The sequence below is a fragment of the Serinicoccus sediminis genome, from assembly GCF_004153545.1.
In the GTDB taxonomy this organism is placed as follows: Bacteria; Actinomycetota; Actinomycetes; order Actinomycetales; family Dermatophilaceae; genus Ornithinicoccus; species Ornithinicoccus sediminis_A.
Map to the genome: position 1 here is coordinate 1 of NZ_SDVA01000012.1, position 54422 is coordinate 54422.

The following is a 54422-nucleotide window of genomic DNA, read 5'->3' on the forward strand; positions in this document are numbered from 1 at the left end:
ACCGAACAGATAACGATCCCAACAAAAACCACAACCAGCACCCGGGGGCGGGCACCAGCCATGGCAAACAAAACATGGCATCAAAAAACAAACACGCTGTTGAGTTCTCAAGAATCGGACACACACCTGCGGTCCAGACCTGGTCGGTCCTTACCCGCTCGGGGCAACCTCTCCAGCCTACCTCATCTCCGACCCCGGTGTCACATCCGTGGACGTGATCGTGTGCGGGGATGGTGCGGTTGTGCTGGCGCGTCCTCCGCTCTTGCGTCGGCCGCGAGGTACGACTCTACACGCCCCTCGGCGCAGGGTGCAAACTCACTCCCGCGCCGCCGCCTGACGGACCTGGATGCCCACCTGTCCGCTGCTCTCACCTGCAGACATCCGCGCCAGGGCGTGGTCCGTGCGCGCCAGGGGGAACACCTCGTCCATGGCCGGCCGCAGACCCTCGCGGGAGACGAACCGGCACAGACCCGACAGCTCCGCCCGGCTGCCCATCGTGGAGCCCTGCACGCGCAGCTGCTTGAAGAAGATCTTGGTGAGCTCGGCCTTCTGCGGCGCGTCCCCCGAGGTGGCGCCGCAGACGACCACGGTGCCGCCCGGCCGCAGGGCGTTGACCGAGTGCGACCACGTGGCCGCGCCCACGCTGTCGAGGACGGCGTCCACCCGACCGGGCAGCCGTTCACCCGTCTCGAAGGTCGCCGCCGCCCCCAGGTCCGCAGCGCGCGCCCGCTTGGCCTCCGAGCGGCTCGTCGCCCACACCGTGAGTCCGGCGGCACTCCCCAGCTGGATGAGCGCGGTCGCCACGCCACCCCCGGCCCCCTGCACCAGCACGGTGTCCCCCGGCCGGACCTGCGCCTGGGTGAAGAGCATCCGGTAGGCCGTCAGCCACGAGGTGCACAGGGCCGCCGCCTCCACCGCGCTCAGGTGCCCGGGGCGCGGCACCCAGGAGCCCTCTGGCACGCACACCCACTCGGCCAGCGTCCCCTGGTGGTGCTCGGACAGCAGGGTGCGACGCGGGTCGAGCGTGGGATCCCCCTCCCAGGCGGGGGTACCGGTCACCACCGGGTGGACGACCACCTCCCCCAGCTCCGGGTGCTCCGCCACGGCGTCGCACCCGAGGATCATCGGCAGCTGCTCCGTGGCCAGGCCCACCCCGCGCAGCGACCACAGGTCGTGGTGGTTGAGGCCGGCGGCCACGACGGGAAGCACGCGCCACCCGGGCCGCTCCTCCGGCTCCGGCCGCTGGCCGACCACCAGACCGCTGAGGGGCTCGTCCGGGTGGAGGCTGTGGGCGTAGGCGGCCAGCATGCGCCTATACAACCAGATCAGCCGGGACGCGGCTCCCGGACGGCGCGGCTCTCCCTGCCGCGACGCCGCTGACCCTCCTCGGTGTCGGGGTAGGTGATCTCCTCCAGGCAGAGACCGTGCGCGGGCATGACCCGCACCCCGGGGTCACGGCCCCCGGCCTGCTGGACCTCCAGCGGCCAGCCCGGGGGTCGGCGCCCCTCCCCCACCGGCACGACAGCACCCACGAGCGCCCGCACCATGCTGTGGCAGAAGGCGTCCGCGACCACCGTCGCGACGACGACGCCGGCCTCGTCGCGCTGCCAGGTGAACTCCAGCAGCGTGCGCACGGTCGTGGCGCCCTCCCGCGGCTTGCAGAAGGCGGCGAAGTCGCGGAGACCGACCAGCGGGCGAGCCGCCTGGTCCATGGCCTCCACGTCGAGCGGGTGCCGCACCACGACCGTGTCGCGGCGACGCAGCGGGTCGGCGCTGCGCGGCCGGTCCTGCAGCCGGTAGCTGTAGCGCCGCCGCAGGGCCGAGAAGCGCGCGTCGAAGTCGGGGTGCACCTCCGTGGCCGCGCGTACCGCGACGTCGTCGGGCAGCACCCCCCGAAGCCGCGTCACCAGCGCCTCACCCGGCGCCCGGTCGGACCGGCCCGGGACGCGACGCCACGCCTCGTCGGCGACGTCCAGGTGACAGACCGACCCCCGGGCATGGACCCCCGCGTCCGTCCGCCCCCCGACCACCAGCCGCGGTGGCTCCACCCGCAGCACCCGGCCCAGCCCCTGCGCCAGCGTCTCCTCCACGGTGCGCAGCCCCGGCTGGCGGGCCCAACCGGAGAAGTCGGTGCCGTCGTAGGCGAGGTCGATCCTGATGCGCACCCGTCCATCCTGCCCTGCTCGACGAGGAGGGGACGACGAGGGCCGCCCACCCCCCGCGGGGGATGGGCGGCCCTCAGGTGCGTCCGGGACGCGACGGCTCACTTCGCGGAGTCGTCGCCCTCCGCCGGCTGCTGCGCGTCGTCGGCCCCGCCGGAGACCATCGCGGCCTCGGTGGTGTCGTCGGCGGCCTCGTTGTCGGCGACCTCGGTGAGCTCGCCGTCGGCGGCCGGCTCGGCACCCCGCTCGGCGGCGTCGTCGGCGGCCTCGACCTCGGCCTGGGCCTGGTCGACCTCGGCGGCGTCGCTCGTGGTGGGCTCCTCCGCCTCGAGCTCGGCGTCGCTGATGGCCGCGGCCTCGCGGTCCTTGGCCGAGCGCTTGGTGGCACCCTCGGCCTGGGTCACCACGGCCTGGCGGGCGACCGGCTCGCGGACCAGCTCGATGACGGCCATCGGGGCGTTGTCACCCTTGCGCGGCGCGATCTTGGTGATCCGGGTGTAGCCACCCTGGCGCTCCGCGACGTCCGGGGCGATCTCGGTGAACAGCCGGTGCACCACGCCCTTGTCCCGGACGATGGCCAGGACCTTGCGACGGTTGTGCAGGTCGCCGCGCTTGGCGAAGGTCACCAGCCGCTCGGCGAGCGGGCGCAGCCGCTTGGCCTTGGCCTCGGTGGTCGTGATCCGGTCGTGCTCGAACAGGGCGGTCGCCAGGTTGGACAGCATCAGGCGCTCGTGCGCCGGACCGCCACCGAGGCGCGGACCCTTCTTGGGTGCAGGCATGAGGTCTCCTTAAGCCTTCTCGTATCTCAGTACTGCTCGTCCTCGGCGAAGGCGGCGTCGCCCTCGTCGTCGTACGCGCCGTCCTCGTAGGCGGCGGCACCCTCGAACCCGGGCGGGCTGTCCTTGAGGGCCAGGCCCATCTCGGCCAGCTTGTCCTTGACCTCGTCGATCGACTTGGCGCCGAAGTTGCGGATGTCGAGCAGGTCGGCCTCGCTGCGTCCGACGAGCTCGCCGACGCTGTGGATGCCCTCACGCTTGAGGCAGTTGTAGGACCGGACGGTGAGGTCCAGCTCCTCGATCGGCAGCGCCAGGTCGGACGCCAGGGCGCCCTCCCCCGCGGACGGGCCGATCTCGATGCCCTCGGCCTCGACGTTGAGCTCACGGGCCAGCCCGAAGAGCTCGACGAGGGTGCGGCCCGCCGAGGCCACGGCGTCGCGCGGGGCGATCGAGCTCTTGGTCTCGACATCGATGACCAGCCGGTCGAAGTCGGTGCGCTGCTCGACACGGGTCGCCTCGACCTTGTAGGTCACGGCCAGCACCGGGGAGTAGATCGAGTCGACCGGGATCCGGCCGATCTCCTGCTCCCCCGACTTGTTGAGCTGGGCGGAGACGTAGCCACGGCCGCGCTCGACCGTCATCTCCATCTCCAGGGAGGCGGACTCGCCGAGCGTCGCGATGTGCAGGTCCGGGTTGTGGACCTCCACGCCGGCCGGCGGGGCGATGTCAGCGGCGGTGACGGCACCGGCACCCTGCTTGCGCAGGTACATGACGACCGGCTCGTCGAACTCGCTGGACACGACCAGGGACTTCAGGTTGAGGATGACCTCGGTCACGTCCTCCTTGACCCCGGGGATCGTGGAGAACTCGTGGAGCACGCCGTCGATCCGGATGCTGGTCAGCGAGGCGCCGGGGATGCTGGACAGCAGGGTCCGGCGCAGGGAGTTGCCGAGGGTGTAGCCGAAGCCCGGCTCGAGCGGCTCGAGGGCGAACCGCGAGCGGGTGTCCGAGACGACGTCCTCGGTCAGGGTGGGGCGCTGTGCGATGAGCACTGGTGTCTTCCTTTCCACGGGCGACCGCTATATGACGCCGCGTGCGGGAGCCCGGCATACCTCTGTCCGTATGCCGGGCGCGGACCCTGCGGGTCCGGGGCGGTGGGGCGCTGCCCCACCGGATCAGTTCTTCGAGTAGAGCTCGACGATGAGCTGCTCGGTGAGGATCGTGTCGATCTGCTCACGGGTGGGCAGCTGGTGGATGAGGATCTTCAGCGAGCCGGGCACGACCTTCATCCAGGCCGGGACCGGACGGTCGCCGTAGGTCTGGCGGGCCAGCTCGAAGGGGAAGGTCTCCACCGACTGCGGGCGGACCTCGATGATGTCGTACTGCTCCACGCGGTAGCTGGGCACGTCCACCCGGGTGCCGTTGACCAGGAAGTGACCGTGGGTCACCAGCTGGCGGGCGGCGCGACGGGTGCGGGCCAGGCCGGCGCGGTACACGACGTTGTCGAGGCGCGACTCCAGGATGATGAGCAGGTTCGCACCGGTCTTGCCGGGACGGCGGGCCGCCTCGGCGTAGTAGCGACGGAACTGCTTCTCCATGACGCCGTAGGTGAAGCGGGCCTTCTGCTTCTCCTGCAGCTGGGTGAGGTACTCCTTCTCCTGGCTGCGGCGGCGGCCGTGCTGCCCCGGGGGGAAGGGGCGCAGGTCGAAGTTCTTGTCGCCGCCGACGAGGTCGACCTTGAGCCGGCGGGACTTCTTGGTGATGGGTCCGGTGTAGCGGGCCATGTTGTTCTACCTTGTTCCTTCCGGGGCGGTCAGTTGCGACGCTTCTTGGGCGGGCGGACTCCGTTGTGCGCCTGGGGCGTCACGTCGGAGATCGCGCCGACCTCCAGGCCGGCCGCGGTCAGCGAGCGGATCGCGGTCTCGCGACCCGAGCCCGGGCCCTTGACGAAGACGTCGACCTTCTTCATGCCGTGGTCCATCGCGCGGCGCGCGGCGGCCTCGGCGGCCATCTGCGCGGCGTAGGGGGTCGACTTGCGCGACCCCTTGAAGCCGACCTGGCCCGAGGAGGACCAGGCGATGACGGCACCGGTCGGGTCGGTGATCGAGATGATGGTGTTGCTGAACGTGCTCTTGATGTGAGCCTGCCCGAAGGCGACGTTCTTCTTCTCCTTGCGGCGCACCTTGCGGGCGCCGGTGGCCTGACGGCTCTTGGGGGGCATGTGTTTCTCCTAGCGGAAGAGCAAGCTGAGGTGTCGGGGCGTGACGCCCGGACGGATTACTTGCCGGCCTTCTTCTTGCCGGCGACGGTGCGCTTGGGGCCCTTGCGGGTCCGCGCGTTGGTCTTGGTGCGCTGACCGTGCACCGGGAGACCGCGGCGGTGCCGCAGGCCCTGGTAGCTGCCGATCTCCACCTTGCGGCGGATGTCGGCGGCGACCTCGCGGCGGAGGTCGCCCTCGAGGCGGAAGCTGCCCTCGAGGTGGTCGCGCAGAGAGACCAGCTGCTCTTCCGTCAGGTCCTTGACGCGGGTCGACGGGTCCACGCCCGTGGCCTCCAGCGTCTGGACGGCGCGGGTACGGCCCACGCCGAAGATGTAGGTGAGAGCGACCTCGACGCGCTTGTCGCGCGGCAGGTCGACACCGATGAGTCGTGCCATGTGGCAGTGCTCCTTGGGGTACGTGCGAGAGTCTGGTGCAGCACCGGTCCGCATCGTCTGGTGGGCTCGATCGCCCGCGGTCCCCGGCTCTCGCGGCCGGAGGTGACGTCCCGCCGGTCGGCGGGGGTCGGGTGCTGCGTCATCTGGGTCGTGACGGTATGCAGTTGTGGTCGACGCATCGAAGACGCGACGCGCGCGCGGCTCGTGGCGCTCTGCTCAGCCCTGACGCTGCTTGTGGCGCAGGTTGTCGCAGATCACCATGACCCGCCCGTGACGGCGGATCACCTTGCACTTGTCGCAGATCTTCTTCACGCTCGGCTGAACCTTCATGGCTTCCTGCCTTCGGTGGAGTGGATCTGTGCGGGATGTGCGTGGTCCTCGGCCCGGGGGCCGCGGACCTCAGCGGTAACGGAAGACGATGCGACCGCGGGTCAGGTCGTACGGGCTGAGCTCCACCACGACCCGGTCCTCGGGGAGGATCCGGATGTAGTGCTGCCGCATCTTCCCGGAGATGTGAGCCAGCACCACGTGACCGTTGGTGAGCTCGACCCGGAAGTTCGCGTTCGGGAGGGCCTCGACTACCGTGCCCTCGATCTCAATGACGCCGTCCTTCTTCGCCATGTCCTCCACATTCCCTGAATTGCACTGGACTCGGCCCACGCAGGGCCGACGCACTATCCTACGGGACGGGCAACCCCAAGGCCAATCCGCCGGGACGGGTGGAGCTCAGTCGGCGAGCGGCGCCCAGGGCGCACCGACGGCCGCCAGCCCCGCCTCGCCACCGTCCGTCGCCGTCAGCACCCACAGCCCGTCGTCGGTGACCGCGACCGTGTGCTCCCAGTGGGCCGCCCGGCTGCCGTCGCCGGTGACGACCGTCCAGTCGTCGGCCAGGGTGCGCGTCTCGATGGAGCCGAGCGTCACCATCGGCTCGATGGCCAGGGTCGCCCCCGAGGGCACGGTCGGGCCGCTCGAGGTGACCCCGTAGTTGGGGACGTGCGGGTCCATGTGCATCTCCCGCCCGATCCCGTGGCCGGTGTAGTCCTCCAGGATGCCGTAGACCTCGACCCCCGGGACACCCTGCTGGCGACGGTGCTCCAGGGCGGCATCCACCGACGCCTCCACCGCGTCCCCCACGGCATACAGCCGGCCACCCGGTCGCAGCGCCGCGATGCCCGCCCAGAGCGAGGCCTCCGTGTCGTCCATGAGCGCGAGGTCGGCGGCGCTCCCCCGGTCACGGCCCCCGACGACCAGGGTCAGTGCCGCGTCCCCGTGCCACCCCTCGACGATCGCGCCGCAGTCGATGGAGACGAGGTCACCGTCGACGAGCACCCGCTCCCCCGGGATGCCGTGCACGACCTCGTCGTTGACCGAGATGCACAGGCTCCCGGTGAACCCGTGGTAGCCGAGGAAGCTCGGTGTGGCGCCCGCCCCGCGGATCGCCTCCTCGGCCAGCGCGTCGAGCGCCCCGGTGGAGGTGCCGGCGACGGCGCTGTCCCTGGCCAGGGACAGGGTGTCCGCCACGACCCGACCGGCCCGCCGCATGGCGACCAGCTGCTCGGGCGTCTTCGTCTCGATCCGGGGACGACGACGGAAGATGGACATCAGGCGGTGTCGGTGGCGTCCGAGGAGTCCACGGCATCCGCCAGGGCCGCCTCGATCCGCGCGGTGACCTCGCCCACCTCGCCCATGCCGTCGACCCGTCGCAGCAGGCCACGCGTCTTGTAGTGGGCCGAGAGGGGGGCCGTCTCCTCGGCGTACAGTCGCATCCGCTCCCGGATGACGTCCTCGGTGTCGTCGGCGCGGCCCTGCTCGTGGGCCCGGGTCAGCAGTCGCTGCACGACCTCGTCGGTGTCGACCGTCAGCTCGACCACGACGTCCAGCTGGTGACCGGCGTCGCCCAGCATCTCGTCCAGCGCCTCGACCTGTCCGGTCGTGCGGGGGTAGCCGTCGAGGAGGAAGCCGTGCTCGGCGTCGGGCTGGGCCAGCCGGTCACGCACGATCGCGTTCGTGATCTCGTCGGGCACGTAACCACCGGAGGCCGTGATCTGCTTGACCTGGAGCCCGAGGTCGGTCTCCTCCCGGATGTTGGCCCGGAAGATGTCGCCGGTGGAGATCGCCGGGACGCCGTGGGTGGTGGACACGTGGGCGGCCTGGGTGCCCTTGCCGGCACCGGGGGGCCCGAGCAGGATGAGGCGCATCAGCGGAGGAACCCTTCGTAGTCGTGCTGCTGGAGCTGGGACTCGATCTGCTTCACCGTCTGCAGCCCGACCCCGACGATGATGAGGATCGAGGCGCCGCCGAGCGGGAAGTTGGCCACGCCCATGACGTTGAACGCGATGAGCGGGATGACCGCCAGACCGGCGAGGTAGAGCGCACCGGGGGTGGTGATGCGGTTGATGACGTACTCGAGGTACTCGGCCGTCGGGCGGCCGGCCCGGATGCCGGGGATGAAGCCGCCGTAGCGCTTCATGTTGTCCGCCACCTCGGTCGGGTTGAAGGTGACCGAGGTGTAGAAGAAGCAGAAGAAGATGATCATGGCCGCGTACAGCAGCATGTAGACCCAGTGGGTGCCGGACCCGGTGGCGCCCATCGACAGGTAGCGGTCGATGAAGCTGACCCAGCCGGGGGCCGTGGCCCCTGCCTCGGTCGGCCGGTTGAAGTTGGCCAGCAGCGAGGGCAGCATCAGGATCGAGCTGGCGAAGATGATGGGGATGACGTTGGCCATGTTGAGCTTGAGCGGGATGTAGGTCGAGGTCCCGCCGTACTGCCGACGCCCGACCATCCGCTTGGCGTACTGCACCGGGATGCGCCGCTGGCACTGCTCGACGTAGACGACCAGCGTCATGATGACCAGCCCGAGCAGCATGACGAGCACGAAGGTGGTCACCGAGCTCTGGTAGATCGCCCCGAGCGCGGCCGGGAAGCCGGCGGCGATGGAGATGAAGATGAGCAGCGACATCCCGTTGCCCACGCCCTTCTCGGTGATGAGCTCCCCCAGCCACATGATCAGGCCGGTGCCCGCGGTCATGGTGAGGACCATGAGCGCCAGCGTCCCGATGCTCTCGTCCGGCATCACCGAGGTGCACGTGGCTCCGAAGAGCCGCGCCGGCTCCCGCGCGATCGTCACCAGGGTGGACGCCTGCAGCACCGCGAGCCCGATGGTGAGGTAGCGGGTGTACTGGGTCATCTTGGTCTGACCCACCTGCCCCTCCTTCTTCAGCTGCTCGAAGCGGGGGATGACGACGGTGAGCAGCTGCACGATGATCGCCGCGGTGATGTACGGCATGATGCCGAGCGCGAAGATCGACAGCTGCACCATGGCCCCGCCGGAGAACAGGTTGACCATGCCCAGCACGTTGCCGGACAGCTCGGCGGTGTTGAGGCACTGCTGCACCAGGCCGTAGTCGACGCCGGGCGTGGGGATGTGCGTCCCGAGCCGGTAGAGCGCCATGATCGCGAGCGTGAAGAGGATCTTCTTGCGAAGATCAGGCGTCTTGAACGCGCGCACGAAGGCGGAGAGCATTCAGGTCCTCCTGTGGGGTCCCCCCTGGCGCCGCTCGTCGCGGGCGACGACGCGCCCGGGGAGGCGAGCTTGAGTCGCCCCCGACGATAACACCACGGGTGATGGGGGTGGGGAGCAGCGAGGCCCTGCGCCGCGGGGCGACGCAGGGCCTCACTCGAGGTGGGTCGGGCCTCAGGCCTCGGTGGTGGTCCCGCCGGCGGCCTCGATCTTCTCCTTGGCGGAGGCCGAGAACCGGGTGGCGGTGACGTCGAGCTTGACGGAGACCTCGCCGGTGCCGAGCACCTTGACGGGCTGGCCCTTGCGGACCGCGCCCTTGGCGACGAGCTCCTCGGTCCCGACCGTGCCACCCTCGGGGAAGAGGGTGGCCAGGGTGTCGAGGTTGACGACCTGGTAGGTCACCTTGAACGGGTTCTTGAAGCCCCGCAGCTTGGGCAGCCGCATGTGCATCGGCGTCTGACCGCCCTCGAAGGTCTCCGGAACCTGGTACCGGGCCTTCGTGCCCTTGGTGCCGCGACCCGCGCTCTTGCCCTTGGACGCCTCACCGCGACCCACACGGGTCTTCGCGGTCTTGGCGCCGGGGGCCGGACGCAGGTGGTGCACCTTCAGCGCGGCCGCCTCACGACGGGTGGTGCTGTCGGCCATTTCAGTCAACCTCCTCCACGGTCACCAGGTGGGCGACCGTGCGGACCATGCCGCGGAACTCCGGGCGGTCCTCCTTGACGACGGTGTCACCGATCCGCTTGAGGCCCAGGCTCCGGACGGTCTCCCGGTGCATGTGCTTCGTGCCGACGGTGGACTTGATCTGGGTCACCTTGAGCTTGGCCATCAGGCACCCGCCTTCGCCTCGGCCGCGGCTTCCGCACGTGCCCTCAGCATGGCGTGCGGCGCGACCTCCTCGAGCGACTTGCCGCGGCGGGCCGCGACGGCCTCGGGCTGCTCCAGACCCCGCAGCGCCGCGACGGTGGCGTGCACGATGTTGATGGAGTTGCTCGACCCGAGCGACTTGCTCAGGACGTCGTGGATGCCCGCGCACTCCAGCACGGCGCGCACCGGGCCACCGGCGATGACACCGGTACCGGGGCTGGCCGGCTTGAGCATGACGACGCCGGCGGCGTCCTCGCCCTGGATCGGGTGGGGGATGGTGCCGGCGATCCGGGGGACGCGGAAGAAGTTCTTCTTCGCCTCCTCGACGCCCTTGGAGATCGCCGCGGGCACCTCCTTGGCCTTGCCGTAGCCGACGCCCACGGTGCCGTCGCCGTCACCCACCACGACGAGCGCGGTGAAGCTGAAGCGACGGCCACCCTTGACGACCTTGGCCACGCGGTTGATCGTCACGACCCGCTCCAGGTACTGGTTGCGGTCGTCGTCCCGACCCCCGCGGCCACCACGGCCGTCACGGTTGTCTCGGTTGTTGCTGTCCCGGTTGCCCCGACGGTTGTCGCGGGCGTCACCGGACGTGGAACCGGACCCGGCTCCACGTCGCTGGAAGTCACCAGCCATCGAAAAGTCCTCTTTCCTCGTTCTCGCAGGTCCGAATCAGAGCGCCAGGCCGCCCTCGCGGGCGCCCTCCGCGATCGCGGCCACACGGCCGGCGTAACGGTTGCCGCCGCGGTCGAAGACCGCCGCGTCGACGCCCACGGCCTTGGCGCGCTCGGCGAGGAGCTCGCCGACCCGCCTGGCCTTGGCGGTCTTGTCGCCGTCGAGGGCTCGCAGGTCCGCCTCCATGGTGGAGGCGGAGGCCACGGTGGCGCTCCTGGTGTCGTCCACGAGCTGGACGAAGACGTGACGGGAGGACCGGTTGACGACGATGCGCGGGCGCTCCGTCGTGCCGGTGACCTTCTTGCGCAGCCGCACGTGGCGGCGGCCCCGTGCTGCGCTCTTGCTCTTGGCGCGCTTGACGATCTGTGCCATGGCTTACTTACCAGCCTTTCCGACCTTGCGGCGGATGCGCTCACCCTCGTAGCGCACGCCCTTGCCCTTGTAGGGGTCCGGCTTGCGCAGCTTGCGGATGTTCGCGGCGACCTCGCCGACCTGCTGCTTGTCGATGCCCGTGACCGAGAACCGCGTCGGGTTCTCGACCTGGAAGGTGATGCCCTCCGGGGCCTTGATGAGGATGGGGTGGCTGTAGCCGAGCGCGAACTCGAGGTCGCTGCCCCGGGCCACCACGCGGTAACCGGTGCCGTGGATCTCCAGCTTCTTGGTGTAACCGTTGGTCACACCCTCGACCATGTTGGCGATGAGGCTGCGGGTGAGACCGTGCCGCGAGCGCGAGTCGCGCTCGTCGTCGGGCCGGGTCACCTCGATCCTGCCGTCCTCGCCCGCGGCCACGGAGATCGGCTCGACGACGTCGAGCGCGAGCTGGCCCTTCGGGCCCTTGACCGTGACGGTCGAGCCGTCGATCGCCACGTCCACACCGGAGGGGACCGTGACGGGGAGTCGTCCGATACGAGACATTTCTCTAAAGCTCCTTACCTTCTGCTCCGGGTCACCAGACGTAGGCGAGCACTTCGCCGCCGACGCCCTTCTCGGCCGCCTGGCGGTCGGTGAGCAGGCCGGAGGACGTGGAGATGATCGCCACGCCCAGGCCGCCCAGCACGCGGGGCAGGTTGGTGGACTTCGCGTAGACACGCAGGCCCGGCTTGGAGACGCGGCGCACACCGGCGATGGAGCGCTCCCGGTTGGGGCCGTACTTGAGGTCGATGATCAGCGTCGTGCCCACCTCGGCGTCCGCAGAGGACCAGGAGGCGATGTAGCCCTCGGCCTTGAGGATGTCGGCGATGGTCGCCTTCAGCTTGGAGTACGGCATGGAGACCTGGTCCTTGTGCGCCGAGTTGGCGTTCCGGATCCGGGTCAGCATGTCCGCGATCGGGTCGGTCATGGTCATGGGCTTCGTGCCCTTTCTCATCGCGGTTTCCCCCCGGGCGTGGAGCCCGGGGCGACCTTCGATGTTCCAGGTGGTGGTTACGTCAGTGAGGGGTGTGCCGGGGGGCGGGTGGAAGGACCCGCGTCACCAGCTCGACTTGGTGACACCGGGCAGCTCGCCACGGTGCGCCATCTCGCGCAGGCAGATCCGGCACAGGCCGAACTTGCGGTAGACCGAGTGGGGGCGGCCGCACCGCTGGCAGCGGGTGTAGGCGCGGACCTTGAACTTCGGCTTGCGGTTGGCCTTGTTGATGAGAGCGGTCTTGGCCATGCTCAGTTCTCCTTGAACGGGAAGCCCAGGTGCTTGAGCAGCGCCCGACCCTCGTCGTCGGTCGTGGCGGTGGTCACGACGGTGATGTCCATGCCGCGCACCCGGTCGATCTTGTCCTGGTCGATCTCGTGGAACATCGACTGCTCCACCAGACCGAAGGTGTAGTTGCCGTTGCCGTCGAACTGCCGCGCCGACAGCCCGCGGAAGTCACGGATCCGCGGCAGCGCCAGGGCGAGCAGCCGGTCCAGGAACTCCCACATGCGGTCGCCGCGCAGCGTCACGTGGGCGCCGATCGGCATACCCTCGCGCAGCTTGAACTGGGCGATGGACTTGCGGGCCTTGGTCACCGACGGCTTCTGGCCGGTGATCGTCGCCAGGTCGCGGATCGCGCCCTCGATGAGCTTGCTGTCGCGAGCTGCCTCGCCGACACCCATGTTGACGGTGATCTTGACCAGGCCGGGCACCTGCATCGGGTTGGCGTACCCGAACTGCTCGGTCATCGCCGGGACGATGTCCTGCCGGTAGCGGGTCTTCATGCGCGGGGCCGGGGCGGCGCTGCCGCCCTGGGCCTCGGTGGTCTCGCTGATGGTGTCAGTCATGCTCACAGGTCCTTACCCGAGCGCACCGCCACGCGGGTGCGCACCGTCTTGTCGCGGCCATCGCGGTCCACCTGCTCGACGCGGGTCTTGATCCGGGTCGGCTTCTTGGTCTCCGGGTCGACCACCATCACGTTGGACACGTGGATGGGGGCCTCCTGGACCTGGATGCCTCCGGTGTTGACGCCACGCTGACCACCGGCACGCGTGTGCTTGGTGATGCGGTTGACGCCCTCGACCAGCACGCGGCCGGTGTCGGTGTGCACGGCGATGACGCGGCCCTGCAGGCCCTTGTCCTTGCCGGCGATGACCTGCACCAGGTCGTTCTTCTTGATCTTCATCTTCGCCATGTCTCAGATCACCTCCGGCGCGAGCGAGACGATCCGCATGAATCGCTTGTCGCGCAGCTCACGGCCCACCGGGCCGAAGATGCGGGTACCGCGGGGGTCACCGTCGTTCTTGAGGATGACCGCGGCGTTCTCGTCGAAACGGATGTAGCTGCCGTCCGGGCGACGGCGCTCCTTGCGGGTGCGGACGACGACCGCCTTGACGACGTCGCCCTTCTTGACGTTGCCGCCGGGGATGGCGTCCTTCACGGTCGCCACGATGGTGTCCCCGATGCCCGCGTAACGGCGGCCGGAACCACCGAGCACGCGGATGCACAGGAGCTCCTTGGCACCGGTGTTGTCGGCGACGCGCAGTCGCGACTCCTGCTGGATCACTGTTCGATCTCCTACTGCCGGCTGGTTCTCGACCGACGGGTCGAGCCTGGCCAGACGTCGTGGATGAAAGGGTTCGGTCGCGGGGTCCGGGGACCCCGCACGTGAGGGTGGGGCCTACTTGGCCTTCTCGAGGATCTCCACCAGCCGCCACCGCTTGGTGGCGGACAGGGGGCGGGTCTCCATGATGAGGACCCGGTCGCCGACGCCGGCGGCGTTGTCCTCGTCGTGCGCCTTGACCTTGTTGGTCGTGCGGATGACCTTGCCGTAGAGCGCGTGCTTGACACGGTCCTCGACCTGGACGACGACGGTCTTGTCCATCTTGTCGCTGACCACGTAGCCCTGACGGGCCTTGCGGTAGTTGCGGTCGCCGCCGTGCCCGAGCGAGCTCTCGCTGGGCTCGTGCGCCTGGACCGGTGCGGCGGCCGTCCCGGCCGGGGTCTGGGTGCTCTCGCTCATGCTCAGCCCACCTTCTCGTTCTCGTCGGACTCACGGCCGATGCCGAGCTCGCGCTCGCGCATCTCGGTGTAGATGCGCGCGATGTCCTTGCGGACGGCGCGCAGCCGGCCATGGCTCTCCAGCTGCCCGGTGGCGGACTGGAAGCGCAGGTTGAACAGCTCCTTCTTGGCCTCGGCCAGGGCGTCGGCCAGAGGACCGTCCTCCAGGCCGCGCAGCTGCTCGGGGGTCAGGTTCGCGGAACCGACAGCCATCAGATGTCACCACCCTCACGGGAGACGAAACGGGTCTTCATGGGCAGCTTGTGCATCGCCAGACGCAGCGCCTCGCGGGCGACGTCCTCGGACACACCCGACAGCTCGAACATGACGCGGCCGGGCTTGACGTTGGCCACCCACCACTCGGGCGAGCCCTTGCCGGAACCCATGCGGGTCTCGGCCGGCTTCTTGGTCAGCGGGCGGTCCGGGTAGATGTTGATCCACACCTTGCCGCCACGCTTGATGTAGCGGGTCATGGCGATACGCGCGGACTCGATCTGCCGGTTGGTGACGTAGGCGGGGGCCAGGGCCTGGATGCCGTAGTCACCGAACGCCAGCTGGGTGCCGCCCTTGGCCATGCCGGTGCGGTCGGGGTGGTGCTGCTTGCGGTGCTTGACGCGACGGGGAATCAACATCAGGACTGCTCTCCCTCGGTGGTAGCGGGGGCGGTCGCCGAGCCGTCCTGCGCCGTCGCGGTGGCCTGCTCGGAGGTCGCCGCCTCGTCGCGCCGCGGGGCACGACCGCGACGCTCGCCACGGTCACCCCCGGGGCCGCCACGGCCACCGCGGCCGCGGCGGTCGCCGCGCCCGCTGGGGGCCTGGGCCTCCTCGCGGGCCAGCTCCTTGGCGGTCAGGTCGCCCTTGTAGATCCAGACCTTCACACCGATCCGGCCGAAGGTCGTCTTGGCCTCGTAGAGGCCGTAGTCGATGTTGGCGCGCAGCGTGTGCAGCGGCACCCGCCCCTCGCGGTAGAACTCCGAGCGCGACATCTCGGCGCCGCCGAGACGGCCGGAGCACTGGATCCGGATGCCCTTGGCGCCGGCGCGCAGGGCAGACTGCATGCCCTTGCGCATCGCCCGCCGGAAGGTCACCCGGGCCGCCAGCTGCTCGGCGATGCCCTGGGCCACCAGCTGTGCGTCCACCTCGGGGTTCTTCACCTCGAGGATGTTCAGCTGGACCTGCTTGCCGGTGAGCTTCTCCAGCGCACCGCGCAGCCGGTCGGCCTCGGCGCCGCGGCGACCGATGACGATCCCTGGGCGGGCGGTGTGGATGTCCACCCGGACGCGGTCGCGGGTGCGCTCGATCTCGACCTTGGAGATGCCGGCGCGGTCCATACCGGTGGAGAGCAGCTCGCGGATCGCGACGTCTTCCTTCACGTAGTCGCGGTAGCGCTGACCCTCCTTGGTGGAGTCGGCGAACCAGCGGCTGCGGTGGTCGGTCGTGATGCCCAGGCGGTAGCCGTTCGGGTTGATCTTCTGCCCCATCAGCGGGCACCTCCCTTGGTCTGCTCGGCGACGACCACGGTGATGTGGCTCGTGCGCTTGTTGATACGGCTGGCGCGGCCCTGGGCCCGCGGCCGGAACCGCTTCATGGTCGGGCCCTCGTCGACGTAGGCGGACGCGACGACGAGACGCGTCTCGTCGATGCCGGAGCCGCTGTTGTCGGCGGCGTGGCGGGCATTGGCGACCGCGCTGTTCAGGACCTTGAGCACCGGCTCGCTGGCGCTCTGCGGCGCGAACCGCATGAGGGCCTGCGCCTCCGGGACGCTCTTGCCCCGGATGAGGTCGACGACACGGCGGGCCTTCATCGGCGTCACGCGGACGTACCGCGCCTGCGCCCTGGCTTCCATGACGAATCCTTCTTCCGTGGTGTTCGTGGTGGTCGTCATCGGCGGCGACCCTTCCTGTCGTCCTTCTCGTGACCCTTGAACGTGCGGGTCGGAGCGAACTCACCGAGCTTGTGGCCGACCATCGACTCGGTCACGAAGACCGGGACGTGCTTGCGGCCGTCGTGCACGGCCAGCGTGTGGCCGAGCATGTCGGGGGTGATCATCGACCGGCGGGACCAGGTCTTGATGACGTTCTTGGTACCGGCCTCGTTCTGCGCGTCCACCTTCTTGGTGAGGTGGTCGTCGACGAACGGGCCCTTCTTCAGGCTGCGAGGCATACTTCGGACTGCTCCTAAACTCAGCGCTTCTTGCCGGTCCGGCGACGACGCACGATGAGCTTGTCGCTGGGCTTGTTGGGCTTGCGGGTACGACCCTCGGGCTGACCCCAGGGACTCACCGGGTGGCGGCCACCGGAGGTGCGTCCCTCTCCACCACCGTGCGGGTGGTCGACCGGGTTCATGACGACACCACGGACGGTCGGGCGCTTGCCCTTCCACCTCATGCGGCCGGCCTTGCCCCAGCTGATGTTGCTCTGCTCGGCGTTGCCGACCTCGCCGATGCTGGCGCGGCAGCGGGCGTCCACGTTGCGGATCTCGCCGGAGGGCATGCGCAGCTGCGCCATGCTTCCCTCCTTGGCGACGAGCTGCACGCGGGCGCCGGCCGAGCGGGCGATCTTCGCTCCCCCACCGGGCCGCAGCTCGATGGCGTGGATGACCGTACCGACCGGGATGTTGCGCAGCGGCAGGTTGTTGCCCGGCTTAATGTCCGCGGACGGGCCGTTCTCGATCGTGTCACCCTGCTTGAGGCGGTTCGGCGCGATGATGTAGCGCTTCTCGCCGTCGGTGTAGTGCAGCAGGGCGATGCGGGCCGTGCGGTTGGGGTCGTACTCGATGTGGGCGACCTTGGCGTTGACGCCGTCCTTGTCCGCGCGACGGAAGTCGATCACCCGGTAGGCGCGCTTGTGTCCACCACCGATGTGACGGGTGGTGATGCGTCCGGAGGCGTTGCGACCACCGGTCTTGGACAGCGGCTTGACCAGCGACTTCTCGGGGGTCGTCCGGGTCACCTCGACGAAGTCGGCCACGCTCGAGCCACGTCGGCCCGGCGTCGTCGGCTTGTACTTGCGAATAGCCATTCTCGAAAGTCCTCTAGCTTCTCGTCTCGTGCCCCGGCGCTCAGAGCGTGCCGAAGATGTCGATGGAACCCTCACGCAGCGTGACGATCGCCCGCTTCGTGTCCTTGCGCCGGCCCATGCCGAACCGCGTACGGCGGGCCTTGCCCTGGCGGTTCATGGTGTGGACCGAGGAAACCTTGACGTCGAAGATCGCCTCGACGGCCTTCTTGATCTCCGACTTGTTGGCGCGCGGGTCGACGAGGAAGGTGTACTTGCCCTGGTCCAGCAGCGCGTACGACTTCTCCGACACGACCGGCGACAGCAGGATGTCGCGGGGGTCCTTCTGGGTGCTGAAGGTGCTCATGCTCACTTGGTCTCCTCGGCAGTCGTGGCGCTCACGCCGGAGATGAAGGTGTCCAGGGCGGCCTGGGTGAAGACCACGTCGTCCGAGCACAGCACGTCGTAGGTGTTGAGCTGGTCGACGAACAGCACGTGCACGTCCGGCATGTTGCGCACGCTGCGCAGCCCGAGGTCGTCGGCGCGGTCCAGGACCACGAGGAAGTTCGGGCGGTCCGAGAGCGCCTGCAGGGCCGTGCGCGCGGTCCGGGTGGAGGGGGCCTCCCCCTCGACCAGCGCGGACAGCACGTGGATGCGCCCGTGGCGAGCCCGGTCCGAGAGGGCACCGCGCAAGGCGGCGGCCTTCATCTTCTTGGGCGTCTTCTGGGCGTAGCTGCGCGGCTGCGGGCCGTGCACCGTGCCACCGCCGGCGAACTGCGGGGCGCGCGTCGAGCCCTGGCGGGCGCGGCCGGTGCCCTTCTGGCGGTACGGCTTGCGGCCACCACCGCGGACGTCCCCGCGGGTCTTGGTGGCGTGCGTGCCCTGGCGGGCCGCGGCCAGCTGGGCCACGACGACCTGGTGGATCAGCGGCACGTTCGTCTGCACGTCGAAGAGCTCGGCGGGCAGGTCGACCGTGCCGGCGTCGCCACCGGCAGGCTTGGTGATGGTGATGGTGGTCATGTGAGGTTCACGCACCCTTCGCGGCCGTGCGCACGAGGACGACGCCGCCGCGGGGGCCGGGGACGGCACCCTTGATGAGCAGCAGGCCCTTGTCCGCGTCCACGGCGTGGACGGTCAGGTTCGAGGTGGTCTGGCGCTCGCCGCCCATCCGGCCGGCCATGCGCAGACCCTTGAAGACGCGGCCCGGGGTGGCGCAGCCACCGATGGAGCCGGGCTTGCGGTGGTTGCGGTGGGCACCGTGGGAGGCGCCGACGCCGGAGAAGCCGTGCCGCTTCATGACGCCCGCGAAGCCCTTGCCCTTCGTGGTGCCGGTGACGTCCACCTTCTGGCCGCCCTCGAAGGTCTCCGCGGTGATCTCCTGGCCGAGCTCGTAGTCGGCGGCGTCGGCGGTGCGCAGCTCGGCGACGTGGCGCCGCGGCGTGACGCCGGCCTTGGCGAAGTGCCCCTTGAGCGGCTGGGTCACCTTGCGCGGGTCGATCGCACCGAACGCGATCTGGACCGCGTCGTACCCGTCGGTCTCCGCGTTGCGGACCTGGGTGACGACGGCGGGCCCCGCCTTGATGACCGTGACCGGCACGAGGCGGTTCTCGGCGTCCCAGACCTGGGTCATGCCCAGCTTCTCCCCGAGCACGCCCTTGACGGTGCGCCGGGTGGTCGATGCAGTGGTCGCAGTAGTCATCGTCGTCACACTCACAGCTTGATCTCGATGTTGACGTCCGCCGGGAGGTCGAGACGCATCAAGGAGTCGACCGCCTTGGGGGTGGGGTCGACGATGTCGATCAGCCGCTTGTGGGTTCGCATCTCGAAGTGCTCGCGGCTGTCCTTGTACTTGTGCGGCGACCGGATGACGCAGAAGACGTTCTTCTCCGTCGGCAGCGGCACCGGGCCGACCACCGTGGCGCCGGCACGGGTCACCGTGTCAACGATCTTGCGCGCCGAGCTGTCGATGACCTCGTGGTCGTACGACTTCAGCCGGATGCGGATCTTCTGTCCCGCCATCGCTTGTCTGACTCTCTCTCGTCGTCCGTCTGGAACATTCGTGGTCCGGTCCGACGGGCCTTCCACCGACCCCCGCGGTCGGGCGTGTCGCGCCTCCCGCGGACGTCACCCAGCGATCCTCAGATCTTTCTGGGCGGTGTCCGTGCCCGGCTCGGCCGGGGCTTGCGCTGCCGTCGCCCGCGCCCTGGGGGCGCGTGCCGGACGGCCGGCGACGTACACATGGGTGTATGCCGCGCGTCAAGCAACCTGTCCAGTGTGCCATGCGGCCTCGGCATACCTCAAATCGGTGCCGCCAGGCACTCCCGCAGCTCCCCGGCCGACCAGGCCCCGCGGACGACCGGGCTCTCCCGCAGGTAGTCCACGACGGCCTCGTCGTCCAGGCCGTGGCTCTGCCGAAGCCCTGCGGCCATGGTGCGCAGGTACGGGGCGGTCGGCGCCAGCCCGCCCAGGGCGTCCGGGTCCTCGGCGGTGAAGGTGAGCACCGCCCGGTCCCCGATGGTGCCCACCCGGTGGATGGTCTCGTACCGCCCGGGGCCGGCGACGTCGTAGCCGTGGGCCAGGACGCGGGCGAGGTCCAGCCCTCCCCCGGTCTCCCGGTGCATCTCCTGGGCGGCGACGTCGGCGAACTGGCCCTCGGTGAGCAGGTAGGCCCTGGCCCGCACCGTGCCCTCGCCCTCCCCGGGCACGTAGAAGGCCACCCCGCCACCCCAGGTCGAGGACCGCCACCCGAAGTGCAGCCGTCCGGGGAGGCTCACGGGGCGGTCCCCCGTCGGGGCGGCCGTGTCCCGGGCGCCCGTGTGCGACCGCAGGGCGCCGGCCGCCGCTCCCCCGGTGAGGTAGCGCTGGAACCGGTCCCGGTCGAGGTTGGAGCCGTACGCCGCATACCAGATCCTCACCCGCCCCAGCCTGCCACGCCCCGGACCGTGCCGCGCCACCCGTTCCCCCGGCATACGAGCAGCCCCCGCCGCCGGTGACCGGCGACGGGGGCTGCTGCTGCGGGACGGGGCCCGGGTCAGATCACTTGAGGATCTTGGTGACCCGGCCGGCACCGACGGTGCGGCCGCCCTCGCGGATGTTGAACATCAGGCCCTCCTCCATGGCGATCGGCTGGATCAGCTCGACCTTCATGTCGGTGTTGTCGCCAGGCATGACCATCTCGGTACCCTCGGGCAGGTGCACGACACCGGTGACGTCCGTGGTCCGGAAGTAGAACTGCGGACGGTAGTTGTCGTAGAACGGCGTGTGCCGGCCACCCTCGTCCTTGGACAGGATGTAGGCCTGCGCCTCGAACTCGGTGTGCGGGGTGATGGTGCCGGGCTTGACGATGACCTGGCCGCGCTCGACGTCCTCGCGCTTGGTGCCACGCAGCAGCAGACCGACGTTCTCGCCCGCACGGCCCTCGTCGAGCAGCTTGCGGAACATCTCGATGCCGGTGACGGTCGTCTTGCTCGAGCCGGGGCGGATACCCACGATCTCGATCTCCTCGTTGACCTTGAGGATGCCGCGCTCGATACGACCGGTGACGACGGTGCCACGACCGGTGATCGTGAAGACGTCCTCGACGGGCATCATGAACGGCTTGTCCAGGTCGCGCTCCGGCTCCGGGATGTACTCGTCCACGGTGTCCATGAGCTCGAGGACGGTGTTGGCCCACTCCTCGTCGCCCTCCAGCGCCTTCAGCGCGGAGACCTTGACGACGGGCAGGTCGTCACCGGGGAACTCGTAGGAGGACAGCAGCTCGCGGACCTCCATCTCGACGAGCTCCATGATCTCCTCGTCGTCGACCATGTCGGCCTTGTTGAGGGCCACGACGATGTAGGGGACGCCGACCTGGCGGGCCAGGAGGACGTGCTCCTTCGTCTGCGGCATGGGGCCGTCGGTGGCGGCGACCACGAGGATCGCACCGTCCATCTGCGCGGCACCGGTGATCATGTTCTTGACGTAGTCGGCGTGACCCGGGCAGTCGACGTGCGCGTAGTGACGCTTCTCCGTCTGGTACTCGATGTGCGCGATCGAGATCGTGATGCCGCGCTGCTTCTCCTCGGGCGCCTTGTCGATGGAGTCGAAGGGCGACGCCTGGTTCAACTCCGGGTACTTGTCGTGCAGCACCTTGGAGATGGCAGCCGTGAGGGTGGTCTTGCCGTGGTCGATGTGACCGATGGTGCCGATGTTGACGTGCGGCTTGCTCCGCTCGAACTTGGCCTTCGCCACTGGGGTGTCCTCCTGTTGGACTCGGGATGTGCGATCGTCACCGACCGGGGACCGGGGACGACGTCTGGATGGGTGTTGCTCGGTCCATCACTCCGCGGACGGAGTGAGCGGGCTCACTCGCCGCGGACCTTCTTGATGATCTCCTCGGCGACGTTCTTGGGAACCTCGGCGTAGGAGTCGAACTGCATCGTGTAGTTGGCACGACCCTGGGTCCGGGACCTGAGGTCACCAACGTACCCGAACATCTCGGACAGCGGCACCACGGCCTTGACGACCTTGGCCCCGGAGATGTCCTCCATGGACTGGATCTGACCACGGCGGGCGTTGAGGTCGCCGATGACGTCCCCCATGTAGTCCTCCGGGGTCCGGACCTCGACGGCCATCATCGGCTCGAGCAGCACCGGGTTGGCGCGGCGGGCGGCCTCCTTGAAGGCCATCGAGCCGGCGATCTTGAACGCCATCTCCGAGGAGTCGACGTCGTGGTAGGCGCCGTCCAGCAGGGTGGCCTTGATGCCCACGACCGGGTAGCCGGCCTGGATGCCGACCTGCATCGCGTCCTGGATGCCCTGGTCCACCGAGGGGATGTACTCCTTCGGCACCCGACCACCGGTGACCGAGTTGGCGAACTCGTACAGCTCACCCTCGGCGGTGTCCAGCGGCTCGAAGGTCAGCTGCACCTTGGCGAACTGCCCCGACCCACCGGTCTGCTTCTTGTGGGTGTAGTCGTACTTCTCCACGGTCTTCTTGATGGTCTCGCGGTAGGCGACCTGCGGGGCGCCCACGTTGGCCTCGACCTTGAACTCGCGCTTCATCCGGTCCACGAACACGTCGAGGTGCAGCTCACCCATCCCGCCGATGACGGTCTGGCCGGTCTCCTCGTCGAGGCGGACGGTGAAGGTCGGGTCCTCCTGGACCAGCTTCTGGATGGCCGTGGAGAGCTTCTCCTGGTCACCCTTGGTCTTCGGCTCGATGGCCACGTGGATGACCGGCTCCGGGAAGCTCATCGACTCCAGCACGATGTGCTGGTTCATGTCGGAGAGCGTGTCACCGGTCGTGGTGTCCTTGAGGCCGATCATCGCGTAGATGTGGCCGGCCGAGGCCGAGCCCACCGGGTTCTCCTTGTTGGAGTGCATCTGGAACAGCTTGCCGATGCGCTCCTTCTTGCCCTTGGTCGCGTTGTAGACCGGCTGGCCGGCGTCGATCTTGCCGGAGTAGACGCGGACGTAGGTCAGCGTGCCGAAGAAGGGGTGCGTGGCCACCTTGAAGGCCAGGCCGGAGAACGGCTCGCTCGAGTCCGGACGGCGGGTCAGCTCCACGGTCTCGTCGCTCGGGTCGTGGCCGATCATCGGCGGGACGTCCAGCGGCGAGGGCAGGTAGGAGATGACCGCGTCCAGCATCGGCTGCACGCCCTTGTTCTTGAAGGCCGAGCCGCACAGGACCGGGTAGGCCTGCGAGGTGACGGTCATGGCACGGATGCCCGCGACCAGCTCCGCCTCGGTCAGCTCACCCTCCTCGAGGTACTTCTCCATGAGCTCGTCGCTCGCCTCGGCGACCTGCTCGACGAGCTTCTCGCGGTACTCCTCGGCCTGGTCCTGCAGGTCCGCCGGGATCTCCTCGACCGCGTAGTCCTCACCCTTCTCGACCTCGCCGCGCCACGTGAGGGCACGCATCTTGACGAGGTCGATGACGCCGATGAAGTCGCTCTCGGAGCCGATGGGCAGCTGGACGACCAGCGGCGTGGCGCCGAGGCGGTCCTTGATGGTCTGCACCGTGAAGTAGAAGTCGGCACCGAGCTTGTCCATCTTGTTGACGAAGCAGACGCGCGGGACGTCGTACTTGTCCGCCTGGCGCCACACGGTCTCGGACTGCGGCTCGACACCCTCCTTGCCGTCGAACACCGCGACCGCGCCGTCGAGCACGCGCAGGGACCGCTCCACCTCGACGGTGAAGTCGACGTGCCCCGGGGTGTCGATGATGTTGATCTGGGTGTCCTTCCAGAAGCAGGTCGTCGCGGCGGACGTGATCGTGATGCCGCGCTCCTGCTCCTGCTCCATCCAGTCCATGGTCGACGCACCGTCGTGCGTCTCACCGATCTTGTAGTTGATGCCGGTGTAGAACAGGATCCGCTCGGTGGTCGTCGTCTTGCCGGCATCGATGTGCGCCATGATGCCGATGTTGCGGACCTTGTTGAGGTCCGTGAGGACGTCGAGTGCCACAGTCTCTCTTCTCTGGTTGTCTCTCGTGGTCAGTGCGGTACCGGTGCGGGCCCGGTGCGGGGGGCGCGTCGTTCGCGCCGCGCCCGCACCAGCCCGGGGATCACCAGCGGTAGTGCGCGAACGCCTTGTTGGCGTCGGCCATCTTGTGCGTGTCCTCGCGACGCTTCACCGCGGCACCCAGGCCGTTGCTCGCGTCGAGGATCTCGTTCATGAGGCGCTCGGTCATCGTCTTCTCGCGGCGCTGCCGGGAGTAGCCGACCAGCCAGCGCAGCGCCAGCGTGGTGCTGCGGTTGGGCTTGACCTCGATCGGCACCTGGTAGGTGGCGCCACCGACGCGGCGGGACTTGACCTCCAGCGCCGGCTTGACGTTGTCCAGCGCGCGCTTGAGGGTCTGCACGGGGTCGGTGCCGGTCTTGGCGCGGCAGCCCTCGAGGGCGCCGTAGACGATGCGCTCGGCGGTCGCCTTCTTGCCGTCCAGCAGGGTCTTGTTGACCAGCTGGGTCACCAGGGTCGAGCCGTAGACCGGGTCGTTGATGAGGGGACGCTTGGGAGCAGGGCCCTTACGAGGCATTACTTCTTCTCCTTCTTCGCGCCGTACCGGGAACGGGACTGGTTGCGGCCCCGGACGCCCTGGGTGTCCAGGGAGCCGCGGATGATCTTGTAGCGGACGCCGGGGAGGTCCTTCACCCGGCCGCCGCGGACGAGCACGATCGAGTGCTCCTGGAGGTTGTGGCCGACCCCGGGGATGTAGGCCGTGACCTCGACACCGCTGGTGAGGCGCACACGGGCGACCTTGCGCAGGGCGGAGTTCGGCTTCTTGGGGGTGGTCGTGTAGACACGGGTGCAGACGCCGCGGCGCTGCGGGTTGCCCTTGAGGGCCGGGGAGTTGGTCTTCTTGACCTTGTCCTGCCGGCCCTTGCGGACAAGCTGGTTGATCGTAGGCACTGATGCTCCGTCAGTCGTCGTTGGTCTTCGCTGGCCGCACGGGGGTCCGCACGGGTCACGCTCCTTGGGTTGCGCCGCCCCTCGACCCCCGTGTTCGGGTGTGTCGGACCGGCTGCCCTCCCCTGCACTTCCCGACCGGCTCCCTCGGCCGGTGAGGGCCGCGGGCGTCCCGGACGGGCTGCCCGGCGAGAGATGGGTGCGGACCGTCAGGTCCGCGCGCGTGCAGGACCTAGCCCGCACACAGTTCTCCAGGATACCGGGAGCGGCGGTGCGGGGCCAAATCGTCGGGCCCGGGACGCGCCAGGGGCGGGTATGCCGTGTGCACGGCATACCCGCCCCTGGTCGTCGGCCCGGTGGGGGTTCGACTCAGTAGCGCGGCTCGTCCATGGGGACGTCGTCGAGGCGGACCGCCTCGCCGCTGCCCTGCCCGAACGCTCCGGCGTAGTCGAAGTCCTCGTAGTCCGGCACCGCGTAGGCCGCGGCCTTGGCCTCCTCGGTGGGCTCCACCGTGAGGTTGCGGTACCTCGTCAGCCCGGTCCCCGCGGGGATCAGCTTGCCGAGGATGACGTTCTCCTTCAGGCCCAGCAGCGGGTCGCTCTTGGCCTCCATCGCGGCCTCGGTGAGGACGCGGGTGGTCTCCTGGAAGGAGGCGGCCGAGAGCCAGGAGTCGGTCGCCAGCGAGGCCTTGGTGATGCCCATGAGCTCGGGGCGACCCGAGGCCGGGCGACCGCCCTCGGAGACGACCCGACGGTTCTCGGTCTCGAACCGGCCACGCTCGGACAGGGTGCCGGGCAGCAGCTCGGTGTCGCCCGCCTCGATGATCGTGACGCGCCGCAGCATCTGCCGCACGATGACCTCGATGTGCTTGTCGTGGATCGACACACCCTGCTGGCGGTAGACGCCCTGCACCTGGTCGACCAGGTGCTGCTGGGTCGCCCGGGGGCCGAGGATGCGCAGGACCTGCTTGGGGTCGATGGCGCCGACCACGAGCTGGGTGCCGACCTCGACGTGGTCGCCGTCCGAGACCAGCAGGCGCGCGCGCTTGCTGACCGGGTAGGCGTGCTCGTCGCTGCCGTCGTCCGGGGTGAGGAGCAGCCGGCGGGACTTGTCGGTGTCCTCGACCTCGATGCGGCCGGTCGCCTCGGCGATCGGGGCGACCGCCTTCGGCGTGCGCGCCTCGAACAGCTCGACGACACGCGGCAGACCCTGCGTGATGTCGTCACCGGCCACACCACCGGTGTGGAAGGTGCGCATCGTCAGCTGGGTGCCGGGCTCACCGATGGACTGGGCGGCGATGATGCCGACGGCCTCGCCGATGTCCACGAGCTTGCCGGTGGCCAGGCTGCGGCCGTAGCACTTCGCGCAGGTGCCGACCAGCGACTCGCAGGTCAGGACCGACCGGACCTTGACCTCCTCGACGCCGGCGGCCACGAGGGTGTCGATGACGACGTCACCCAGGTCGATGCCCGCCTGGGCGAGGACCTGGCCGTCGACCTCGACGTCCGAGGCGAGGGTCCGGGCGTAGACCGCGGTCTCGACGTCGTCGTGCTCGCGCAGCGCGCCCTCGGCGCCGGCCTGCGCGATCGGCATGACGAAGCCACGGTCGGTGCCGCAGTCGTTCTCCCGGATGATGACGTCCTGGCTGACGTCGACGAGGCGACGGGTCAGGTAGCCCGAGTCGGCGGTCCGCAGCGCGGTGTCCGCCAGCCCCTTGCGGGCGCCGTGCGTGGAGATGAAGAACTCCAGCACCGACAGGCCCTCGCGGAAGTTGGACTTGATCGGACGCGGGATGATCTCGCCCTTCGGGTTGGCCATGAGGCCGCGCATCCCGGCGATCTGCCGCAGCTGGAACCAGTTGCCTCGGGCACCCGAGGTCACCATCCGGTAGATGGTGTTGTCCTTGGGCATCGAGGTCTCCAGCTCCTTGGCGACCTCGTTGGTGGCCTGGGTCCAGATCTCGATGAGCTCCTGCCGGCGCTCGTCGTCGGTGATCAGACCACGCTCGTACTGCAGCTGCACCTTGGCGGCCTTGGCCTCGTAGGAGGACAGGATCTCGGTCTTGCGCTCCGGCGTCTGCACGTCGGAGACCGCGACCGTGGTGCCCGAGCGGGTCGCCCAGTGGTAGCCGGCGTCCTTGAGCGAGTCGAGGCTCGCCGCGACCTGCACCTTGGTGTAGCGCTCGGCCAGGTCGTTGACGATCCCGGAGAGGCGCTTCTTGTCCACGACCTCGTCGACGTAGGCGTAGTTGGGCGGCAGGGCGTCGTTGAACAGCGCCCGGCCCAGCGTGGTCTCCATGACGAAGGTGTCGACGACACCGTCCTCGGTGACCTGGGCGCCCTCGGCCAGCGCGAAGCCCTCCGGCGGCGCGGTCTGGTTGAGCCGCAGCCGGATGGCGGTGCCCAGCTCGATCTGACCGGCGTCGAAGGCCATGCGGGCCTCCGCGACCGAGCCGAAGCTGCGCAGGTGCTGGTTGCCGTCCTCGTCCACGAGGTATGCCGACCCCGCCTCTCCCCGGGTGCTCTCCGAGGTGAGGTGGAACAGGCCGATGATCATGTCCTGGGTGGGCATGGTCACCGGTCGGCCGTCGGCCGGCTTGAGGATGTTGTTGGAGCTCAGCATGAGGATCCGGGCCTCGGCCTGGGCCTCCGCGGACAGCGGCACGTGGACCGCCATCTGGTCGCCGTCGAAGTCGGCGTTGAAGGCGGTGCAGACCAGCGGGTGGATCTGGATCGCCTTGCCCTCGACCAGCTGCGGCTCGAAGGCCTGGATGCCGAGGCGGTGCAGGGTGGGGGCCCGGTTGAGCAGCACGGGGTGGTCGGTGATGACCTCCTCGAGCACGTCCCAGACGACGCTGCGGCCACGCTCGACCATCCGCTTGGCGGACTTGATGTTCTGCGCGTGGTCGAGGTCGACCAGCCGCTTCATGACGAACGGCTTGAACAGCTCCAGCGCCATCTGCTTGGGCAGGCCGCACTGGTGCAGGCGCAGCTGCGGGCCGACGACGATGACCGACCGGCCGGAGTAGTCGACGCGCTTGCCGAGCAGGTTCTGGCGGAAGCGGCCCTGCTTGCCCTTGAGCATGTCGGACAGCGACTTCAGCGGCCGGTTGCCCGGGCCGGTGACGGCGCGCCCACGACGGCCGTTGTCGAAGAGGCTGTCGACGGCCTCCTGGAGCATGCGCTTCTCGTTGTTGACGATGATCTCCGGCGCGCCCAGGTCCAGCAGCCGCTTGAGGCGGTTGTTGCGGTTGATGACGCGGCGGTAGAGGTCGTTGAGGTCCGAGGTCGCGAACCGGCCACCGTCGAGCTGCACCATGGGGCGCAGGTCCGGCGGGATGACCGGCACGCAGTCGAGCACCATGCCGGCCGGCTCGTTCTTGGTCTGCAGGAAGCTGGTGACGACCTTGAGCCGCTTGATGGCGCGGGTCTTGCGCTGCCCCTTGCCCGTGGCGATGGTCTCGCGCAGCGACTCGGCCTCGGCGTCGAGGTCGAAGCTCTCCAGCCGCTTCTGCAGCGCGGCCGCACCCATGCCTCCCTCGAAGTACATGCCGAAGCGGTCACGCATCTCGCGGTAGAGGATCTCGTCGCCCTCGAGGTCCTGGACCTTGAGGTTCTTGAACCGGTCCCAGACCTGCTCCAGGCGCTCGACCTGGGCGTCGGCACGCCGACGGATCTGGTTCATCTCCCGCTCGGCGCCGTCCTTGACCTTGCGCTTGGCGTCGGACTTGGCGCCCTCGGCCTCCAGCTCGGCGAGGTCGGACTCGAGCTTCTTGGCCCGCTCCTCGACGTCGGAGTCGCGACGGTTCTCCATCGCCTTCTTCTCGGTCTGGATCTGCGCCTCGAGGCTGGGCAGGTCCTGGTGGCGCCCCTCCTCGTCGACCGTGGTGATCATGTAGGCGGCGAAGTAGATGACCTTCTCGAGGTCCTTCGGAGCCAGGTCCAGCAGGTAGCCGAGCCGGCTCGGGACACCCTTGAAGTACCAGATGTGGGTGACCGGGGCGGCGAGCTCGATGTGGCCCATCCGCTCGCGACGGACGCCCGCGCGGGTCACCTCGACGCCGCAGCGCTCACAGATGATGCCCTTGAAGCGGACCCGCTTGTACTTGCCGCAGTAGCACTCCCAGTCCCGGGTCGGGCCGAAGATCTTCTCGCAGAAGAGGCCGTCCTTCTCGGGCTTGAGGGTGCGGTAGTTGATGGTCTCGGGCTTCTTGACCTCGCCGTGGCTCCAGGTCCTGATGTCCTCGGCCGTCGCCAGGCCGATGCGCAACTCGTCGAAGAAGTTGACGTCGAGCACGTGATTCCTTCTCTCGTGATCTCGTAGAAAGAGCGTTAGATCTAGCTATGCGGTGGAGGTGCCCGCACCGGCCGCACGTGGTGGCGGCCGGTGCGGCATACCTCAGACTTCCTCGACCGAGCTGGGCTCGCGGCGGCTCAGGTCGATCCCGAGCTCCTCGGCGGCCCGGAACACCTCGGTGTCCGACTCGCGCAGGTCGATCTGGCTGCCGTCGGAGGACAGGACCTCGACGTTCAGGCACAGCGACTGCATCTCCTTGATGAGCACCTTGAAGGACTCGGGGATGCCGGGCTCGGGGACGTTGTCGCCCTTGACGATGGACTCGTAGACCTTGACCCGGCCGGTGACGTCGTCGGACTTGATGGTCAGGAGCTCCTGCAGGGCGTAGGCGGCGCCGTAGGCCTCCAGCGCCCACACCTCCATCTCGCCGAAGCGCTGGCCACCGAACTGGGCCTTACCACCGAGCGGCTGCTGGGTGATCATCGAGTACGGCCCCGTGCTGCGCGCGTGGATCTTGTCGTCCACGAGGTGGTGCAGCTTGAGGATGTACATGTAGCCCACCGAGATCTCCTCGGGGAAGGGCTCGCCCGAGCGACCGTCGAACAGCTTGGTCTTGCCGCTGTTGTCGATGAGGCGCTTCCCGTCGCGGGTCGGCGTCGTCGAGTCCAGCAGACCGGCGATCTCCTGCTCGCGGGCGCCGTCGAAGACGGGGCTCGCGACGCGGGTCCGCGGCGGCGCGGTGCGGGCGTCCTCCGGGATGAGCTCGGCCCACTCCGGCTGCCCGGCGATCTCCCAGCCCTGCGCCGCGGCCCAGCCGAGGTGCAGCTCCAGGATCTGGCCGATGTTCATCCGGCCGGGCACGCCCAGCGGGTTGAGCACGACGTCGACCGGTGTGCCGTCCTCGAGGAACGGCATGTCCTCGACGGGCAGGATCTTGGAGATCACGCCCTTGTTGCCGTGCCGGCCGGCCAGCTTGTCGCCGTCGGTGATCTTGCGCTTGTTGGCGACGTAGACCCGGACCAGCTGGTTGACGCCCGGGGGCAGCTCGTCGCCGTCCTCGCGGTCGAAGACCTTGACGCCGATGACCGTGCCGGTCTCGCCGTGCGGCACCTTCATCGAGGTGTCGCGGACCTCGCGGGCCTTCTCGCCGAAGATCGCGCGCAGCAGCCGCTCCTCCGGGGTCAGCTCGGTCTCGCCCTTGGGCGTGACCTTGCCGACGAGCAGGTCGCCGTCGCGGACCTCGGCACCGATCCGGATGATGCCGCGCTCGTCGAGGTCGGCGAGCACGTCGTCGGAGACGTTCGGGATGTCCCGGGTGATCTCCTCCGGGCCCAGCTTGGTGTCGCGGGCGTCGATCTCGTGCTCCTCGATGTGGATCGAGGAGAGCACGTCGTCCTGCACGAGACGCTGGGAGAGGATGATCGCGTCCTCGTAGTTGTAACCCTCCCACGGCATGAACGCCACGAGCAGGTTGCGGCCCAGCGCCATCTCGCCGCCGTCGGTCGCGGGACCGTCGGCCAGCAGCTGACCCGCCTCGACGTGGTCGCCCACGTCGACCCGGACCTGCTGGTTGTAGCAGTTGCCCTGGTTGGAGCGGGTGAACTTGTTGATCTTGTAGGACTGGTAGGTGCCGTCGTCGTTGGCGACGGTGACCAGGTCCGCGGAGACCTGCTGGACCGCGCCCGGCTTGGCGGCGCGCACGACGTCACCGGAGTCCAGCGCGGCGCGGTGCTCCATACCGGTGCCGACGAGCGGGGCCTCGGCGCGCACCAGCGGCACCGCCTGCCGCTGCATGTTGGCGCCCATGAGCGCGCGGTTGGCGTCGTCGTGCTCGAGGAAGGGGATCATCGCGGTCGCGGCGGACACCATCTGGCGCGCCGAGACGTCCATGTAGTCCACCTCCGCGGCGGGCACGTCGACGGCCTCGCCCTCGCGGGCGCGGACCAGCACCCGCTCGTCGAGGAAGGTGCCGTCGTCGTCCAGCTTGGCGTTGGCCTGGGCGATGACGAAGCGGTCCTCCTCGCCGGCCGACAGGTAGTCGACGACGTCGGTCACCTTGCCGTCACGGACCCGCCGGTAGGGGGTCTCGACGAAGCCGAACGGGTTGATCCGGCCGTAGGAGGCCAGCGAGCCGATGAGACCGATGTTGGGACCCTCGGGGGTCTCGATCGGGCACATGCGGCCGTAGTGGCTGGGGTGCACGTCGCGCACCTCCATGCCGGCGCGGTCACGGGACAGACCACCCGGGCCCAGCGCGGACAGACGACGCTTGTGCGTCAGCCCGGAGAGCGGGTTGTTCTGGTCCATGAACTGCGAGAGCTGGCTGGTGCCGAAGAACTCCTTGATGGAGGCGACGACCGGGCGGATGTTGATGAGCGTCTGCGGGGTGATCGCCTCGACGTCCTGGGTCGTCATCCGCTCGCGGACGACGCGCTCCATCCGGGACAGGCCGGTCCGGACCTGGTTCTGGATGAGCTCGCCGACGCTGCGCAGGCGACGGTTGCCGAAGTGGTCGATGTCGTCGACCTCGGCCGGGACCTCGCCCTCGGGGCTGGCCACGGCCGTCTCGCCGGCGTGCAGCGCGACGAGGTACTTGATGGTCGCGACGATGTCGTCGGTGCCGAGCACCGACTCGCCCAGCGGCGCCTGCAGCCCGAGCTTCTTGTTGACCTTGTAGCGGCCGACCTTGGCCAGGTCGTAGCGCTTGGGGTTGAAGTACAGGTTGTTCAGCAGCGCCTCGGCCGCGTCGCGCGTCGGGGGCTCGCCCGGACGCAGCTTGCGGTAGATGTCGAGCAGCGCCTCGTCCTGGCCGGTGGTGTGGTCCTTCTCCAGGGTGAGCCGGATGGACTCGTAGTCGCCGAACTCCTCCAGGATCTGGTCGTTGGTCCAGCCCAGGGCCTTGAGCAGCACGGTGACGCTCTGCTTGCGCTTGCGGTCGACGCGCACGCCCACCTGGTCGCGCTTGTCGATCTCGAACTCCAGCCAGGCACCGCGGCTCGGGATGACCTTGGCGGAGTAGATGTCCTTGTCCGAGGTCTTGTCGAGGCTGCGCTCGAAGTAGACGCCCGGGCTGCGGACGAGCTGGGACACGACGACGCGCTCGGTGCCGTTGACGATGAAGGTGCCGCGCGGCGTCATGAGCGGGAAGTCACCCATGAAGACGGTCTGGCTCTTGATCTCGCCGGTCGAGTTGTTGATGAACTCCGCGGTGACGAACAGCGGGGCGGAGTAGGTCATGTCCTTCTCCTGGCACTCCTCGACGGAGTACTTCTGCTCCTCGAACCGGTGGTCGCGGAAGCTCAGCGACATGGAGCCGGAGAAGTCCTCGATCGGGGAGATCTCCTCGAAGATCTCCTCCAGACCGGAGGTGGTGGGGATGTCGTCGCGTCCCTCGGCCTGGGCAGCGGCGACCCGCGCCTGCCAGGCCTCGTTGCCGAGGAGCCAGTCGAAGCTCTCGGTCTGGAGCGCCAGGAGGTCCGGGACCTCGAGGGGCTCCCGGATCTTGGCGAAGCTCAGTCGTCCGGAGGGCGTCTGAGCGGTGGACACAGTCTTCTTCGCAGTGCGCGAGGCAGCCAAGGATGGTCCTTCCACGGGCCTATGTGTGTGCGGCGGTCGTGCGTCGCCCGGCCTGCTCACGGATGCAGCACGAAGGGATGGTGTCCAGCGCCTCGACGGGCCGGCCGGGGCGCGCACCGATCTCTTCAGTGGGATCGAGGGCAGGTGAAGGGCAGCGCAAAGAATTATCGTACACGCCGTATGGCCCGACGTCCAACCCTGGAACGACGGGGCGTCCTGGACGGCGGGGCGTCGGCTCAGGGGCGGACGCGCCCCTGGTGGAGTCCGACACCGGCCCGGCGGCAGGTGCGTGCGTCGATGGTGCTCCTCGGAGGCCCCGGGCGTCAAGCACGCCCGCTCCCCCAGGCGTGTCTCCCCGTGGCACGTCGCCGCTCACGTCCGCCGCGGCACTCCCCCCTGACGCACCGCGGGCGGGGCCGCAGCACCCGTGCGGGTGCCTCGACCCCGCCCGCGGCGGAGGTGAGAGGTGTCGGTGGGACCTCACGGCATGCGCCGTGGCCCCACCGACGGGCTCACTTGAGGGTGACGGTCGCGCCGGCGCCCTCGAGCTGCTCCTTGGCCTTCTCGGCGGCCTCCTTGTCGACCTTCTCCAGGACCGGCTTCGGCGCACCGTCGACGAGGTCCTTGGCCTCCTTCAGGCCGAGGGAGGTCAGCGCGCGGACCTCCTTGATGACCTGGATCTTCTTGTCACCGGCGGCCTCGAGGACGACGTCGAACTCGTCCTGCTCCTCGGCCGCGGCCTCGTCGCCGCCACCGGCGGCGGGGGCGCCGGCCGCGACGGCGACCGGGGCGGCGGCGGTGACCTCGAAGGTGTCCTCGAAGGCCTTGACGAACTCGGACAGCTCGATGAGGGTCATCTCCTTGAACTGGTCAAGGAGCTCCTCGGTGCTCAGCTTCGCCATGATGGGCGTTCCTTCCTGTTGTATGCCGTGAGTGGCGTTGTGTGGATGCGCTGCTCGCGTGACCCGTGGGGCCGGCGCGGTCAGCCCTCGTCGCCACCCTCGGCGACGTCGGTGCCCGCCCCGGCCTCTGCCGGTGCGGTGGTGTCGACGGAGTCCGCCGACGGGGTCTCGTCGGCAGCCGCCGACGTCGCCCCGGAGAGGGGACCGCCCTGCTCCTCGACCTTCGCGCGCAGCGCCTCGACGACCCGGGCGGTCGACGACAGCGGAGCGGCGAACAGGCCGGCAGCCTTGGACAGGTTGCCCTTCATGGCACCTGCCAGCTTGGCCAGCAGGACCTCGCGGGACTCCAGGTCCGCGAGCGTGGTGATCTCGGCGGGGCTCAACGGGCGACCGTCGAGCACACCACCCTTGATGACCAGGGCCGGGTTGGCCTTGGCGAAGTCACGCAGCCCCTTGGCCGCCTCGACCGGGTCACCGGTGACGAAGGCGATGGCCGTGGGGCCCTGCAGGTGCTCGTCGAGGCCTTCGATGCCGGCCTCGGCAGCAGCACGCTTGGTGAGCGTGTTCTTCACCACGGCGTAGGTGGCGTGCTCTCGCATGGAGGCGCGCAGCTCGGTGATCTGGCTCACCCGCAGCCCGCGGTACTCCGTGAGCACGGCCCCACCGGAGCTGCGGAACTTCTCCGTCAGCTCGGCGATGGCAGCAACCTTCTCGGGCGTCGCCATACTGGCCTCCTTCACGTCGTGGTGCCGGCTACCCCCCGGCCCGACATGACGAGAGCCCCGGCGCAGGCGCACCGGGGCTCGCAGGACGTGTGTCGGCCAGGGCCGACGGTCGTGCTCGGTTCACCTGCGCTGGCGCCCGACGTGGTCGGAACCTTCGGCCGACGCCACCCGACCCGGCTCGCGCCGGACCCGGGCACGCCGACAACCGGCGGTCTTGGGTATGTCCTCAGGGTAACGGCATACCCGGGGGTGGTCCAAATCCCGCGGCCCGGCGGCAGGGGCGCTGCCGGCGGGCGGCATCATGGTCCGGTGAGCGAGCAGACGGCGCGGGAGCGGTGGTACCACCGGTTCGTCACCGCGGACGAGGAGGCCGAGAGCGACTTCGGGGGCACCGAGCGGGTGAGCAGCGGAGGACTGCGGCTCATCGGGGCCAACGCGTTGCAGAGCATCGGCGACCAGGTGGTCAACGCCAAGACGGTCCTGCCCTGGCTGCTCACCCTGCTGGGCGCGCCCGCCGCGTTGGTCGGCCTGCTCGTGCCGGTCCGCGAGGCCGGGTCGATGCTGCCGCAGGCCGCGCTCACCCCCTGGGTGGTGTCCCGGCCCCGGCGCACGCGGGTGTGGATGGTCGGTGCGGCCGGCCAGGCGGTCGCGACGGCGGCGATGGCCGTGGGGGCGCTGCTGCTCGACGGCTGGGTGGCCGGCGTCGTGGTCCTGGTCGCGCTCGCGGTCTTCGCCCTGGCCCGCTGCCTGTGCTCGATGGCGGCCAAGGACGTGCAGGGCCGGACCGTGCCCAAGGGGCAGCGGGGTCAGGTGACCGGCGCCGCGACCATGGTCTCGGGGGTGGCCGCGCTGGTCCTCGGGGTGTCCCTGCAGCTGCTCGGTCCCGGCCTCGACGCCCCGGTGCTGGCAGCCTTCCTGCTCGGCGCGGCGCTGATGTGGGCGCTGGCGGTCGCCGTGTACGCCGGGATCCCCGAGCAGCCGCAGGAGCCGGAGGAGCGCCGTGAGCCCTGGTGGGCCGACACCGTGGGCCTCCTGCGCGACGACGCCGGGTTCCGCCGGTTCGTCCTCGCCCGGGGGCTGCTGCTGGTGTCGGCGCTGGCGCCGCCCTTCCTCGTGACCCTGGCGGTCGAGGCGGGCCGGTCGGGCGGCCAGGACGGGCTCGCCGCCCTGCTCGGGGGCCTGGGGTCGTTCGTCATCGCCCAGGGGGTCGCCTCGGTCGTCGGCGGGCGGGTCTTCGGGTCGCTCGCCGACCGGTCCAGCCGGCTCGTCATGGTGCTGGGCGCCCTCGTCGCCTCGCTGGTGGTCCTGCTGGCCGTGGTGGCGGTCCTGGTGCTGCAGCAGAGGCCGGCGGCGCTGCTCGGGGTGCTGGTCGCGGCATACCTCGTGCTGAGCCTGGTGCACGTCGGCGTCCGGGTGGCCCGCAAGACGTATGTCGTGGACCTCGCCGAGGGCGACCTGCGCACCCGGTACGTCGCGGTGTCGAACACCGCGATGGGGGTCATCCTGCTCGTCACCGGTGCCGTGAGCGCGGCCCTGGCCACGCTGGGGGCGGTCCCGGCGCTGGTCTTCCTGGCGCTGCTCGGCCTCGTCGGCGCCGCCGTGTCCTGGCGGCTGCCCGAGGTGTCCCGCGGCTGAGCAGCCGGGGGGTTCGGCACGACCCCAGAGCTCCACTGCCCCTGCCCTTCGTCCCCGGAGTCCCACAGGCCCCACGATGCGACGACAGTGCCCGTGAGCGGGGATATGTCCCCGGCAGGTGGTCGTATCCCCGCACGCTGGGGCCCCTGTGAGACGTGGGGCCGATGAGACGGCACCCGGGGCGGCACGTCAGGCGTCCGCCGGGACGACGACGCCCCCGGGAGCACACGAGGTGCTGCCGGGGGCGTCGTCGACGGCGGGGTGGCCGCTGCAGGCCTCACTCGGCCGGCGCGGTCTCCAGGACGCTCGAGACGCGGGCCGGGTCCATCGGGATGCCCGGGCCCATCGTCGTCGACATGGTCGCCTTGGTGACGTAGCGACCCTTGGAGCTGGTCGGCTTCAGCCGAAGGATCTCCTCGATCGCGACGGCGTAGTTCTGCGCCAGCGTCGCCTCGTCGAAGGAGGTCTTGCCGATGATGAAGTGGAGGTTGGCGTGCTTGTCCACGCGGAACTCGATCTTGCCGCCCTTGATGTCGGACACGGCCTTGGCGGTGTCCATCGTGACGGTGCCCGTCTTGGGGTTGGGCATGAGCCCGCGGGGGCCGAGCACCTTGCCCAGGCGGCCGACCTTGCCCATGAGGTCCGGCGTGGCGACGACGGCGTCGAAGTCCGTCCAGCCGCCGGAGACCCGCTCGATCATGTCGTCCGAGCCGACGTAGTCGGCGCCGGCGTCCAGGGCGGCCTGCGCCTTGTCGCCGTTGGCGAAGACCAGGACGCGGGCGGTCTTGCCCGTGCCGCCGGGCAGGTTGACGGTGCCGCGGACGAGCTGGTCGGCCTTGCGCGGGTCGACGCCCAGACGCAGGGCGACCTCGACGGTCGCGTCGTACTTCGTGGTGCTGGTCTCCTTGGCCAGGCGGATCGCCTCGCGCGGGGTGTAGAACGACCCCTCGCCGAGCTTCTCCGCGGAGGCGCGGTAGGCCTTGCTGCGCTTCATGTGTCACTCCTCGTGGTGATGGTGGAGCTGTGGTCGGACGGGCCGAAGCGGGCCCTGCCACAGGGTTCGGGGTATGCCGTGCGCCCGGCCGGGCGCCGGCATACCCCGGGGGTTCAGCTGGTGGTGATGCCCATCGACCGGGCGGTGCCGGCGATGATGCGCTTGGCCATGTCCAGGTCGTTGGCGTTGAGGTCGGCCATCTTCATCTCGGCGATCTCGGTGAGCTGCGCGTCGTTCAGCGTGCCGACCTTGGTCTTGTGCGGCTCGCCCGAGCCCTTGCCGACGCCCGCGGCCTTCTTGATGAGCTCGGCGGCCGGCGGGGTCTTGGTGATGAAGGTGAACGAGCGGTCCTCGTAGACCGTGATCTCGACCGGGATGACATTGCCACGCTGGGACTCCGTCGCGGCGTTGTAGGCCTTGACGAACTCCATGATGTTGACGCCGTGCTGACCCAGCGCGGGGCCGACGGGCGGGGCCGGGGTGGCGGCGCCGGCCTGGATCTGCAGCTTGATGAAGCCGCTGACCTTCTTCTTGGGGGGCATGGTGCTCTCCTTGGTTGCTGGGCCGACGCCGTGGGCGATGACCCGGTTGCATGCCGCTCACCGGCTGGTGACGGCGGGGGTGTCCGGGGGCAGACCCCCGAAGGATCAGATCTTGGCGACCTGGTTGAACGACAGCTCGACGGGGGTCTCGCGGCCGAAGATGGAGACCAGCACCTTGAGCTTGTTGCTCTCGGGCAGGATCTCGGAGATCGTCGCCGGCAGGGTCTCGAACGGGCCCTCCATGACGGTGACCGACTCGCCGACCTCGAAGTCGACGTGCGGCTGGGCCGGGCGGCTGAAGCCGTCGTCGGAGGTGGTGCCCGAGTCGTCCGCGGCGCTGGGGGCCGGGGTCGGGGTGTCGAACTTCGGGGCCAGCATGCTGACGACCTCGTCGATGCTCAGCGGCACCGGCTGGTGGGCGTTGCCGACGAAGCCGGTGACGCCCGGCGTGTGCCGGACGGCGCCCCACGACTCGTCGGTGAGCTCCATCCGGACCAGCACGTAGCCGGGCATCCGCACGCGGCGCACCTGCTTGCGCTGGCCGTTCTTGATCTCGGTCACCTCCTCCATGGGGACCTCCACCTCGAAGATGTAGTCCTCCATGTTGAGGCTGGTGATGCGGGTCTCCAGGTTGTGCTTGACCCGGTTCTCGTAGCCCGCGTAGGAGTGGACGACGAACCAGTCGCCGTACTTGCCGCGCAGGACCGCGGTGAACTCCTCGAGCGGGTCCACCGCCTCGAGGACCTCCTCCGCGTCGGCGGGCTCCTCGGAGGTCACCTCCTCGTCCTCGCCGTAGACGGCCTCCTCCACGGGGTCGGCCGGGGCGTCACCGTCGAGACGCTCGGCGGCCTCCACGTCGGCGTCCTGCACGGACTGCTCGGCGGTGACCTCGTCGTGGTCGGGGGTCTGCTCGGACATGCCCTACTTCCTCAATGTCGTGTCCGCGGCGCCGAACGGCGCCGCGTGCTGCTCGCGGTCAGGCCCCGAAGACGAGACCGACCAGCCACTGGAACAGCTGGTCCAGGCCGAAGACGAACGCCATCATCACCAGCACGAAGACGAAGACGACGATCGTGTAGGTGATGAGCTCGTTGCGCGTGGGCTGGACGACCTTGCGCAGCTCGGCCATGACCTGCTCGACGAAGGTCGACGGGCGGCCGCCCTGGCCGGCGCCGGCCTGGCTGCGAGCGGCACCGTCGGTGTCGCGGGCGGGGTTCGCCACGGCTCGCCTTCCTGTCGCAGGTCTGGGTTCTCCGGCGGGCAGGATGCCTACCGGTCACGCAGGGCAAGAGGGACTCGAACCCCCAACCGCCGGTTTTGGAGACCGGTGCTCTACCAATTGAGCTATTGCCCTTCACCAGGTCCTCGCGGTGCCGGCCTGCTGCTGGGGGGCAGGCTGGCGCCTCGTGCGAACACCCGAACAAGCAGTCTACGGGACGCCCGACAGGTGGGCAAAAGCCGGACCGGGTTTGACCCTACGTGAACCCGCGGTGCCATGATGGGCGGCGTGAGCGAGCAGACCCGCATCAGCACCCGCATCGGATCCATCGCCGAGTCGGCCACCCTGGCCGTCGACGCCAAGGCCAAGGCCCTCAAGGCCCAGGGCCGGCCGGTCATCGGCTTCGGTGCCGGTGAGCCCGACTTCCCCACCCCGGACTACATCGTGCAGGCCGCCGTCGACGCCTGCTCCGACCCGGTCAACCACCGCTACTCCCCCGCCGGCGGCCTCGCCTCCCTCAAGGACGCGATCGTCGCCAAGACGCGCCGCGACTCGGGGTATGCCGTGGAGCCGGCGAACGTGCTCGTCACCAACGGCGGCAAGCAGGCGGTCTACAACACCTTCGCCGCGCTGCTGGACCCGGGCGACGAGGTCATCCTCCCCACCCCGTACTGGACGACCTACCCCGAGTCCATCCGGCTCGCCGGGGGCACCCCGGTCGAGGTCTTCGCCGGCGCCGACGCCGAGGCCGGGGCGTACCTCGTCACCGTCGAGCAGCTCGAGGCCGCGCGCACGGACCGCACCAAGGCGCTGCTCTTCTGCTCGCCCTCCAACCCCACCGGCGCCGTCTACCCGTCCGAGCAGGTGGAGGCGATCGGCCGCTGGGCCCTGGAGCACGGGATCTGGGTCGTCACCGACGAGATCTACGAGCACCTGCTCTACGACGGGGCGCAGGCGCCGTCGATGCCGGTGCTCGTCCCGGAGCTGGCCGACACCTGCGTCGTGCTCAACGGGGTGGCCAAGACGTACGCCATGACCGGATGGCGGGTCGGGTGGATGATCGGCCCGACCGACGTCGTCAAGGCCGCGACCAACCTGCAGAGCCACGCGACGTCCAACGTCGCCAACGTCTCGCAGCGGGCCGCGATCGCCGCGCTGGAGGGCAGCCTGGGCGCGGTGGAGGAGATGAAGGTCGCCTTCGACCGGCGCCGTCGCCGCATGGTCGAGATGCTGAACGCGATCGACGGGGTCGAGTGCCCGGTGCCTCAGGGCGCGTTCTACGCCTACCCCTCGGTCGAAGGGGTGCTCGGCACGGAGATCCGCGGCCGCACGCCCCGCACGTCGGTGGAGCTGGCCGCGCTCATCCTCGAGGAGGTCGAGGTCGCGGTCGTGCCCGGTGAGGCGTTCGGCCCCAGCGGCTACCTGCGGCTGTCCTACGCGCTCGGCGACGAGGACCTCGAGGAGGGCGTGGGCCGCATCCAGGCACTGCTGGCCGAGGCCCGCTGACCGCGGCCAGGTCGTCGGGGCCGCCCACCAGCACCGGGTGAGCGGCCACCGCCACCACACCGGCAGGACGACCGCCCGCACCCCGGCCGGGGGTGCGGGCGGTCGTCGCGTCCGGGCCCGTCAGTCGGTGCCGAACTCCATGGCCGCCCAGTCCAGCGACTCCTCCTCGTCCTCGGTCGGCCCGACGCCGCTCGCGATGCGGTCCGCCCCGCCCGGGGTGAGGTCGCCGACGAGCGAGGTCGTGGCCAGGCCCAGCCGGGACGGCTCCTCCACGCCGTCCAGCACGCTCCCGCCGTCCGCGACCGCTCCCGTCGCCGGCGCCTGGGCGGCGGCTCCGACGCCGAGCAGGCCCATCGAGACGTACTGCTCGAGCCGGGAGCGGGAGTCGGCGATGTCGAGGTTGCGCAGGGTCAGCTGCCCGATCCGGTCGGTCGGCCCGAAGGCGGCGTTGCTGACCCGCTCCATCGACAGCTTGTCCGGGTGGTAGCTGAACGAGGGCCCGTCGGTCGCGACGATGCTGTAGTCCTCGCCGCGCCGCAACCGCAGCGTCACCTCGCCGGTCACCGCCGAGGCGACCCACCGCTGCAGCGACTCGCGGATCATCAGCGCCTGCGGGTCCAGCCAGCGCCCCTCGTACATGAGTCGGCCGAGGGCCCGACCCTGCGTGTGGTAGGCCGCGGTGACGTCCTCGTTGTGGATCGCGTTGACGAGCCGCTCGTAGCAGATGTGCAGCAGCGCCATCCCCGGCGCCTCGTAGATGCCGCGCGACTTGGCCTCGATGATGCGGTTCTCGATCTCGTCGGCCATCCCCAGCCCGTGCCGGCCGCCGATGGCGTTGGCCTCCATGACCAGCGCGACGGCGTCGCCGTCGAAGTCCTGCCCGTTGATCGCGACCGGGCGGCCGTGCTCGAAGGCCACGGTGACGTCCTCGGTCGGCACCTCGACCTCGGGGTCCCAGAAGCGCACGCCCATGATCGGCTCGACGATCTCCATCCCCACGTCGAGGTGCTCGAGCTTCTTCGCCTCGTGCGTGGCGCCCCAGATGTTGGCGTCGGTCGAGTAGGCCTTCTCCTTGCTGGCCCGGTAGGGCAGCTCGCGCTCGGAGAGCCACTGGCTCATCTCGTCGCGGCCCCCCAGCTCGTGGACGAAGGCCTCGTCCAGCCACGGCTTGTAGATCCGCAGCTGGGGGTTGGCGAGCAGGCCGTAGCGGTAGAACCGCTCGATGTCGTTGCCCTTGTAGGTCGAGCCGTCCCCCCAGATGTGGACCTCGTCCTCCTTCATCGCCCGGATGAGCATGGTGCCGGTGACGGCGCGGCCCAGGGGCGTGGTGTTGAAGTAGGTGCGGCCGCCGGAGCGGATGTGGAAGGCGCCGCAGGCGAGGGCGACGAGGCCCTCCTCGACGAGCTCAGGCCGGCAGTCGACCAGGCGGGCGATCTGCGCGCCGTACTCCTCCGCGCGGCCGGGGACGCCGTCGATGTCGGTCTCGTCGTACTGACCGATGTGAGCCGTGTAGGTGCAGGGCACGGCGCCCCTCTCACGCATCCACGCGACCGCGACCGAGGTGTCCAGACCGCCGGAGAAGGCGATCCCGACACGTTCACCGACAGGGATGCTCGTCAAGACCTTGGACATGGTGACGAGTGTATGCGTGAGTGCGTATAGATATGCAATCCGCAGGTCAGCATGCTCTTCCACGCTCCGCACAGGCGTGGTGAGATGGGGGTATGCCCCGTCTCACGCCGCAGAGCGCCCTCAACCGGGCGGGTGAGGCGTGGCGGGCGCTGGTGCTCGGGTGGCGACCCGACGCGATGAACGTCGTGCGGGTCACCACGGCCGCGGTGCTGGCCTACGTCATCACCCGGGCGGTGACCGTGGGGCCGATCGACCTCACCTGCTCGCTCACGGCGATCCTGGTGACGCAGGCGAGCGCGACCGGGTCGCTGCGGATGGCGATGGTGCGGGTGGGCGCCGTCCTCACCGGGATCGGCGTCGCCCTCGTGGTCTCGATCTGGGTGGGGCTGACCTGGTGGTCCCTGGGGCTGGTCATCCTGGTCTCGCTCCTCCTGGGCAGCCTGCTGCGGCTCGGCCCCCAGGCCCTGGAGACCCCCATCAGCGGCATGCTCATCCTGGGCGCCTCGCTGCAGAACACCGCGGCCGAGACCCGGGTGCTCACCACCCTCATCGGAGCCGCCGTCGGCATCGCGCTGCCGCTGCTGTGGCCCCCCGCGATCCCGGTCGGGGCGGCCGCCGCCTCGGTGCGCACCGTCGCGCGTCGGCAGGCGGAGATCTTCGCCGCGGCCGCCGAGGACATCGACGAGGGCGCGGTCACCGCGGAGTCGCTCGCGGGGCACCTGCGCGCGGCCCGGGACGTGGGCGACGACCTGGGCCGGGCGGGTGAGCTGGTGGGCCGGGTGCAGGAGATGTGGCAGTGGAACACCCGCACCATCGGCCGCGCCGACGTCAGCCCGCTGCTGCGCTCCGGCCTGGACTCCCTGCAGGACAGCGCGGCGGCGACCCGGGCGCTGTTCGTCGCCCTGGGCCACGAGGCGCGCGACGAGCAGGGCGAGAGCGCCCCGGAGTTCTCCGACGAGGTGCGGGCCGCGGTCGCGGTGGTGCTGCGCGACGTGGGCAGCTGCATCGACTCCTTCGGGGCCCTCGTCGAGGCGGAGACCAGCGGCGACCAGGAGCGACGCCGGGTGCTCCTGGACGAGAACATGGAGCTGCTGCGGGAGACCCGGGCCATCCTCACCGAGCTCATGCTCATGGAGTCCGGCGGCGGGCCGACCGACCAGTGGCTGCTGCGCGGCTCCATCCTGCGCGCCGTCGACCGCATCCTGCAGGTGCTCGACGCGCCGGCCCGCGCGGCGCAGCACGCCCGGTGGCGGGACGCGCAGGGCGAGCGGGCGCTGCCCGGGCCCACCATCTCGCGGGAGTTCGCCCCGCTCGACCGGGCCGTGCTGGCCTCGCTGCGACGCACCTGGCGGCGCCCCCGCCGCAGCGGGACCCGCCCCGCCGCGGAGGCTACTCGTCGCCCTTGAGCTGGAAGCGCGCGAGCCGCCACCCCGCGGCCGCGACCCCCACCAAGAGCAGGACGACGGACGCGACGACGGCATACGTCGTGGACAGGTCGGACACCGGCAGGTCGACGTCGGCGGCCACCTCCCCCAGGCGCTCGGCGATCGCCCGCACGGAGACGTAGCGGAAGCCGTCGAGGAAGCGGCCGAGCAGGCTCTCCACCACGGTGACGTAGACGAGCCCGGCGATCATGCCGTGCCGTGTGGCGGCCGCGATCGCGCTGAACAGCGCGGTGTAGAGCACGGCCCCGGCCACGCCCACGACGAGGGACACCACCACCCACCGGCCGCTCAGTCCGCCGGCCAGCGTGGCCCCGAGCAGCCCGGCGACCGCGGCCACCGCGGCGACCCCGGCGGCGACGACGAACTTGGAGGCAGCCACGGCATACCTGCTGACGGGGGTCGACAGGAGGTAGACCACCGAGCCGTCGTCGATCTCCGGGCCCAGCACGCCGTTGGCCGCGAGCAGCGCCACGAGCGGCACCACGAGGGCGATGCCGACCTCGACGACGACGGCGTTGGCCGACACCGGCTCCCCGGTCAGCGCGCGCAGCACCCCGGCGAGGGCGACGAGGAGCACCGGGAGGGCCAGGATGACCAGCCCGCGGCGCTGGCCGACGAGGGCCTGCAGGGCGAGGCGCATGATGGTGAGATTCATGACTGCACCAGGTAGGTGAACACCGACTCCAGGCTCTCGTCCGAGGGCGCGAGCTCGCGCACCGTGATGCCGGCCGACCGCGCCAGCCGGGGCAGCGCCAGGGTGAACTGGCCCATGTCGGTCACCTCCACCGTGATCGCCTCACCGGTCCCGACCCGGCCGAGCGCCACCGAGCGCACCCCGGTGAGGCCCATGAGCAGCGCGGCGAGGCCCCGGTCGTCGGTGGAGCGGACGACGTAGTGGCTGGGGCGGTCGGTCATGAGCCGCCGGATGGCGCCGAAGTCGCCGCTGGCCGCGTGCCGCCCGGAGACCACGACCTCGATCTGCCGGGCGATCTGCTCGACCTCCTCGAGGATGTGGCTGGAGAAGAGCACGGTGCGGCCCTGCTCCCCCATCCGGGTCAGCAGCTCCATGAGGTGCATGCGCTGCCGGGGGTCGACGCCGTTGAACGGCTCGTCCAGCAGCAGCACCGTGGGGTCGTGGACCAGGGCGGAGGCGAGCTTGGCGCGCTGCCGCATGCCCTTGGAGAAGGTGCTGATCGGCCGGTCCGCGGCGTCGACGAGGTCGACCTCGGCCAGCGCCCGCGCCGTGGCGGCGCGGGGGTCGGAGAGCCGGTGCAGCTCGGCGGACGCCTGCACGAAGGCGCGCCCGGTGAGGTAGGAGAAGCTCACCTCGCGCTCGGGCACCAGGCCGAGCTCCCGGTATGCCTCCACGTTGCGCCACACGGGCGCCTCGCCCAGCCGGATGTCCCCGGCGGAGGGGGCCAGGAAGCCGGCCATCATGGCGATGAGGGTGGACTTGCCTGCCCCGTTGGGGCCGAGCAGGCCGGTGACGCCCGGACGGATCGACATGGTGACGTCGTTGACGGCGACGACGTTGCCGTACCAGCGGGAGACGCCACTGAGGGTGAGGTCGGTCATCACGCCCCCTTGCTGCGGTAGCGACGGACCAGCAGGGCCATCCCGAGGAACATGAGGACCAGGGCCGCGCCGAGGAGGAGCAGACCGGTCGCCACGGTGTCGGCCGGGGCGGGGAACTGGGTGGAGGCGTCGCCGAGGGCCACCTGGACCGAGTCGACGAGGACGAACGGGGACAGCAGCGCCGCCCAGTGCGCCAGCGTGGTGGCGCCCTCGGTGTCGGCGACCTCCTGCAGCCCGGCCGTGACCCCCAGCCCGACCAGCAGCACCATGATGGAGCCGGCGATGGCGAGCCCCCGGCGCAGCGTCCACGACGCCACGAGGGAGGACACCGTGGCGACCAGCATGGCGAGCAGCACGGCCCCGGCGAGCGCGACCGCGACCCGCGGCAGCTCCTCCCGCAGGCTGGCCCCGGCGGCGAGCCCGCCGATGAAGAGCACGAGCAGCGGGGTGAGCACGAAGGCGAGGATGGCCAGCACCAGGGAGGCCCAGCGGGTCAGCGCGAAGGCCGTGGCCCCGAGCGGCCGGGCGAGGTAGAGGCTGATGACGCCGGAGCGCAGGTCGCGGCTGAACAGCACGGGCGCCTGCGCGGCGACGAAGAGCACGACCAGGAAGGAGGAGCCGGCGTTGTAGGCGGAGTAGTTGAGCAGGTCCGCCGAGAGTCCGATGAGGCTCATGATCCCGACCTGGATGACGGCGGGGACCAGGGTCATGCCGAGGAGCGCGAACGGCAGCACCTTGGCCTTGCCGGACCGGCCGAACCCGAAGACGGCCAGCACCCCGGAGAGCAGCAGCGCGCGGATGATGCCGGCGCGGGTGGTGCGGGCACCGGCATACCGGCGGTAGCCGATGTCGTGGATGACCCCGGTGCTGTCCTGGGCGCTCATGCGGGCACCTCGTCCCGGAAGACGTCCTCGAGGCGGCCGGTGCGCGCCTGGATGCGCACGAGACCGAGGTCGAGGTCGGCCGCGGTGTCCCGGACCAGGTCGCGCAGCCGGTCGTGCGCCGCCGCTGCCGCGTCCTGACCGTCCGCCGCCGCTACGGGGTCGTCGCCCGAGCTGGGGCCGTCCACCGTGAGGGGGTCGATCTCGATGAGGCTGCCCTGCGGGCGGCAGGTGAGCCCGCGTGCCGCGAGCGCCTCCCCCATACGTCGCTGGGCATCCCCCTCGCCGGTGACCTCGACGAGCACCGTGCCCGTGTCGGCGAGGAAGGTGCGGGTCGCCTCGGAGCGCAGCAGCTGACCGCCGTCGAGGACGACGACGTGGTCGCTGATCCGCTCGAGCTCACCGAGCAGGTGGGAGGTGACGAGGACCGGAATGCCGAAGTCGTGCCCGATGCGCTGCACGAGCGCCAGCATGTCGTCCCGCGCGGCCGGGTCCAGCCCGTTGGTGGGCTCGTCGAGCATGACCAGCTCGGGGTCGTGCACCAGGGCCTGAGCGAGCTTGGCCCGCTGCTTCATCCCGGTCGAGTAGCCGCCCATGAGGCGGTACCTCTCCTCGGCGAGCCCCACGTGGCGCAGCACGTCGGCGGCCCGCTCGCGCGCCGGTGCGGGAGGCAGCCCCGACATGCGGCCCATGTGGACCACGAAGTCGATGCAGCGCATGTCGGGGGGCAGGCAGTCGTGCTCGGGCATGTAGCCGACGGCGCGGCGGATCTGCTCCCCCGCCCTGCCGATGTCGTGGCCCAGCACGGTCGCCGACCCGGACGTCGGGGCGAGCAGTCCGAGAAGGAGCTTGATGAGCGTCGACTTGCCCGCGCCGTTCGCCCCGACGAGGCCGGTAACCCCGTCGCCGACCTCGATGGTGAGGTCGGCGAGCGCGGGCGCCTGCACGGAGCCGTAACGCTTGGTCAGCCCCTGCGTCTCGATCACGGTCACGCCGACGACTGTAGCGAGGCGCGGCGGCCCCACCCAGGGGGACACCCCCCGTCTAGGCTGGGGGGATGCCTGGACGCACGCGCTCGCTGCTGGCGCTGCCCAAGGCCCACCTGCACCTGCACTTCACCGGCTCGATGCGGGTGGACACGGTGCGCGAGCTCGCGGACAAGCACGGCCTGCGGCTGCCGCACGCGCTCCTGAGCCGGTGGCCGCCGCGCCTGTCGGGTCTGGACGAGCGCGGGTGGTTCCGGTTCCAGCGTCTCTACGACGCCGCCCGGGCGGTGGTGCGGGACGAGGCGGACATGCGTCGCATCGTCCGCGAGGCGGCGCAGGACGACGCCGCCGAGGGGTCGCGGTGGCTGGAGATCCAGATCGACCCCACGTCCTACGCACCGTTCGTCGGCGGGCTGACCCCGGCCCTGGAGATCGTGCTGGACGAGGCGCGGGCGGTCTCGACGGTGGGCGGGACCCAGGTGGCGGTCGTCGTCGCGGCGTCCCGGATGCGGCACCCCCTGGACGCCAGGGCGCTCGCCCGGCTGGCGGCCAAGCACGCGGGCGAGACCGCGGGCACGGTCGTCGGCTTCGGTCTGTCGAACGACGAGCGCCGCGGCTGGACGGGCGACTTCGAGCCGGCCTTCCGCATCGCGGCCAAGGCGGGGCTGGCCAGCGTCCCGCACGCGGGCGAGCTGCTCGGGGCCGATCACGTCGCCGTGGCCCTCGACCACCTGCTGCCGGACCGGCTGGGCCACGGCATCCGTGCCGTCGAGGACGAGGCCGTCCTCGCGCGGGTCGTCGAGGAGCAGGTGACCCTCGAGGTGTGCCCGGGCAGCAACGTCGCGCTCGGCGTCTACGGGGACCTGGGTGCAGTGCCCCTCCCCCGGCTGCTGGAGGTCGGGGCCCGCGTCGCGCTCGGCGCGGACGACCCGCTGCTCTTCGGCAGCCGCCTGGCCGACCAGTACGTCTCCGCCCGCCTCGACCACGGGCTGGACGACGACGCCCTGGCCAGGCTGGCGCGTGGCTCCATCGAGGGCTCGGTGGCGGCGCCCTCCACGAAGCGTCAGCTCCTCGCCGAGGTCGACGCCTGGCTCGACACCCCCGCACCCCCGCCCTGACTCTCTCCTCTTCCTACGGCGTCAGCCCGGACGAGAGCGTCGCCGCCGTGGCCTGGCCGCCACTGCCCGATCTGGCCGGAGACGTCACACTGAGTCGTCTGCTGAATCAGCCCGCGGCTGAGTCTCCCGGTGACTCACTGGCGACCTGAGTCACCTACTCCCTCAGATCGCCACTGAGTCACGTCACGCCTCAGCGGCGGGCTGATCCGATGGGGGACTCAGTGTGACGTCTCGGGCGACATATGGTGCCGGTATGACACTGGTCCACACACCCGTCGGTCGTGCTGGGTTGTCCACAGGGTGTCGTCCGAGGGGTGACGGCGCGTGCGGGGCGGGTCAGGGTGGTCCCAGGACACATCGGGCGGGAGGCTCAGTGGTGAGCGAGGACATGGGCGGGTCGGGACCGGGCCGGGACGCGGGCGAGGAGGACCCCCTCGGCCCCCACCGGGACCGGGATGCGCCGGAGCCGCGACTGCCGGGCGCGGCTGAGCAGGTGGGGCTGGCGCTGCGCGCGTTCCGGCGGGCGGAAGGGTGGAGCCAGCGGGCGTTGGCAGACAGCTGGGGCGTGCACCAGACCCTGGTCGCCCGCGCTGAACGGCATGCCGGCGAGCTCAGCCTCGACCTGACCCTGGAGCTGCTCCGCCGGGCCGGCGTGAGCCTGGCGGTGGTGGGACCAGACGGTATGCCGGTGGCCGGCTGGGAGGAGACGGACCTCGTGGCGACGGACCGGTCCGGGCGCCGCTTCCCCGCCCATCGGGTCGTGCGCCCCAGCGCGAACGGGCCGACGTGGTGGTGGTTCCACGACTACTTCGGTCGACGGAGCTCGGGTCCTCGACCGCGGTGGACGGCGGAGGGCTTCGACATACCGCCGGGGACGCGCTACGGCAGGACGCCCCGGCCGTTCGCCCCGGGCGAGGAACCCCGGTGGCCCGCCTAGGCGATCAGCCTGTCGGTCATCCCTGGTCGATACGCAGCGGCGGGTATCCCTGCGGTTCGTCGGTGGTCAGCGGCTGGGTCAGGGTGAACGTGCCCTGCTCGCCACCCCCGGGCGAGTAGGTCCCGACCCCGAAGTAGGTCTGGTCGGTCCACCGGACCTCACCCTGCTGCCGAGCCTCGACGTCGTCCCAGGAGAACTCCCCCGCCAGCACCGGCCCGCGGCACTGCGGGGGCATGGACTCAGCGACCGGGCCGACGCAGAACTCCGCGGGTGCATCGGCGAACGCCTGCATGACGATACCGACGCCGACGACCTCCTGGGCGGCGGGCGCCGGGTCCGAGGGCTGCGGCGGCGAGCCGCCGGAGGGTGCGGCCTCCCCCGCCCCGCACGCCGACACCACGAGCGCGACCACGAGGAGGGCGGACTGGCGCGGAAGTCTCATGGGGTCATCCTGGCGCGCCGCGCCGGACGACGCATCCGCGTGGACCAGGCCCCCCCCCGGGGGGGGTAGGGCCGTGGGCTGAAGGCGAGGACCGGGGACCAGGTGCAGGGGCCAGGGGGCGGAGGCGAGGACCGGGGGACCGGGGACGCGGGCGGCCGAGGGGCCGAGGGGCCGGTCGACGGGTGGCCCGGTGCACCTAGAGCGAGAGCCCCACCAGCACCGGCTCGTTGACCAGCCGTACCCCGAGCGTCTGCTCGACCCCGTCGCGGACCTCGCGAGCGACCTCCAGGACGTCGGAGGCCCGGGCGGACCCGCGGTTGGTGACGGCCAGCGTGTGCTTGGTCGACAGCCCGGCGGGTCGCCCGCTGAGCGACCCGAACCCCCGGCCGAAGCCGGCGTGCTCGATCAGCCACGCGGCCGACGTCTTGACCAGGTCCTCGCGGTCCGTCGGGTAGCACGGCGGGAGCGCCGAGCGCCGGTCCTGGCCCAGGCTCTCCTCCGCTCGCAGTCGCACCTGCTCCAGCTGCTCGCGCGGCAGCATCGGGTTGGTGAAGAAGGACCCGCACGACCAGGTGTCGTGGTCCTGCGGGTCGAGGACCATGCCGCGGCGGCGGCGCTGCTCCAGCACCGCCTCCCGTGCCTCCTCCAGCGGCACCCGCGCGCCCAGCTCCACCCCGAGGCCGTCGGCGAGCGCGGCATACCCGATCGGCTGCGACAGCTCGGTGGGGCGCAGCGAGAAGGTGACCGTGAGCACCACGTGGCGCGGGGTCACCGTGCCCGGCGCCGCGTCCGGCCCGACCATGGACTCCTTGAGCACCGAGTGCCGGTAGGCGAAGCCGAGGTCGCTCGCGAACATCGTGCGGACCCGCTGCTCGACCCGGTCCCAGACCCGCACCTGCGCCACCGTCTGCGCGACCTCCTGCCCGTAGGCACCGACGTTCTGCACCGGGGTCGCGCCGGTCGACCCCGGGATGCCCGAGAGCGCCTCGATGCCCGACCACCCCTGCGCGCAGGCCTGCGCGACCAGCTGGTCCCAGTCCTCACCGGCGGCGACGGTCACGCTGACCCCGCCGCAGGCAGAGTCGTGCGGCACCTCGACCCCCCGGGTGCGCACCAGGACGACGGTGCCGGGGAAGCCCTCGTCCGCGACCACGAGGTTGGACCCGCCGCCGACGACGAGCAGCGGCTCCCCGGCGTCGTCGCACGCGCGCAGGGCGTCGATGAGCTCGGTCTCGGTGCGGGCGGTGACGAGCCGCCGCGGCGCCCCACCGACCCGCATGGTCGTCAGCTCGGCGAGGGTCGTGCCCGACACGGCCGGCTCGTCCAGGGCCGGGGCGGACCCGGCCTCGACACCCCCGCGCTCCGGCGCGCTCACGCCGTCGCCCCGGGCAGGCGGACCACGGCCTGGCAGCGCCCGAGCACCTTCTCCCCCTGGCAGGTCGCGGTCAGCTCCAGCGTCTGGGTGCCGGCGGCCTCGTCGACCTTCTTGACCACCCCGGTGACCTGCACCTCGACCGTCTCACCCTCGGGCACGACGACCATGCCGGTGAACCGGGTCTGGCAGGACAGGATGCGCCCCGGGTCCCCACCGACGTAGTCGGTGACGGCCTCCAGCGCAGCCCCCATGGTCCACATGCCGTGCGCGATGACGTCCGGGAGCCCGACCTCGCGCGCCACGTCCGCGTCCTGGTGGATGGGGTTCTGGTCGCCCGAGGCCTCGGCATACGCCACCAGCCGGGCGCGGTCGACCGTCACGGTGCGGGTGAGGTCGCTCATCAGCCCTCCCCCCGGACCACGATCGTGGAGGTCACCGTCGTGACCGCCGCCCCGTCGGCGTCGGTGAGCTCGACCCGGGTGGCCACCATCCCGTGCCCGCCCGCCTCGCGCATCGTGTCGACGTGCAGCGTCCCGGTCAGGGAGTCCCCGGCGACGATCGGGCGGTGGTGGACGAAGCCCTCCTGCCCGTGCACCACCCGCGAGAAGTCGATGCCCGCGTCGGGGTCCTGCACCAGCTGCGCCTCGCACTGCTGGGCAAGCCGGACCGCGAAGGTCGGCGGGGCGACGACGTCGGCGTGCCCCATCGCCCGGGCCACCTCCGGGTCGCGGTGCGCCGCACCGGTCGCGCCGACCGCGTCGGCGAAGGCGGTGAGCTGCTCGCGGGTCACCTCGAAGGGTCCGGCCGGAGGGTACTCGCGTCCGGCGTAGTCAGGGTTGACGGGCATACTCCTCACCCTAGCGATCCACCCCTCTGACCCGGACCGCGGTCGGGTATGACGAAGGCCGCCACCCGGTGCGGGTGACGGCCTGGTCGTCGTTGCCGACGGGGAGGTCAGCGGGTCTCGCGGTGCGCGGTGTGCTTGCCGCAGCGCGGGCAGAACTTCGCCATGTCGAGCCGGTCGGGGTTGTTCCGCCGGTTCTTCTTGGTGATGTAGTTGCGCTCCTTGCACTCCGTGCACGCCATGGTGATCTTGGGGCGAACGTCGGTGGACTTAGCCACGGTGCAACCTGCTCTCGGTGTGGATCTGTGCTGTGCGGTCCGTACCTGCGCGGTACGTGGTAGCGGAGGCGGGGCTCGATCCCGCGACCTCACGATTATGAGTCGTGCGCTCTAACCAGCTGAGCTACTCCGCCTCGCGGCGCCCGGCGAACCGGCTCACCAGAGCCCCCAAACGGAATCGAACCGTTGACCTTCTCCTTACCATGGAGACGCTCTACCGACTGAGCTATAGGGGCGGGCTGTGGATCCTGGCGGGCGGTGGCCCGCAGGCAGCGAGACGCAACTTTACACGAGGCCGCCGGGCGATTCCAAAACGGGCAGAGCCCGCCCGGCGACCGCTCAGCCCAGCGGGCTGACCTGCATCGACACGTGGGTCCGCGACCCTTTCCGGTCGGTCACCGTGAGGTCGCCCAGGTCCTGAGCGCCGGTAAGCAGCACCACCGTGGAGGGCAGCAGGATCGGCTTGGCGAAGGCGGCGGAGACGGTGTACCGCCGGGGCAGGCGGGGCTGGACCGCCGCCAGCACCCGGGCGTGCGTCCACATGCCGTGCGCGATGGCGCGCGGGAAGCCGAACGCCTTCGCGCTGAGCGCCGAGAGGTGGATGGGGTTGGCATCCCCCGCCACCCGGGCGTAGGAGCGGCCGAGGTCGGCGGGGAGGCGCCACAGCGCGAGCTGGCGGCCCGGCTCGGGCTCCGTGGCGGGTGCGCCCTCCTCGACGGGTGCCGGTGCACCAGGGGGCGTGTCCCCGCGCACGAGGTAGGTGCTGCGGCCCTCCCAGACCAGATCGTCCGCGACCCGGACCTCACCGACGACGTCGACCGTGCTGCCCTTGCGGTGCGGCGCGAGGCGCTCGGCCCGGACGGACAGCGTCAGCTCCTCGTGCACCCGCACGGGCCGGTGCACCGTCATCCGGTTGCCGACGTGGACCATGCCGAGCATCGGGAAGGGGAAGTCCTGCGCCGCCATCAGCCGCACCTGCAGCGGGAACGTGAGCACGTGCAGCCAGGTGGCCGGCACGGTGTCCCCCAGCAGGCCGCCGGTGACCGAGCAGAACTCCGCGAGCCGGGACACGTCCTGGTGCACCCCAGGCAGGACCAGCCGGCGGGCCGGCAGCGTGCCGCGGGCCCCGGGCCGGCGCCACCCGGTCGCGACCCCGGTGGCGAAGGCGGCGGCCACCCGCGGGGCCCGGTCGAGCAGCTCCACGTCGACGTCCCTCGGTGTCTCGTCCGGCACCGCCGCCGCGGTCGCGGCAGCCGTCGGCGACGCGGCAGCCGCGTCGGTGGGCCGGTCGCTCTCGCCCTGCATCCTCAGGCCCCGATCTGGCTCTGGCCGCAGACGCGCAGCACCTGGCCGGTCACCGCCGAGCTCGCCGGGTCGGCGAGGTAGCCGATGGCCTCGGCCACGTCGACCGGGCGGCCACCCTGCTGCAGGCTGTTGATGCGCCGCGCCACCTCCCGGGTGGCCACCGGCATGCGGCCCGTCATCTCGGTCTCGATGAAGCCGGGCGCCACCGCGTTGACGGTGATGCCCCGGGCCGCCAGGCGGGGGTCGGCCCCCATGGCCCGGACGAGACCGATGACGCCGGCCTTGGACGCGGCGTAGTTGGCCTGCCCGCGGTTGCCGGCGATGCCGGACGTCGAGGCGACGCCCACGATGCGGCCGCCCTCGTCGAGACCACCGGGCAGCTCGGCGTCGAGCAGCACCTGGTTGATGCGGATCTGAGCGGCCAGGTTGACCTCCAGCACGCTGCCCCAACGCTCCTCGTCGGTGTTGGCGAGCAGCTTGTCCCGGGTGATGCCGGCGTTGTGGACGATGGCGTGGATGCGCCCCATGTCGCCGAACCGCTGGGCGACGTGGGCCGCGATGCGCGCGCCCGCGTCCGGCGCCGTGATGTCGAGCTGCAGCGCGGTGCCGCCGATGCTGTTGGCCACCTCGGCCAGCCCCTGGCCACCGGCCGGCACGTCGACCGCCACCACCAGCGCCCCGTCCCGGGCCAGGGTGCGGGCGATCCCGGCCCCGATCCCCCGGCCGGCGCCGGTCACCACGACGACCCGCCCCTCGAACGGGCGGTCGGCCAGCACCTCCGCCACCTCGGGCTCCCGGGAGCCGTGCCCGACGTGCAGCACCTGTCCGGAGACGTAGGCCGAGCGGCCCTGGAGGAGGAACAGCAGCGTGGACGCGAGCTCCGGCACCGAGGTGGGCTCGCCGGTCAGGAGGTCGACCCGCACGAGGTTGGCGGTGGCGCCGCCGCGCAGCTCCTTGCCGACGCTGCGCACGATGCCCTCGAGGGCCTGCTGGGTCGCCACCGCGGTCGGGGCCCCCGCGGTCTCGGGCTCGACCCCGAGGACCACGACCCGCCCCGAGCGCTCGAGGCCCTTCATCGCCGGCCGCAGCAGCCCACGGACCACCTCGAGGTCGGCGATCGAGGTGGCGCCGGTGGCGTCGACGACGAGGGCACCGATGCTGCCCAGGTATGCCTCGGGCACCTCGCGGGTGCGGCCGTCGTCGCTCGTCTCGGTCACCCGGGTCTCCGGGCGGTCGACGAGGGCCTCCCGGGTCGGCACCCCGAGCAGCTCGAGGGCGCGCCGGGCGGTCGAACCGCCCCCGGCGGCGCCCACGGCCACCGGGCCGGAGGGCAGCTCGCGGCCGCGGCGCAGGCGGGTCGCCTGCGGCACGCCGAGCTGCTTGGCGAGCGGGTTGGTCGTCAGCAGCTGCATCAGGTCGGCCATGTCAGCACCCTTCCAGGATCGCGACGACGCCCTGGCCGCCGGCGGCGCAGATGGAGATGAGCCCGCGCGAACCGGGGCCCAGGTCGTGCAACGTCTTGGCCAGGGTGGCGACGATGCGGCCGCCGGTGGCGGCGAACGGGTGACCGGCCGCGAGCGAGGACCCGTGAACGTTGAGCCGGGTGCGGTCGACGGTCCCGAGCGGCCCGTCCAGGCCCAGCCGCCCGGTGCAGAACTCCTCGGACTCCCAGGCCGCCATGGTGGCCAGGACCGTCGAGGCGAAG

Annotated in this window: 64 protein-coding genes and 3 tRNA genes (1 of these 67 running past the window's edge); 5 read left to right on the plus strand and 62 right to left on the minus strand. The window is 70.7% G+C overall.

Translation table 11 applies throughout. The features are described from left to right. Window positions 1-315: 315 nt before the first annotated feature. The 42 genes from EUS26_RS11660 to rplJ form a co-directional block, all read right to left on the minus strand. Entirely contained in the window at window positions 316-1308 is a 993-nt protein-coding gene (locus EUS26_RS11660) for a zinc-binding dehydrogenase (RefSeq protein WP_130014019.1), read from the minus strand. Window positions 1309-1325: 17 nt separating this feature from the next. Continuing rightward, on the minus strand, window positions 1326-2165 hold the full coding sequence (gene truA, locus EUS26_RS11665) for a tRNA pseudouridine(38-40) synthase TruA (protein WP_130014020.1): 840 nt from the start codon (window positions 2163-2165) through the stop codon (window positions 1326-1328). Between the two features lie 98 nt (window positions 2166-2263). After that, window positions 2264-2941: a 50S ribosomal protein L17 gene (gene rplQ, locus EUS26_RS11670; protein WP_130014021.1), complete on the minus strand. Its 678-nt coding sequence runs from the start codon at window positions 2939-2941 to the stop codon at window positions 2264-2266. Between the two features lie 26 nt (window positions 2942-2967). Continuing rightward, a complete protein-coding gene (locus EUS26_RS11675) occupies window positions 2968-3990 on the minus strand; it encodes a DNA-directed RNA polymerase subunit alpha (protein ID WP_130014022.1) in 1023 nt (340 codons plus the stop codon). A gap of 123 nt (window positions 3991-4113) precedes the next feature. After that, entirely contained in the window at window positions 4114-4722 is a 609-nt protein-coding gene (gene rpsD, locus EUS26_RS11680) for a 30S ribosomal protein S4 (RefSeq protein WP_130014023.1), read from the minus strand. 29 nt (window positions 4723-4751) lie between these two features. Continuing rightward, on the minus strand, window positions 4752-5159 hold the full coding sequence (gene rpsK, locus EUS26_RS11685) for a 30S ribosomal protein S11 (protein ID WP_058890650.1): 408 nt from the start codon (window positions 5157-5159) through the stop codon (window positions 4752-4754). Between the two features lie 56 nt (window positions 5160-5215). Then, on the minus strand, window positions 5216-5593 hold the full coding sequence (gene rpsM, locus EUS26_RS11690) for a 30S ribosomal protein S13 (RefSeq protein ID WP_130014024.1): 378 nt from the start codon (window positions 5591-5593) through the stop codon (window positions 5216-5218). Window positions 5594-5809: 216 nt separating this feature from the next. Then, window positions 5810-5923: a 50S ribosomal protein L36 gene (rpmJ, locus tag EUS26_RS11695; RefSeq protein WP_022925314.1), complete on the minus strand. Its 114-nt coding sequence runs from the start codon at window positions 5921-5923 to the stop codon at window positions 5810-5812. 69 nt (window positions 5924-5992) lie between these two features. After that, complete coding sequence (gene infA, locus EUS26_RS11700; protein ID WP_022925313.1) at window positions 5993-6214, minus strand: translation initiation factor IF-1; 222 nt, start codon at window positions 6212-6214, stop codon at window positions 5993-5995. A 105-nt stretch (window positions 6215-6319) separates the two neighbouring features. After that, the gene (gene map, locus EUS26_RS11705) at window positions 6320-7195 is read right to left on the minus strand and encodes a type I methionyl aminopeptidase (protein ID WP_130014025.1); all 876 of its coding nucleotides are present in this window, start codon (window positions 7193-7195) and stop codon (window positions 6320-6322) included. Then, window positions 7195-7791: an adenylate kinase gene (locus EUS26_RS11710; RefSeq protein ID WP_130014026.1), complete on the minus strand. Its 597-nt coding sequence runs from the start codon at window positions 7789-7791 to the stop codon at window positions 7195-7197. Before EUS26_RS11710 ends, map begins: the two co-directional genes overlap by 1 nt. Continuing rightward, a complete protein-coding gene (gene secY / locus EUS26_RS11715; protein WP_130014027.1) occupies window positions 7791-9116 on the minus strand; it encodes a preprotein translocase subunit SecY in 1326 nt (441 codons plus the stop codon). Before secY ends, EUS26_RS11710 begins: the two co-directional genes overlap by 1 nt. A 171-nt stretch (window positions 9117-9287) precedes the next feature. Further along, window positions 9288-9758, minus strand: coding sequence for a 50S ribosomal protein L15 (gene rplO, locus EUS26_RS11720; protein ID WP_130014028.1), 471 nt, complete (start codon window positions 9756-9758; stop codon window positions 9288-9290). Window position 9759: 1 nt separating this feature from the next. Then, window positions 9760-9942 (minus strand): 50S ribosomal protein L30, encoded by a 183-nt coding sequence (gene rpmD / locus EUS26_RS11725; protein WP_010148653.1) that lies wholly within the window; start codon window positions 9940-9942, stop codon window positions 9760-9762. Next, window positions 9942-10616 carry a 30S ribosomal protein S5 gene (gene rpsE, locus EUS26_RS11730; RefSeq protein ID WP_130014029.1) on the minus strand — a complete coding sequence of 225 codons (675 nt, stop codon included), beginning with the start codon at window positions 10614-10616 and terminating at the stop codon, window positions 9942-9944. Before rpsE ends, rpmD begins: the two co-directional genes overlap by 1 nt. Window positions 10617-10652: 36 nt before the next feature. Then, complete coding sequence (rplR, locus tag EUS26_RS11735; RefSeq protein ID WP_130014030.1) at window positions 10653-11027, minus strand: 50S ribosomal protein L18; 375 nt, start codon at window positions 11025-11027, stop codon at window positions 10653-10655. A gap of 3 nt (window positions 11028-11030) precedes the next feature. Further along, the gene (gene rplF / locus EUS26_RS11740; protein WP_130014031.1) at window positions 11031-11570 is read right to left on the minus strand and encodes a 50S ribosomal protein L6; all 540 of its coding nucleotides are present in this window, start codon (window positions 11568-11570) and stop codon (window positions 11031-11033) included. 31 nt (window positions 11571-11601) lie between these two features. Further along, complete coding sequence (gene rpsH / locus EUS26_RS11745; protein ID WP_010148657.1) at window positions 11602-12000, minus strand: 30S ribosomal protein S8; 399 nt, start codon at window positions 11998-12000, stop codon at window positions 11602-11604. 123 nt (window positions 12001-12123) lie between these two features. Next, window positions 12124-12309, minus strand: a complete 186-nt coding sequence (locus EUS26_RS11750; protein WP_009483068.1) for a type Z 30S ribosomal protein S14 — start codon at window positions 12307-12309, stop codon at window positions 12124-12126. A gap of 2 nt (window positions 12310-12311) precedes the next feature. After that, a complete protein-coding gene (gene rplE, locus EUS26_RS11755; RefSeq protein WP_130014032.1) occupies window positions 12312-12908 on the minus strand; it encodes a 50S ribosomal protein L5 in 597 nt (198 codons plus the stop codon). A 2-nt stretch (window positions 12909-12910) separates the two neighbouring features. Further along, window positions 12911-13255, minus strand: coding sequence for a 50S ribosomal protein L24 (gene rplX, locus EUS26_RS11760; protein WP_058890640.1), 345 nt, complete (start codon window positions 13253-13255; stop codon window positions 12911-12913). A 3-nt stretch (window positions 13256-13258) separates the two neighbouring features. After that, window positions 13259-13627, minus strand: coding sequence for a 50S ribosomal protein L14 (rplN, locus tag EUS26_RS11765; protein WP_058890639.1), 369 nt, complete (start codon window positions 13625-13627; stop codon window positions 13259-13261). A gap of 114 nt (window positions 13628-13741) precedes the next feature. Further along, window positions 13742-14083 (minus strand): 30S ribosomal protein S17, encoded by a 342-nt coding sequence (gene rpsQ, locus EUS26_RS17555; RefSeq protein ID WP_130014033.1) that lies wholly within the window; start codon window positions 14081-14083, stop codon window positions 13742-13744. A 2-nt stretch (window positions 14084-14085) separates the two neighbouring features. After that, complete coding sequence (rpmC, locus tag EUS26_RS11775; RefSeq protein ID WP_022925300.1) at window positions 14086-14334, minus strand: 50S ribosomal protein L29; 249 nt, start codon at window positions 14332-14334, stop codon at window positions 14086-14088. Next, on the minus strand, window positions 14334-14753 hold the full coding sequence (rplP, locus tag EUS26_RS11780; protein WP_130014034.1) for a 50S ribosomal protein L16: 420 nt from the start codon (window positions 14751-14753) through the stop codon (window positions 14334-14336). The genes rpmC and rplP overlap by 1 nt, the downstream gene beginning before the upstream one ends. Beyond that, the gene (rpsC, locus tag EUS26_RS11785) at window positions 14753-15601 is read right to left on the minus strand and encodes a 30S ribosomal protein S3 (protein WP_130014035.1); all 849 of its coding nucleotides are present in this window, start codon (window positions 15599-15601) and stop codon (window positions 14753-14755) included. The genes rplP and rpsC overlap by 1 nt, the downstream gene beginning before the upstream one ends. After that, on the minus strand, window positions 15601-15966 hold the full coding sequence (gene rplV / locus EUS26_RS11790; RefSeq protein WP_130014115.1) for a 50S ribosomal protein L22: 366 nt from the start codon (window positions 15964-15966) through the stop codon (window positions 15601-15603). Before rplV ends, rpsC begins: the two co-directional genes overlap by 1 nt. 35 nt (window positions 15967-16001) lie before the next feature. Beyond that, window positions 16002-16283, minus strand: a complete 282-nt coding sequence (rpsS, locus tag EUS26_RS11795; protein ID WP_010148667.1) for a 30S ribosomal protein S19 — start codon at window positions 16281-16283, stop codon at window positions 16002-16004. 20 nt (window positions 16284-16303) lie between these two features. Then, the gene (gene rplB / locus EUS26_RS11800; protein ID WP_130014036.1) at window positions 16304-17140 is read right to left on the minus strand and encodes a 50S ribosomal protein L2; all 837 of its coding nucleotides are present in this window, start codon (window positions 17138-17140) and stop codon (window positions 16304-16306) included. Window positions 17141-17180: 40 nt separating this feature from the next. After that, entirely contained in the window at window positions 17181-17483 is a 303-nt protein-coding gene (gene rplW, locus EUS26_RS11805; RefSeq protein ID WP_058890632.1) for a 50S ribosomal protein L23, read from the minus strand. 2 nt (window positions 17484-17485) lie between these two features. Next, window positions 17486-18136, minus strand: a complete 651-nt coding sequence (rplD, locus tag EUS26_RS11810; protein WP_130014037.1) for a 50S ribosomal protein L4 — start codon at window positions 18134-18136, stop codon at window positions 17486-17488. A 7-nt stretch (window positions 18137-18143) separates the two neighbouring features. Further along, complete coding sequence (rplC, locus tag EUS26_RS11815) at window positions 18144-18815, minus strand: 50S ribosomal protein L3 (protein WP_202865129.1); 672 nt, start codon at window positions 18813-18815, stop codon at window positions 18144-18146. An 11-nt stretch (window positions 18816-18826) separates the two neighbouring features. After that, entirely contained in the window at window positions 18827-19135 is a 309-nt protein-coding gene (gene rpsJ, locus EUS26_RS11820) for a 30S ribosomal protein S10 (RefSeq protein WP_006946210.1), read from the minus strand. Between the two features lie 278 nt (window positions 19136-19413). Continuing rightward, window positions 19414-20031: a histone deacetylase gene (locus EUS26_RS11825; protein ID WP_130014038.1), complete on the minus strand. Its 618-nt coding sequence runs from the start codon at window positions 20029-20031 to the stop codon at window positions 19414-19416. Between the two features lie 121 nt (window positions 20032-20152). Then, a complete protein-coding gene (gene tuf, locus EUS26_RS11830; RefSeq protein ID WP_130014039.1) occupies window positions 20153-21346 on the minus strand; it encodes an elongation factor Tu in 1194 nt (397 codons plus the stop codon). 113 nt (window positions 21347-21459) lie between these two features. Further along, window positions 21460-23562 carry an elongation factor G gene (gene fusA / locus EUS26_RS11835; RefSeq protein ID WP_130014040.1) on the minus strand — a complete coding sequence of 701 codons (2103 nt, stop codon included), beginning with the start codon at window positions 23560-23562 and terminating at the stop codon, window positions 21460-21462. 100 nt (window positions 23563-23662) lie between these two features. Continuing rightward, window positions 23663-24133, minus strand: a complete 471-nt coding sequence (rpsG, locus tag EUS26_RS11840; protein ID WP_130014041.1) for a 30S ribosomal protein S7 — start codon at window positions 24131-24133, stop codon at window positions 23663-23665. Further along, window positions 24133-24507: a 30S ribosomal protein S12 gene (gene rpsL / locus EUS26_RS11845; RefSeq protein ID WP_130014042.1), complete on the minus strand. Its 375-nt coding sequence runs from the start codon at window positions 24505-24507 to the stop codon at window positions 24133-24135. The genes rpsG and rpsL overlap by 1 nt, the downstream gene beginning before the upstream one ends. Before the next feature lie 366 nt (window positions 24508-24873). Beyond that, the gene (locus EUS26_RS11850; protein ID WP_130014043.1) at window positions 24874-28800 is read right to left on the minus strand and encodes a DNA-directed RNA polymerase subunit beta'; all 3927 of its coding nucleotides are present in this window, start codon (window positions 28798-28800) and stop codon (window positions 24874-24876) included. 102 nt (window positions 28801-28902) lie between these two features. Further along, a complete protein-coding gene (rpoB, locus tag EUS26_RS11855) occupies window positions 28903-32376 on the minus strand; it encodes a DNA-directed RNA polymerase subunit beta (protein ID WP_130014044.1) in 3474 nt (1157 codons plus the stop codon). A gap of 512 nt (window positions 32377-32888) precedes the next feature. Continuing rightward, window positions 32889-33278 (minus strand): 50S ribosomal protein L7/L12, encoded by a 390-nt coding sequence (gene rplL / locus EUS26_RS11860; protein WP_130014045.1) that lies wholly within the window; start codon window positions 33276-33278, stop codon window positions 32889-32891. Window positions 33279-33358: 80 nt separating this feature from the next. Next, window positions 33359-34003, minus strand: coding sequence for a 50S ribosomal protein L10 (gene rplJ / locus EUS26_RS11865; protein ID WP_130014046.1), 645 nt, complete (start codon window positions 34001-34003; stop codon window positions 33359-33361). A 309-nt stretch (window positions 34004-34312) separates the two neighbouring features. Here rplJ and EUS26_RS11870 point away from each other — a divergent pair, with 309 nt between their 5' ends. Next, on the plus strand, window positions 34313-35638 hold the full coding sequence (locus EUS26_RS11870) for an MFS transporter (RefSeq protein WP_130014047.1): 1326 nt from the start codon (window positions 34313-34315) through the stop codon (window positions 35636-35638). A 277-nt stretch (window positions 35639-35915) separates the two neighbouring features. Here EUS26_RS11870 and rplA read toward each other — a convergent pair whose 3' ends face one another. The 5 genes from rplA to EUS26_RS11895 all read right to left on the minus strand — a co-directional run bounded on the left by rplA (window position 35916) and on the right by EUS26_RS11895 (window position 38528). Continuing rightward, window positions 35916-36632, minus strand: coding sequence for a 50S ribosomal protein L1 (rplA, locus tag EUS26_RS11875; RefSeq protein ID WP_130014048.1), 717 nt, complete (start codon window positions 36630-36632; stop codon window positions 35916-35918). Window positions 36633-36745: 113 nt separating this feature from the next. Beyond that, window positions 36746-37174 (minus strand): 50S ribosomal protein L11, encoded by a 429-nt coding sequence (gene rplK / locus EUS26_RS11880; protein ID WP_058890621.1) that lies wholly within the window; start codon window positions 37172-37174, stop codon window positions 36746-36748. Between the two features lie 105 nt (window positions 37175-37279). Then, window positions 37280-38092 (minus strand): transcription termination/antitermination protein NusG, encoded by an 813-nt coding sequence (gene nusG / locus EUS26_RS11885; protein WP_130014049.1) that lies wholly within the window; start codon window positions 38090-38092, stop codon window positions 37280-37282. A gap of 58 nt (window positions 38093-38150) precedes the next feature. After that, window positions 38151-38396, minus strand: coding sequence for a preprotein translocase subunit SecE (secE, locus tag EUS26_RS17130; protein ID WP_202865130.1), 246 nt, complete (start codon window positions 38394-38396; stop codon window positions 38151-38153). A gap of 59 nt (window positions 38397-38455) precedes the next feature. Continuing rightward, window positions 38456-38528, minus strand: a tRNA-Trp gene (locus EUS26_RS11895). 144 nt (window positions 38529-38672) lie between these two features. Here EUS26_RS11895 and EUS26_RS11900 point away from each other — a divergent pair. Further along, a complete protein-coding gene (locus tag EUS26_RS11900) occupies window positions 38673-39899 on the plus strand; it encodes a pyridoxal phosphate-dependent aminotransferase (protein ID WP_238148963.1) in 1227 nt (408 codons plus the stop codon). Between the two features lie 120 nt (window positions 39900-40019). Here the strand turns inward: EUS26_RS11900 and argG are convergent, their stop codons facing one another. Beyond that, window positions 40020-41531, minus strand: a complete 1512-nt coding sequence (argG, locus tag EUS26_RS11905; protein ID WP_130014051.1) for an argininosuccinate synthase — start codon at window positions 41529-41531, stop codon at window positions 40020-40022. Between the two features lie 92 nt (window positions 41532-41623). On the opposite strand from argG, the gene EUS26_RS11910 reads away from it, so the two are divergent. Further along, a complete protein-coding gene (locus EUS26_RS11910) occupies window positions 41624-42937 on the plus strand; it encodes an FUSC family protein (protein WP_130014052.1) in 1314 nt (437 codons plus the stop codon). On the opposite strand, the gene EUS26_RS11915 is transcribed toward EUS26_RS11910, so the two are convergent. From EUS26_RS11915 to EUS26_RS11930, 4 genes are read right to left on the minus strand one after another with little or no spacing between them, the layout of a single operon-like run. Beyond that, complete coding sequence (locus EUS26_RS11915; RefSeq protein ID WP_130014053.1) at window positions 42921-43631, minus strand: ABC transporter permease; 711 nt, start codon at window positions 43629-43631, stop codon at window positions 42921-42923. The two genes, EUS26_RS11910 and EUS26_RS11915, sit on opposite strands and share 17 nt — an antisense overlap. Continuing rightward, the gene (locus EUS26_RS11920) at window positions 43628-44551 is read right to left on the minus strand and encodes an ABC transporter ATP-binding protein (RefSeq protein WP_130014054.1); all 924 of its coding nucleotides are present in this window, start codon (window positions 44549-44551) and stop codon (window positions 43628-43630) included. Before EUS26_RS11920 ends, EUS26_RS11915 begins: the two co-directional genes overlap by 4 nt. Further along, window positions 44551-45435 carry a hypothetical protein gene (locus tag EUS26_RS11925; RefSeq protein WP_130014055.1) on the minus strand — a complete coding sequence of 295 codons (885 nt, stop codon included), beginning with the start codon at window positions 45433-45435 and terminating at the stop codon, window positions 44551-44553. Before EUS26_RS11925 ends, EUS26_RS11920 begins: the two co-directional genes overlap by 1 nt. Beyond that, window positions 45432-46424, minus strand: coding sequence for an ABC transporter ATP-binding protein (locus EUS26_RS11930; RefSeq protein ID WP_202865131.1), 993 nt, complete (start codon window positions 46422-46424; stop codon window positions 45432-45434). Before EUS26_RS11930 ends, EUS26_RS11925 begins: the two co-directional genes overlap by 4 nt. Before the next feature lie 65 nt (window positions 46425-46489). On the opposite strand from EUS26_RS11930, the gene EUS26_RS11935 reads away from it, so the two are divergent. Continuing rightward, the gene (locus tag EUS26_RS11935; RefSeq protein WP_130014056.1) at window positions 46490-47536 is read left to right on the plus strand and encodes an adenosine deaminase; all 1047 of its coding nucleotides are present in this window, start codon (window positions 46490-46492) and stop codon (window positions 47534-47536) included. A 376-nt stretch (window positions 47537-47912) separates the two neighbouring features. Then, window positions 47913-48473 carry a helix-turn-helix domain-containing protein gene (locus tag EUS26_RS11940; RefSeq protein WP_130014057.1) on the plus strand — a complete coding sequence of 187 codons (561 nt, stop codon included), beginning with the start codon at window positions 47913-47915 and terminating at the stop codon, window positions 48471-48473. 16 nt (window positions 48474-48489) lie between these two features. Here the strand turns inward: EUS26_RS11940 and EUS26_RS11945 are convergent, their stop codons facing one another. From EUS26_RS11945 to EUS26_RS11990, 10 genes are all read right to left on the minus strand, one after another. Next, complete coding sequence (locus EUS26_RS11945) at window positions 48490-48915, minus strand: hypothetical protein (RefSeq protein WP_130014058.1); 426 nt, start codon at window positions 48913-48915, stop codon at window positions 48490-48492. A 196-nt stretch (window positions 48916-49111) separates the two neighbouring features. Continuing rightward, on the minus strand, window positions 49112-50227 hold the full coding sequence (locus EUS26_RS11950) for a UDP-N-acetylmuramate dehydrogenase (protein WP_272947964.1): 1116 nt from the start codon (window positions 50225-50227) through the stop codon (window positions 49112-49114). Window positions 50228-50286: 59 nt separating this feature from the next. After that, the gene (locus EUS26_RS11955) at window positions 50287-50691 is read right to left on the minus strand and encodes a MaoC/PaaZ C-terminal domain-containing protein (protein WP_130014059.1); all 405 of its coding nucleotides are present in this window, start codon (window positions 50689-50691) and stop codon (window positions 50287-50289) included. Further along, window positions 50691-51137: an FAS1-like dehydratase domain-containing protein gene (locus EUS26_RS11960; protein ID WP_130014060.1), complete on the minus strand. Its 447-nt coding sequence runs from the start codon at window positions 51135-51137 to the stop codon at window positions 50691-50693. The genes EUS26_RS11955 and EUS26_RS11960 overlap by 1 nt, the downstream gene beginning before the upstream one ends. A 107-nt stretch (window positions 51138-51244) precedes the next feature. Then, the gene (gene rpmG, locus EUS26_RS11965; protein ID WP_010148718.1) at window positions 51245-51412 is read right to left on the minus strand and encodes a 50S ribosomal protein L33; all 168 of its coding nucleotides are present in this window, start codon (window positions 51410-51412) and stop codon (window positions 51245-51247) included. Window positions 51413-51469: 57 nt separating this feature from the next. Further along, window positions 51470-51546: transfer RNA gene (locus tag EUS26_RS11970), tRNA-Met, on the minus strand. Window positions 51547-51575: 29 nt separating this feature from the next. Beyond that, window positions 51576-51648: transfer RNA gene (locus tag EUS26_RS11975), tRNA-Thr, on the minus strand. Between the two features lie 103 nt (window positions 51649-51751). Then, window positions 51752-52717: a MaoC family dehydratase gene (locus tag EUS26_RS11980; protein WP_130014061.1), complete on the minus strand. Its 966-nt coding sequence runs from the start codon at window positions 52715-52717 to the stop codon at window positions 51752-51754. Window positions 52718-52719: 2 nt separating this feature from the next. After that, a complete protein-coding gene (locus tag EUS26_RS11985; RefSeq protein WP_130014062.1) occupies window positions 52720-54141 on the minus strand; it encodes a 3-oxoacyl-ACP reductase in 1422 nt (473 codons plus the stop codon). A gap of 1 nt (window position 54142) precedes the next feature. Continuing rightward, window positions 54143-54422, minus strand: the 3' end of a protein-coding gene (locus tag EUS26_RS11990) for an acetyl-CoA C-acetyltransferase (RefSeq protein ID WP_130014063.1). It continues 1007 nt past the right edge of the window; only the last 280 of its 1287 coding nucleotides appear in the window; its start codon lies off the right edge, out of view; the stop codon is at window positions 54143-54145.

Coding starts and splice junctions, on each gene's coding strand:
- rpmJ (WP_022925314.1), bottom strand. CDS start 5,923: ATGAAGGTTCAGCCGAGCGTGAAGAAGATCTGCGACAAGTGCAAGGTG.
- rpsG (WP_130014041.1), bottom strand. CDS start 24,133: ATGCCTCGTAAGGGCCCTGCTCCCAAGCGTCCCCTCATCAACGACCCG.
- argG (WP_130014051.1), bottom strand. CDS start 41,531: ATGTCCAAGGTCTTGACGAGCATCCCTGTCGGTGAACGTGTCGGGATC.
- rplF (WP_130014031.1), bottom strand. CDS start 11,570: ATGTCTCGTATCGGACGACTCCCCGTCACGGTCCCCTCCGGTGTGGAC.
- rplE (WP_130014032.1), bottom strand. CDS start 12,908: ATGACTGACACCATCAGCGAGACCACCGAGGCCCAGGGCGGCAGCGCC.
- EUS26_RS11960 (WP_130014060.1), bottom strand. CDS start 51,137: ATGCCCGTCAACCCTGACTACGCCGGACGCGAGTACCCTCCGGCCGGA.
- rplX (WP_058890640.1), bottom strand. CDS start 13,255: ATGGCGAAGATGAAGATCAAGAAGAACGACCTGGTGCAGGTCATCGCC.
- rplQ (WP_130014021.1), bottom strand. CDS start 2,941: ATGCCTGCACCCAAGAAGGGTCCGCGCCTCGGTGGCGGTCCGGCGCAC.
- EUS26_RS11900 (WP_238148963.1), top strand. CDS start 38,673: ATGGGCGGCGTGAGCGAGCAGACCCGCATCAGCACCCGCATCGGATCC.
- rplK (WP_058890621.1), bottom strand. CDS start 37,174: ATGCCCCCCAAGAAGAAGGTCAGCGGCTTCATCAAGCTGCAGATCCAG.
- EUS26_RS11980 (WP_130014061.1), bottom strand. CDS start 52,717: ATGCAGGGCGAGAGCGACCGGCCCACCGACGCGGCTGCCGCGTCGCCG.
- rpsQ (WP_130014033.1), bottom strand. CDS start 14,083: ATGAGCGAGAGCACCCAGACCCCGGCCGGGACGGCCGCCGCACCGGTC.
- EUS26_RS11660 (WP_130014019.1), bottom strand. CDS start 1,308: ATGCTGGCCGCCTACGCCCACAGCCTCCACCCGGACGAGCCCCTCAGC.
- rpmD (WP_010148653.1), bottom strand. CDS start 9,942: ATGGCCAAGCTCAAGGTGACCCAGATCAAGTCCACCGTCGGCACGAAG.
- EUS26_RS11750 (WP_009483068.1), bottom strand. CDS start 12,309: ATGGCCAAGACCGCTCTCATCAACAAGGCCAACCGCAAGCCGAAGTTC.
- EUS26_RS11925 (WP_130014055.1), bottom strand. CDS start 45,435: ATGAGCGCCCAGGACAGCACCGGGGTCATCCACGACATCGGCTACCGC.
- rpsD (WP_130014023.1), bottom strand. CDS start 4,722: ATGGCCCGCTACACCGGACCCATCACCAAGAAGTCCCGCCGGCTCAAG.
- rplD (WP_130014037.1), bottom strand. CDS start 18,136: ATGACCACCATCACCATCACCAAGCCTGCCGGTGGCGACGCCGGCACG.
- rplV (WP_130014115.1), bottom strand. CDS start 15,966: ATGGAAGCCAGGGCGCAGGCGCGGTACGTCCGCGTGACGCCGATGAAG.
- rpsH (WP_010148657.1), bottom strand. CDS start 12,000: ATGACCATGACCGACCCGATCGCGGACATGCTGACCCGGATCCGGAAC.
- rplC (WP_202865129.1), bottom strand. CDS start 18,815: ATGACTACTGCGACCACTGCATCGACCACCCGGCGCACCGTCAAGGGC.
- rplP (WP_130014034.1), bottom strand. CDS start 14,753: ATGTTGATTCCCCGTCGCGTCAAGCACCGCAAGCAGCACCACCCCGAC.
- EUS26_RS11955 (WP_130014059.1), bottom strand. CDS start 50,691: ATGAGCGACCTCACCCGCACCGTGACGGTCGACCGCGCCCGGCTGGTG.
- EUS26_RS11710 (WP_130014026.1), bottom strand. CDS start 7,791: ATGCGCCTCATCCTGCTCGGGCCCCCCGGTGCCGGCAAGGGCACCCAG.
- rpsS (WP_010148667.1), bottom strand. CDS start 16,283: ATGCCTCGCAGCCTGAAGAAGGGCCCGTTCGTCGACGACCACCTCACC.
- EUS26_RS11915 (WP_130014053.1), bottom strand. CDS start 43,631: ATGAATCTCACCATCATGCGCCTCGCCCTGCAGGCCCTCGTCGGCCAG.
- rplJ (WP_130014046.1), bottom strand. CDS start 34,003: ATGGCGACGCCCGAGAAGGTTGCTGCCATCGCCGAGCTGACGGAGAAG.
- infA (WP_022925313.1), bottom strand. CDS start 6,214: ATGGCGAAGAAGGACGGCGTCATTGAGATCGAGGGCACGGTAGTCGAG.
- rplO (WP_130014028.1), bottom strand. CDS start 9,758: ATGGCCGACAGCACCACCCGTCGTGAGGCGGCCGCGCTGAAGGTGCAC.
- rpsJ (WP_006946210.1), bottom strand. CDS start 19,135: ATGGCGGGACAGAAGATCCGCATCCGGCTGAAGTCGTACGACCACGAG.
- secY (WP_130014027.1), bottom strand. CDS start 9,116: ATGCTCTCCGCCTTCGTGCGCGCGTTCAAGACGCCTGATCTTCGCAAG.
- rplB (WP_130014036.1), bottom strand. CDS start 17,140: ATGGCTATTCGCAAGTACAAGCCGACGACGCCGGGCCGACGTGGCTCG.
- rplL (WP_130014045.1), bottom strand. CDS start 33,278: ATGGCGAAGCTGAGCACCGAGGAGCTCCTTGACCAGTTCAAGGAGATG.
- rpsC (WP_130014035.1), bottom strand. CDS start 15,601: ATGGGGCAGAAGATCAACCCGAACGGCTACCGCCTGGGCATCACGACC.
- rpmC (WP_022925300.1), bottom strand. CDS start 14,334: ATGGCTGTCGGTTCCGCGAACCTGACCCCCGAGCAGCTGCGCGGCCTG.
- rplR (WP_130014030.1), bottom strand. CDS start 11,027: ATGGCACAGATCGTCAAGCGCGCCAAGAGCAAGAGCGCAGCACGGGGC.
- rplA (WP_130014048.1), bottom strand. CDS start 36,632: ATGAAGCGCAGCAAGGCCTACCGCGCCTCCGCGGAGAAGCTCGGCGAG.
- rplW (WP_058890632.1), bottom strand. CDS start 17,483: ATGAGCACCTTCAGCACCCAGAAGGACCCCCGCGACATCCTGCTGTCG.
- rpsE (WP_130014029.1), bottom strand. CDS start 10,616: ATGGCTGGTGACTTCCAGCGACGTGGAGCCGGGTCCGGTTCCACGTCC.
- EUS26_RS11920 (WP_130014054.1), bottom strand. CDS start 44,551: ATGACCGACCTCACCCTCAGTGGCGTCTCCCGCTGGTACGGCAACGTC.
- rpsM (WP_130014024.1), bottom strand. CDS start 5,593: ATGGCACGACTCATCGGTGTCGACCTGCCGCGCGACAAGCGCGTCGAG.
- EUS26_RS11910 (WP_130014052.1), top strand. CDS start 41,624: ATGCCCCGTCTCACGCCGCAGAGCGCCCTCAACCGGGCGGGTGAGGCG.
- nusG (WP_130014049.1), bottom strand. CDS start 38,092: ATGTCCGAGCAGACCCCCGACCACGACGAGGTCACCGCCGAGCAGTCC.
- map (WP_130014025.1), bottom strand. CDS start 7,195: ATGTCCATCTTCCGTCGTCGTCCCCGGATCGAGACGAAGACGCCCGAG.
- EUS26_RS11945 (WP_130014058.1), bottom strand. CDS start 48,915: ATGAGACTTCCGCGCCAGTCCGCCCTCCTCGTGGTCGCGCTCGTGGTG.
- EUS26_RS11985 (WP_130014062.1), bottom strand. CDS start 54,141: ATGGCCGACCTGATGCAGCTGCTGACGACCAACCCGCTCGCCAAGCAG.
- rpsK (WP_058890650.1), bottom strand. CDS start 5,159: ATGCCCCCCAAGAGCCGTCAGGCCACCGGCGCCCGCAAGGTGCGCCGC.
- EUS26_RS11935 (WP_130014056.1), top strand. CDS start 46,490: ATGCCTGGACGCACGCGCTCGCTGCTGGCGCTGCCCAAGGCCCACCTG.